Source organism: Pseudomonas sp. PVC-5-1, assembly GCF_057444345.1.
Window position 1 is genome coordinate 3,387,616 of the sequence record NZ_CM172024.1, and the last position, 56,394, is coordinate 3,444,009.

Annotated in this window: 53 protein-coding genes and 1 pseudogene (2 of these 54 cut by a window edge); 28 read left to right on the forward strand and 26 right to left on the reverse strand. The window is 63.0% G+C overall.

Translation table 11 applies throughout. The features are described from left to right. On the forward strand, window positions 1–572 hold the 3' portion of the coding sequence (locus tag AC2T3R_RS15285) for a TIGR04211 family SH3 domain-containing protein (protein ID WP_410953627.1). 79 nt of this gene lie to the left of the window's left edge; the window shows 572 of its 651 coding nt (coding positions 80–651); its start codon lies off the left edge, out of view; it ends in the stop codon at window positions 570–572. Window positions 573–695: 123 nt separating this feature from the next. Here AC2T3R_RS15285 and AC2T3R_RS15290 read toward each other — a convergent pair whose 3' ends face one another. Beyond that, window positions 696–968, reverse strand: coding sequence for a hypothetical protein (locus tag AC2T3R_RS15290; protein WP_013973013.1), 273 nt, complete (start codon window positions 966–968; stop codon window positions 696–698). Window positions 969–1,074: 106 nt separating this feature from the next. Further along, entirely contained in the window at window positions 1,075–1,983 is a 909-nt protein-coding gene (locus tag AC2T3R_RS15295) for a LysR family transcriptional regulator (protein WP_003259239.1), read from the reverse strand. Window positions 1,984–2,107: 124 nt separating this feature from the next. Between AC2T3R_RS15295 and AC2T3R_RS15300 the strand changes: the two genes are divergently transcribed. Both AC2T3R_RS15300 and AC2T3R_RS15305 read left to right on the forward strand, forming a co-directional pair. Beyond that, on the forward strand, window positions 2,108–2,842 hold the full coding sequence (locus AC2T3R_RS15300) for an SDR family NAD(P)-dependent oxidoreductase (protein ID WP_054572571.1): 735 nt from the start codon (window positions 2,108–2,110) through the stop codon (window positions 2,840–2,842). A gap of 17 nt (window positions 2,843–2,859) precedes the next feature. Beyond that, window positions 2,860–3,066, forward strand: coding sequence for a tautomerase family protein (locus AC2T3R_RS15305; RefSeq protein WP_039615259.1), 207 nt, complete (start codon window positions 2,860–2,862; stop codon window positions 3,064–3,066). Between the two features lie 201 nt (window positions 3,067–3,267). Here AC2T3R_RS15305 and AC2T3R_RS15310 read toward each other — a convergent pair whose 3' ends face one another. Then, window positions 3,268–4,149 (reverse strand): LysR family transcriptional regulator, encoded by an 882-nt coding sequence (locus AC2T3R_RS15310; protein ID WP_486743872.1) that lies wholly within the window; start codon window positions 4,147–4,149, stop codon window positions 3,268–3,270. A 108-nt stretch (window positions 4,150–4,257) separates the two neighbouring features. Between AC2T3R_RS15310 and argC the strand changes: the two genes are divergently transcribed. Both argC and AC2T3R_RS15320 read left to right on the forward strand, forming a co-directional pair. Then, complete coding sequence (gene argC, locus AC2T3R_RS15315) at window positions 4,258–5,199, forward strand: N-acetyl-gamma-glutamyl-phosphate reductase (RefSeq protein ID WP_410953629.1); 942 nt, start codon at window positions 4,258–4,260, stop codon at window positions 5,197–5,199. 79 nt (window positions 5,200–5,278) lie between these two features. Further along, window positions 5,279–5,965, forward strand: coding sequence for a GNAT family N-acetyltransferase (locus AC2T3R_RS15320; RefSeq protein ID WP_024087300.1), 687 nt, complete (start codon window positions 5,279–5,281; stop codon window positions 5,963–5,965). A 97-nt stretch (window positions 5,966–6,062) separates the two neighbouring features. Here AC2T3R_RS15320 and AC2T3R_RS15325 read toward each other — a convergent pair whose 3' ends face one another. From AC2T3R_RS15325 to AC2T3R_RS15345, 5 genes are all read right to left on the reverse strand, one after another. After that, window positions 6,063–6,818 (reverse strand): ABC transporter permease, encoded by a 756-nt coding sequence (locus AC2T3R_RS15325; protein ID WP_015270722.1) that lies wholly within the window; start codon window positions 6,816–6,818, stop codon window positions 6,063–6,065. Further along, on the reverse strand, window positions 6,818–8,023 hold the full coding sequence (locus tag AC2T3R_RS15330; protein WP_309668691.1) for an ABC transporter substrate-binding protein: 1,206 nt from the start codon (window positions 8,021–8,023) through the stop codon (window positions 6,818–6,820). The genes AC2T3R_RS15325 and AC2T3R_RS15330 overlap by 1 nt, the downstream gene beginning before the upstream one ends. Then, window positions 8,010–8,831, reverse strand: coding sequence for an ABC transporter ATP-binding protein (locus AC2T3R_RS15335; RefSeq protein WP_486743873.1), 822 nt, complete (start codon window positions 8,829–8,831; stop codon window positions 8,010–8,012). The genes AC2T3R_RS15330 and AC2T3R_RS15335 overlap by 14 nt, the downstream gene beginning before the upstream one ends. Beyond that, complete coding sequence (locus AC2T3R_RS15340; RefSeq protein ID WP_054572568.1) at window positions 8,828–9,892, reverse strand: acyl-CoA dehydrogenase family protein; 1,065 nt, start codon at window positions 9,890–9,892, stop codon at window positions 8,828–8,830. The genes AC2T3R_RS15335 and AC2T3R_RS15340 overlap by 4 nt, the downstream gene beginning before the upstream one ends. Before the next feature lie 99 nt (window positions 9,893–9,991). Then, complete coding sequence (locus AC2T3R_RS15345; protein WP_003259243.1) at window positions 9,992–10,552, reverse strand: carboxymuconolactone decarboxylase family protein; 561 nt, start codon at window positions 10,550–10,552, stop codon at window positions 9,992–9,994. Between the two features lie 102 nt (window positions 10,553–10,654). Between AC2T3R_RS15345 and AC2T3R_RS15350 the strand changes: the two genes are divergently transcribed. Next, window positions 10,655–11,566 carry an AraC family transcriptional regulator gene (locus AC2T3R_RS15350; RefSeq protein ID WP_486743874.1) on the forward strand — a complete coding sequence of 304 codons (912 nt, stop codon included), beginning with the start codon at window positions 10,655–10,657 and terminating at the stop codon, window positions 11,564–11,566. A 128-nt stretch (window positions 11,567–11,694) separates the two neighbouring features. Here AC2T3R_RS15350 and AC2T3R_RS15355 read toward each other — a convergent pair whose 3' ends face one another. After that, entirely contained in the window at window positions 11,695–12,234 is a 540-nt protein-coding gene (locus AC2T3R_RS15355) for an RrF2 family transcriptional regulator (RefSeq protein WP_003259245.1), read from the reverse strand. Between the two features lie 258 nt (window positions 12,235–12,492). Between AC2T3R_RS15355 and AC2T3R_RS15360 the strand changes: the two genes are divergently transcribed. Then, entirely contained in the window at window positions 12,493–13,695 is a 1,203-nt protein-coding gene (locus tag AC2T3R_RS15360) for an NAD(P)/FAD-dependent oxidoreductase (protein ID WP_486743875.1), read from the forward strand. Window positions 13,696–13,862: 167 nt separating this feature from the next. Here the strand turns inward: AC2T3R_RS15360 and AC2T3R_RS15365 are convergent, their stop codons facing one another. Then, window positions 13,863–15,269 carry a purine-cytosine permease family protein gene (locus AC2T3R_RS15365; RefSeq protein ID WP_410953633.1) on the reverse strand — a complete coding sequence of 469 codons (1,407 nt, stop codon included), beginning with the start codon at window positions 15,267–15,269 and terminating at the stop codon, window positions 13,863–13,865. Between the two features lie 317 nt (window positions 15,270–15,586). Here AC2T3R_RS15365 and AC2T3R_RS15370 point away from each other — a divergent pair, with 317 nt between their 5' ends. From AC2T3R_RS15370 to AC2T3R_RS15415, 10 genes are all read left to right on the forward strand, one after another. Continuing rightward, on the forward strand, window positions 15,587–16,072 hold the full coding sequence (locus AC2T3R_RS15370) for a flavin reductase family protein (RefSeq protein ID WP_003259250.1): 486 nt from the start codon (window positions 15,587–15,589) through the stop codon (window positions 16,070–16,072). A gap of 75 nt (window positions 16,073–16,147) precedes the next feature. After that, complete coding sequence (locus AC2T3R_RS15375) at window positions 16,148–17,188, forward strand: LLM class flavin-dependent oxidoreductase (protein ID WP_054572566.1); 1,041 nt, start codon at window positions 16,148–16,150, stop codon at window positions 17,186–17,188. Window positions 17,189–17,510: 322 nt separating this feature from the next. Then, window positions 17,511–18,107, forward strand: a complete 597-nt coding sequence (locus AC2T3R_RS15380) for an amino acid synthesis family protein (protein ID WP_003258678.1) — start codon at window positions 17,511–17,513, stop codon at window positions 18,105–18,107. A gap of 68 nt (window positions 18,108–18,175) precedes the next feature. Next, window positions 18,176–19,009 (forward strand): alpha/beta fold hydrolase, encoded by an 834-nt coding sequence (locus tag AC2T3R_RS15385; protein ID WP_013973028.1) that lies wholly within the window; start codon window positions 18,176–18,178, stop codon window positions 19,007–19,009. Next, window positions 19,006–20,487: an aldehyde dehydrogenase gene (locus AC2T3R_RS15390; RefSeq protein WP_024087305.1), complete on the forward strand. Its 1,482-nt coding sequence runs from the start codon at window positions 19,006–19,008 to the stop codon at window positions 20,485–20,487. Before AC2T3R_RS15385 ends, AC2T3R_RS15390 begins: the two co-directional genes overlap by 4 nt. 13 nt (window positions 20,488–20,500) lie before the next feature. Continuing rightward, a complete protein-coding gene (locus AC2T3R_RS15395; protein ID WP_015270731.1) occupies window positions 20,501–20,986 on the forward strand; it encodes a flavin reductase family protein in 486 nt (161 codons plus the stop codon). 187 nt (window positions 20,987–21,173) lie between these two features. Next, window positions 21,174–21,563, forward strand: a complete 390-nt coding sequence (locus AC2T3R_RS15400; protein ID WP_008100863.1) for a carboxymuconolactone decarboxylase family protein — start codon at window positions 21,174–21,176, stop codon at window positions 21,561–21,563. A 90-nt stretch (window positions 21,564–21,653) separates the two neighbouring features. Beyond that, window positions 21,654–22,400, forward strand: a complete 747-nt coding sequence (locus AC2T3R_RS15405) for a GntR family transcriptional regulator (RefSeq protein WP_013973031.1) — start codon at window positions 21,654–21,656, stop codon at window positions 22,398–22,400. A gap of 21 nt (window positions 22,401–22,421) precedes the next feature. Then, on the forward strand, window positions 22,422–22,985 hold the full coding sequence (locus AC2T3R_RS15410) for an NUDIX hydrolase (protein WP_013973032.1): 564 nt from the start codon (window positions 22,422–22,424) through the stop codon (window positions 22,983–22,985). 182 nt (window positions 22,986–23,167) lie between these two features. After that, window positions 23,168–24,949, forward strand: coding sequence for an ATP-binding protein (locus AC2T3R_RS15415; protein WP_486743876.1), 1,782 nt, complete (start codon window positions 23,168–23,170; stop codon window positions 24,947–24,949). Window positions 24,950–24,952: 3 nt separating this feature from the next. Here AC2T3R_RS15415 and AC2T3R_RS15420 read toward each other — a convergent pair whose 3' ends face one another. Next, window positions 24,953–25,585 (reverse strand): LysE family translocator, encoded by a 633-nt coding sequence (locus AC2T3R_RS15420; protein WP_023660833.1) that lies wholly within the window; start codon window positions 25,583–25,585, stop codon window positions 24,953–24,955. A 130-nt stretch (window positions 25,586–25,715) separates the two neighbouring features. Further along, window positions 25,716–26,330 (reverse strand): LysE family translocator, encoded by a 615-nt coding sequence (locus AC2T3R_RS15425; protein ID WP_015270734.1) that lies wholly within the window; start codon window positions 26,328–26,330, stop codon window positions 25,716–25,718. A gap of 112 nt (window positions 26,331–26,442) precedes the next feature. Here AC2T3R_RS15425 and AC2T3R_RS15430 point away from each other — a divergent pair, with 112 nt between their 5' ends. Together AC2T3R_RS15430 and AC2T3R_RS15435 are read left to right on the forward strand one after the other, a co-directional pair. Next, entirely contained in the window at window positions 26,443–26,895 is a 453-nt protein-coding gene (locus AC2T3R_RS15430) for an Lrp/AsnC family transcriptional regulator (RefSeq protein WP_015270735.1), read from the forward strand. A 350-nt stretch (window positions 26,896–27,245) separates the two neighbouring features. Further along, on the forward strand, window positions 27,246–28,658 hold the full coding sequence (locus AC2T3R_RS15435; RefSeq protein ID WP_025338785.1) for a purine-cytosine permease family protein: 1,413 nt from the start codon (window positions 27,246–27,248) through the stop codon (window positions 28,656–28,658). A 126-nt stretch (window positions 28,659–28,784) separates the two neighbouring features. On the opposite strand, the gene AC2T3R_RS15440 is transcribed toward AC2T3R_RS15435, so the two are convergent. From AC2T3R_RS15440 to glnT, 5 genes are all read right to left on the reverse strand, one after another. Further along, entirely contained in the window at window positions 28,785–30,089 is a 1,305-nt protein-coding gene (locus AC2T3R_RS15440; protein ID WP_486743877.1) for an ammonium transporter, read from the reverse strand. A 166-nt stretch (window positions 30,090–30,255) separates the two neighbouring features. Beyond that, window positions 30,256–31,581 (reverse strand): FMN-binding glutamate synthase family protein, encoded by a 1,326-nt coding sequence (locus AC2T3R_RS15445; protein WP_013973039.1) that lies wholly within the window; start codon window positions 31,579–31,581, stop codon window positions 30,256–30,258. Window positions 31,582–31,596: 15 nt separating this feature from the next. Continuing rightward, on the reverse strand, window positions 31,597–32,271 hold the full coding sequence (locus AC2T3R_RS15450; RefSeq protein ID WP_410953681.1) for a GltB/FmdC/FwdC-like GXGXG domain-containing protein: 675 nt from the start codon (window positions 32,269–32,271) through the stop codon (window positions 31,597–31,599). A gap of 27 nt (window positions 32,272–32,298) precedes the next feature. Beyond that, the gene (locus AC2T3R_RS15455) at window positions 32,299–33,204 is read right to left on the reverse strand and encodes a class II glutamine amidotransferase (protein WP_410953680.1); all 906 of its coding nucleotides are present in this window, start codon (window positions 33,202–33,204) and stop codon (window positions 32,299–32,301) included. A 66-nt stretch (window positions 33,205–33,270) separates the two neighbouring features. After that, window positions 33,271–34,605: a type III glutamate--ammonia ligase gene (glnT, locus tag AC2T3R_RS15460; RefSeq protein ID WP_015270738.1), complete on the reverse strand. Its 1,335-nt coding sequence runs from the start codon at window positions 34,603–34,605 to the stop codon at window positions 33,271–33,273. Between the two features lie 346 nt (window positions 34,606–34,951). Here glnT and AC2T3R_RS15465 point away from each other — a divergent pair, with 346 nt between their 5' ends. Then, window positions 34,952–35,545 (forward strand): helix-turn-helix domain-containing protein, encoded by a 594-nt coding sequence (locus tag AC2T3R_RS15465; RefSeq protein WP_015270739.1) that lies wholly within the window; start codon window positions 34,952–34,954, stop codon window positions 35,543–35,545. Between the two features lie 63 nt (window positions 35,546–35,608). Here the strand turns inward: AC2T3R_RS15465 and AC2T3R_RS15470 are convergent, their stop codons facing one another. Continuing rightward, entirely contained in the window at window positions 35,609–36,313 is a 705-nt protein-coding gene (locus AC2T3R_RS15470; protein WP_196178139.1) for an NUDIX hydrolase, read from the reverse strand. Between the two features lie 138 nt (window positions 36,314–36,451). Between AC2T3R_RS15470 and AC2T3R_RS15475 the strand changes: the two genes are divergently transcribed. From AC2T3R_RS15475 to AC2T3R_RS15490, 4 genes are all read left to right on the forward strand, one after another. After that, window positions 36,452–37,102, forward strand: a complete 651-nt coding sequence (locus tag AC2T3R_RS15475; RefSeq protein WP_486743878.1) for an isochorismatase family protein — start codon at window positions 36,452–36,454, stop codon at window positions 37,100–37,102. Continuing rightward, window positions 37,099–38,295: a nicotinate phosphoribosyltransferase gene (gene pncB / locus AC2T3R_RS15480; protein WP_486743879.1), complete on the forward strand. Its 1,197-nt coding sequence runs from the start codon at window positions 37,099–37,101 to the stop codon at window positions 38,293–38,295. The genes AC2T3R_RS15475 and pncB overlap by 4 nt, the downstream gene beginning before the upstream one ends. Before the next feature lie 524 nt (window positions 38,296–38,819). Then, a complete protein-coding gene (locus AC2T3R_RS15485) occupies window positions 38,820–39,683 on the forward strand; it encodes a universal stress protein (RefSeq protein ID WP_486743880.1) in 864 nt (287 codons plus the stop codon). A 269-nt stretch (window positions 39,684–39,952) separates the two neighbouring features. Further along, on the forward strand, window positions 39,953–40,645 hold the full coding sequence (locus AC2T3R_RS15490) for a formyl transferase (RefSeq protein WP_486743881.1): 693 nt from the start codon (window positions 39,953–39,955) through the stop codon (window positions 40,643–40,645). 85 nt (window positions 40,646–40,730) lie between these two features. Here AC2T3R_RS15490 and AC2T3R_RS15495 read toward each other — a convergent pair whose 3' ends face one another. Then, on the reverse strand, window positions 40,731–41,618 hold the full coding sequence (locus tag AC2T3R_RS15495; protein ID WP_486743882.1) for a LysR family transcriptional regulator: 888 nt from the start codon (window positions 41,616–41,618) through the stop codon (window positions 40,731–40,733). 111 nt (window positions 41,619–41,729) lie between these two features. On the opposite strand from AC2T3R_RS15495, the gene AC2T3R_RS15500 reads away from it, so the two are divergent. Together AC2T3R_RS15500 and ppnN are read left to right on the forward strand one after the other, a co-directional pair. Next, on the forward strand, window positions 41,730–42,791 hold the full coding sequence (locus AC2T3R_RS15500; protein ID WP_486743883.1) for a YeiH family protein: 1,062 nt from the start codon (window positions 41,730–41,732) through the stop codon (window positions 42,789–42,791). 209 nt (window positions 42,792–43,000) lie between these two features. Continuing rightward, window positions 43,001–44,374 carry a nucleotide 5'-monophosphate nucleosidase PpnN gene (ppnN, locus tag AC2T3R_RS15505; protein ID WP_015270745.1) on the forward strand — a complete coding sequence of 458 codons (1,374 nt, stop codon included), beginning with the start codon at window positions 43,001–43,003 and terminating at the stop codon, window positions 44,372–44,374. 225 nt (window positions 44,375–44,599) lie between these two features. Here the strand turns inward: ppnN and AC2T3R_RS15510 are convergent, their stop codons facing one another. The 6 genes and pseudogenes from AC2T3R_RS15510 to katG form a co-directional block, all read right to left on the reverse strand. After that, the gene (locus tag AC2T3R_RS15510; protein ID WP_486743884.1) at window positions 44,600–45,742 is read right to left on the reverse strand and encodes a GGDEF domain-containing protein; all 1,143 of its coding nucleotides are present in this window, start codon (window positions 45,740–45,742) and stop codon (window positions 44,600–44,602) included. Between the two features lie 226 nt (window positions 45,743–45,968). Further along, window positions 45,969–47,297, reverse strand: coding sequence for a CDP-diacylglycerol--serine O-phosphatidyltransferase (gene pssA, locus AC2T3R_RS15515; protein WP_486743885.1), 1,329 nt, complete (start codon window positions 47,295–47,297; stop codon window positions 45,969–45,971). A 594-nt stretch (window positions 47,298–47,891) separates the two neighbouring features. Continuing rightward, complete coding sequence (locus tag AC2T3R_RS15520; RefSeq protein WP_405047475.1) at window positions 47,892–48,995, reverse strand: acyltransferase family protein; 1,104 nt, start codon at window positions 48,993–48,995, stop codon at window positions 47,892–47,894. 66 nt (window positions 48,996–49,061) lie between these two features. Then, window positions 49,062–50,207, reverse strand: coding sequence for an acyltransferase family protein (locus AC2T3R_RS15525; RefSeq protein WP_486743886.1), 1,146 nt, complete (start codon window positions 50,205–50,207; stop codon window positions 49,062–49,064). A gap of 33 nt (window positions 50,208–50,240) precedes the next feature. After that, a pseudogene (locus AC2T3R_RS15530) lies at window positions 50,241–50,499 on the reverse strand (hypothetical protein). Window positions 50,500–51,371: 872 nt separating this feature from the next. After that, window positions 51,372–53,621, reverse strand: a complete 2,250-nt coding sequence (gene katG / locus AC2T3R_RS15535) for a catalase/peroxidase HPI (protein ID WP_486743887.1) — start codon at window positions 53,619–53,621, stop codon at window positions 51,372–51,374. Between the two features lie 362 nt (window positions 53,622–53,983). On the opposite strand from katG, the gene AC2T3R_RS15540 reads away from it, so the two are divergent. Both AC2T3R_RS15540 and AC2T3R_RS15545 read left to right on the forward strand, forming a co-directional pair. Beyond that, window positions 53,984–54,889, forward strand: a complete 906-nt coding sequence (locus AC2T3R_RS15540) for a LysR family transcriptional regulator (RefSeq protein WP_013973059.1) — start codon at window positions 53,984–53,986, stop codon at window positions 54,887–54,889. A 99-nt stretch (window positions 54,890–54,988) separates the two neighbouring features. After that, window positions 54,989–55,585 (forward strand): hypothetical protein, encoded by a 597-nt coding sequence (locus AC2T3R_RS15545; RefSeq protein WP_015270752.1) that lies wholly within the window; start codon window positions 54,989–54,991, stop codon window positions 55,583–55,585. Between the two features lie 176 nt (window positions 55,586–55,761). Here AC2T3R_RS15545 and AC2T3R_RS15550 read toward each other — a convergent pair whose 3' ends face one another. Next, window positions 55,762–56,394, reverse strand: partial view of a DMT family transporter gene (locus AC2T3R_RS15550; protein ID WP_015270753.1) — the 3' portion only. The gene runs 246 nt beyond the window's last position; the window shows 633 of its 879 coding nt (coding positions 247–879); its start codon lies beyond the right edge, outside the window; it ends in the stop codon at window positions 55,762–55,764.

A 56,394-nucleotide genomic window follows, 5' to 3' on the forward strand; every position in this document is an offset into this window, starting at 1 on the left:
CACCCGCGCACGCCGAAGAGCCTGCCAGCGATGCACGCTGGGTCAGCGACAGCCTGAGCACCTACGTGCGCAGCGGCCCCACCGATGGCCACCGCATTGTCGGTACGCTCAAGTCCGGGCAGAAGCTGACCCTGATCGGCAGCCAGGGCAACTACAGCCAGGTGCGCGGGCAGAACGGCGATGTGGTGTGGATCCTCAGCAACGACCTGCAGTCGGTGCCAGGCCAGGGCGAGCGCCTGCCGCAGCTCGATGCCCAGGTCGCGGACCTGACCGGGCAGCTGAAGAACATCGACGACAGCTGGAAGAATCGCGTACAGGGCATGCAGGAAACCCTCGATTCACGCAAGAAGCTGATCGACGAACTTGAAGCACGCAACAAGGCGCTGAATGAACAGCTCGACCAGAGCCAGTCGCAGCTGCGCGATACCCAGGCCCGCCTGGGGGACGAGAACAAGCAGGTTATGATGCGCTACATGGTGTATGGCGGCAGCATTGCCGGCGCGGGCTTGCTGGCGGGGCTGATCCTGCCGTCGCTGACCCGTGGGCGCAGGAAGAACGATCGCTGGTTCTGAAGACGGCGCCAGCCTGCGCTGGCCTCTTCGCGGGTAAACCCGCTCCCGCAGTAACCACGCTGGCCTTGAGCCTGTTGGAGATACTGTAGGAGCGGGTTTACCCGCGAAGAGGCCAGCAAGGGCTTACTTGCTACGTGCCTTGTTGTAGATAGTCTTGGCTTGGTCCGCCGAGGCCTGACACTGAGTCATATCGCCCTTGCTCTGAGCATCCTTGGCATTTTGCAGGTGGACTTTGAAGTCATGGGCCATGCCGCCATGCATTGCCTGGCCACTGGCCTTTTCGAAATCCTCAAGCTCCTTGATCTTGGCCGCACAGTTGCTCGCCGGGTCTGCGTGTGCGGCAAAACTGAGGACCGAGGCAATCACCAGCAAAGGTATGCATTTAGTGGATTTCATGGAGCGTTCTCCTGGAAAACCTGAGGGGTCGTCGAGATGACACTGGCTCGACGCAGCAAACAGCATAGTCGGCCATACGCCCCGGCGCCTCGGCTCAGCCCGGGGGCTATGCCCCCTCGGCAAACAGGAAATCGATGAACACCCGCACCCGCAACGGCATGTGCCGGGCCTGGGGGTAGATCAGCATGAACGGCCGCGAGGTGCCGCCAAACTCGGCGAGCACTTCCACCAGTTCGCCACTGGCCAGTGCGTCCTGCACGGTAAAGCGGTAAGCCTGCATCAGCCCGCCGCCGTGGCGCACCAGCGTGGCGGTGGCGAGGAAGTCGCCCAGGCAGGTGAACCCGCCCTGGGTTTCGATCTCCACCTGCTGGCCATCCTGAAGGAAGCTCCACGGCGGGCGGCGGCCACTGCTGGGCAGTTCGAACTGGATGCACTCATGCTGCAGCAAGTCGTGCGGTGTTCGTGGCGTGCCGGCACGGGCCAGGTAGCCCGGCGTGGCCACCACCACCAGTTCGGCATCTTCCAGGCGACGCGCCACCAGCCGCGAATCGGCCGGCTCGCGGCCACGAATGGCCAGGTCGAACGGCTCCTCGGCAAAGTCGACGTTGCGGTTGCTGACATGCACATCCACCTGCACCTTGGGGTAGCGCTGGCGAAACCGCGGCAGCAGCGGCAACAGCCGGTGATGAGCATAGGGCGTGGGTGCACTGATACGCAGCCGACCGCTCGGCTCGACCTGCCCGCCCGTGACCTGGCGCTCGGCCTCCACCAACTGCCCCAGTGCCTGCCGGCATTGCTGATAGTAGGCCTGGCCGGCTGCGGACAGGCGCATCTGCCGGGTGGTGCGGACGAACAGGCGCACACCCAGGCGCTCTTCCAGGCGCGCCACGCTGCGGCTGACCGCCGCCGGGGTAACGCCGGCTTCCGTGGCCGCAGCGGTGAAGCTGCCGCTGTCGGCGGCCAGGCAGAACAGTTCCAGGCTGCCCAGTTGCAGGTCATCGAAATGGCGGGTCATGTCGGCTCGATTGATTACATGATGTATTGATTGAAATGCCCAGCGCCTCATTTTTCAAGTGCTGTTTGCAACCTACAGTGGCTTCACACCGAGCCCATGGCTCACTTCACTGGAGATCATGCACATGAACACGCCACGCACCGTCATCATTACCGGGGCCTCGAGCGGCCTGGGTTTCGCCCTGGCCGAGGCCTTCCTCGAACGCGGCGACAACGTGGTCGGCAACGCCCGCAGCCAGGCCCGCCTTGAGCAAGCCGCCGCCCGCCTCGGCAACCCATCGCGCTTCATCGGCGTGGCTGGCGACATCGCCGAGCAGGGCACGGCCCAGCGCCTGTTCGCCAGCGCCGAGCAAGCCTTTGGCGGGGTCGACCTGCTGATCAACAACGCCGGCATCTTCATTGCCAAGCCGTTTGCCGAGTACAGCGAAGCGGATGTCGACGCCCTGGTCGGCACCAACCTCAAGGGCTTCTTCTACCCGGCCCAGGAAGCCGCGCGGATCATGACCAGGCAAGGGCATGGGCAGATCATCGCCATCACCGCCTCCATTGCCTTGCAACCGGACACCCGCGTGCCGGCCCTGCTGCCGGTACTGGTCAAGGGTGGCCTGAACCAGGCGGTGAAAGGCCTGGCACTGGAACTGGCAGCCAGCGGCGTGCAGGTGAATGCGGTGGCGCCGGGGATCATCGATACACCGCTGCATGGCGGCAATACGCAAGGCATGGGCGCGCTGTCACCCAGCGGCCGCACCGGCTCGCCACAGGATGTCGTGGATGCAGTGTTGTACCTGGCCGACTCACGCTTCGTCAGCGGCGTGATCCTGCCGGTGGATGGCGGTAGCACCGCTGGCACCTGGCATTAACAGAGGAGCGAGCAACCATGCCTTATGTCCATATTCGCGTGACCGATGAAGGCGTCAGTGCTGAGCACAAGCGCCAACTGATCGAACAGACGACCCGCATGCTGGAGCAGGTGCTGGGCAAGCCGCCGGCCAGTACCTTTGTGGTGATCGAGGAGGTGCCAACCGATAACTGGGGGGTTGGCGGCGAGACAGTGACGGCGGTGCGGGCCCGAGAGCGAGGGTGACCCCAGGGGCCGCCTTGCGGCCCAATCGCCGGCAAGCCAGCTCCCACAGGTACGGCGCTGCCTTCAGGCTATCGCTGTACCTGTGGGAGCTGGCTTGCCGGCGATGAGGCCAAAACAGGCAACACAAGACAGTTGCTTCCACAGGATCACCACCGGCCTTGTGGGAGCTGGCTTGCCGGCGATTGGGCTGCACAGCAGCCCCTACTGGCGCAACCGCTCCAACGCCTGCAACACATACCCCGTGGCCCGCTCCACCTGCCCTTCCCGGCAGGCAATGCCCAGTTGCCGCCACAACCCCGGCCGCAGCGGCCGGCGGGCAATGCGCCGGTCCAGCTCGGCCGACTCCCCCTCCTGCGGCAGCAATGTCGCTCCATACCCGGCCCCGACCAGGCTCTTGATCGCATCGTTGTAGTTCAGCTCGATTCGCGGCTCAGGGTACAACCCCGCTGCCGCGAACCACTCGCCGGTCACCCGCGAAAGCTGGGTGCTGCTGTCGTTGAGGATCAACGCCCGCTGCGCCAGCCAGGCCGGCGTAACCTTGGCCGGTGGCTGCCAGTCGGCCGGCACGTAGGCCAGGATCGGGTCGCGCCGCCAGGGCGTAACCGCAAGCCCTTTACTGGCCACCTGTGGCAAGGCCACCAGGCCGATATCCAGCGTGCCCTCGCGCAAGCGCGCCAGCGAGGCCTGGGAGGTCAGCACCTGGACCTGCACATCGATCCCTGGGTGCACCGTACGCAGGTGCTCCAGCGCCTGCGGCAGCAAGTGGGCGATGGCACCGGTGGAGGCGCCCAGGCGCACCCGGCCGGTCAGGCCCTCGACCTGCCGGTGCACTTCATCCAGCGCCAGGTCGGCGTCGGCCAGCAGGCGTCGGGCACGGGCCAGCAGGGTTTCGCCGATGACCGTGGGCCGCACCTGGCCGCGGGTGCGGGTGAGCAACGGTGCGCCAATGCGCGCTTCCAGCTCGGCCACGTGCAGGCTGATGGTGGGCGGTGCCAGGTTGAGCTGGCGGGCGGCTTCGGCAAACGAGCCCAGGTCGGAGATGACCACCAAGGTGCGGAGGCGATCGAGGCTGATTTCGCGCATGGGCCAATCTCGTTCAGAAAAGATGAATATATCGATCATCATATTCAAATTTTCTTTACCAGAGCCACAAGCGAGCATAGGCCATCCCTACCCGACCGGACTTTGACCATGCACACACCTGTTGTCTTCATCGACGGTGACCAAGGCACCACCGGCCTGCAGATCCATGCCCGGCTGCAAGGCCGCAGCGATCTGCGCCTGCTGACCCTGCCCGAAGCCGAACGCAAAGACCCGCAACGCCGCCGCGAGGCAATCAACAGCGCCGACATCGCCCTGCTGTGCCTGCCCGACGATGCCGCCCGCGAGGCCGTGGCGGCGATCCACAACCCGCAAGTGCGGGTGATCGACGCAAGCTCCGCGCACCGCACCAGCCCAGGCTGGGTCTATGGCCTGCCGGAGCTCGACGAGCAGCAAGCCGAGCGCATCGCGCAGAGCAAGCGCGTCAGCAATCCCGGCTGCTACCCCACCGGCGCCATCGCCCTGTTGCGCCCACTGGTCAAGGCCGGCCTGCTGCCAGCGGACTACCCGCTGAACATCCACGCCATCTCCGGCTATTCCGGTGGTGGCCGCGCCGCAGTCGAACGGCATGAACAGCCCGCCGCCGGCAAAACCCCGGCCCTGCAACTGTACGGCCTGGAACTGGCGCACAAGCATGTGCCGGAAATCCAGCAGCACGCCGGGCTGTCGGCGCGGCCGATGTTCATGCCCGGTTACGGTGCCTACCGCCAGGGCATCGTGCTGAGCATCCCGCTGCAGTTGCGCCTGCTGCCCGGCCAGGTCAGTGCCGAACAGCTGCAGGCCTGCCTGCAACAGCACTACCAGGGTGCCCGCCACGTCCAGCTGATGCCCCTGCACCAGCACGGCGCGGCGCCGAACCTCGACCCCGAGGCGTTGAACGACAGCAACGACCTGCGCCTGGCGCTTTACGCCAACCCTGAGCATGGCCAGGTGCTGCTGACCGCAGTGTTCGACAACCTCGGCAAAGGCGCCTCCGGTGCGGCGGTGCAAAACCTCGACCTGATGCTCGGTGCATTGCAGGTACAAGGCTGATCGGCAAAAACGGTTAGACTGTACAGCCCGCGCCCGCATGGCGCGGGCCGTCCATCTACCCGCCGGAGCCCGCCCCCCGATGTTCATCCTGAGCCGCCTCGACAGCGTGCCGCCTGAATCTTTCCAGAACCAGATCCGCGAACTGGTGATCCACCACGTCGGCGAACTGAGCAGTGTCGCCATCAGCGCCGACAACCCGCTGTACCCGCTGTACCAGTACGGCGTTGGCATGGAGGTGCACCAGTACCTGCAAGCACTGGACGGCACCCGCGGCCTGGCCGTGACGCTGACCCTGGCGCTGGATGCCGAAGAGCCAGACCAATTGCTGGGGTTTGCCCTGTCGCTGCCGGCCGAGGACGATGAACAGGCGTGCGCCCTGGCGTTCCTTGCCGTACGCGCCAGCCATCGACGCCAAGGCATCGCCCGCGCCCTGCTGGGCGACCTGCAGGCACGCCATGCCTGCGTCGAGCTGAATGCCTTTGCCAGCCAGGTACCGTGGTTCGAGGCGATGGGCATGCAGGTGGTGGCCGCCAATGGGCCGCAGGTACTGATGAGTAGTACCGGGCGGGCTAGCGGCGCGCTGATCGGGCGACTGGATATTGCGCCGATCTACCAGACGGCGGAAGTGATGCAGATCCATACCTACCTGCTCAACCAGCAGGGTGAGGATGCGATGATCGAAGCGGAACAGATGCGGGATGAGCGGCTGGACGAGCTGACCGCTCAGGCCCAGGAGTGTGTACGGCAGCGCAAGACCGTGCATTGATCCAAGGGCCTGTTCGCGGGCTCGCCCGCTCCCACAGGGATGTCACAAGGCCAAACTGTGGGAGCGGGCAAGCCCGCGAAGAAGCCCCACTGGCCCCTCAACCATGCACCCAACGCCGATGCAGCCCACGCGCCAGGGCATCCAGCACAAACCCCAGTACCCCGATCAGCAGCACCATCGCCATCAGCTCGGAATACGCCAGCCGGTCGCGGGTATCGAGAATGAAGTACCCCAGCCCCGCACTCACCCCGAGCATTTCGCACGGCACCAGCACGATCCACAGGATGCCGATGGCCAGGCGCACGCCGGTCAGCACATGGCCGATCACCCCGGGCACGATCACCTTGCACAAGGTCTCCCGGCGCGTGGCACTCAAACTGCGGCTCAACTGCAACCAGCGTGGGTCCAGCTGCCTTACCCCGGCCGCCGTGTTCAACAAGATCGGCCACAATGCGGCAAACGCCAGCAGGAAGTAGATAGGCTGGTCCCCCACGCCCATCAGCATCACCACCACCGGCATCCACGACAGCGGCGAGATCATGCGCAGGAACTGGAACGCCGGCGTGGTCGCCGCCTCCAGGTGCCGGTAGCTGCCCACCAGCAAGCCCAGCGGCACGCCGATCAGCAGCGCCAGCAGCAGCCCGACCAGGATACGTTTGAGGCTGACCCAGATATGCCCGTACACCTCGCCCTGCCCCAGCAACTCGACCAGGCTGGCCAGGGTCGCTGCCGGCGAAAAGCGCGCCGACAGGCCATCGGCCTGGCCGAACAGCGCGACACCGGCCCACCACAACAGCAACAGACCCAGCAACCCGGCCAGCCCCAGGCCGGCATGAACGACATGCGTGCGCATCAGACCGCGAACTCCTCGCTACGCTCGAAGTTATCGGCGATGCCGAACACCGACGGCCCGCCAACGGTAGCAATGGCGTTGCGCACGAAGCGGTCGTCGACCAGGTCGCGGGCGGTCTGTGCCGGGTCCAGGCCGGCCAGGAACGCGCTGTCGCCCTCGATCAGGGTGGTTTTCAGGCGCTTGACCAGTTCTTCGGTGTAGCTGGGGAACGGGTAAGGCTGGAAATCGATGCGCTTTTCGTCCCACTGCTGGTGGCGAATGGCGCCACTGGCAATATAACCGGCCCGGTCCTCGGCGGCCGGGGCCAGCACTTTGCCGAGCACCGCTGGTTCATGCGGGGTGTACTTGTTGGGGCCGGCCTTGGACAACAATGCGGCGGCCTCGGCGCGGTGGTCACGGGTCCAGTGCTGGGCCTTGACGATGGCGTTGACCACCTTCTGCGACCACTCCGGGCGGTTGTTCAGGTCGTGCTCGTGCATGAACACCACGCAGCAGGCGTGGTTGCGCCACACATCGCCGGTAAAGCGCTGCACGCGGCCAACCTTGAGGTTCTCGGCCAGAGCGTTGAAGGGCTCGGCGACGATATAGCCAGCGATGCGCTTGCTGGCCAGTGCAGGCGGCATGTCGGACGGCGGCAGCACCAGCAGGTTGACTTCGTTGCCGGCCAGTGGCGCATTGGCCGGCTTCGACACCGGGGTCAGGCCGTTGTCGTTGAGCATCTGTTGCAGCACGACGTTGTGGATCGAGTACCAGAACGGGATGGCCACGGTCTTGCCGCCCAGCTGTTTCATGTCGCTGATGTCCGGGGCCACGGTCAGGCCCGAACCGCCCACGTGGTTCCAGGCCACCACCTTGGCCGGCACCTTGCTGGCGTAGCGGGCCCACACGGTCATCGGCGACAGCAGGTGGATGACGTTGACCTGGCCGGAGATGAACGCTTCGATCACCTGCGCCCAGCTGCGCAGCAGCACCGGGCGCTCGGCCTTGATGCCTTCGGCCTCGAACAGGCCGTTGTTGTGCGCCACCAGCAGTGGCGTGGCGTCGGTGATCGGCAGGTAGCCAATACGCACCGGCGCGTCCGGCTCGGCGGCGGCCCGGGCCTGCAGGCTCGACAGCAACGGCAGTGCTCCGGCGGCCGTGAGCATGGCACCTAGCTTGAGGAAATCGCGACGCGAAGAAGAGGAACAGCAGTCATCCATGCACATGGACAGCCTCCGAGGGCAACGGGGTTGGGGTAGGTTCGACTGTGCGGCTTGCCCGCCGAAGGGTTTTGAGGATTTCGATGCGCAAGGCGCCCAGTTCCTCGACCCGCTGCGTCCGTGGTTGCGGCAGGTCGATGTGCCACTGGCCGAGGGTGTGCGCTGGGTGGTTGCCCAGTAGCAGGACCCGGTCGGACAGCAGCAGGGCTTCGTCGATATCGTGGGTGATCAGCACCGCTGCCGTGTTGTGGGTGGCGATCAGTTGCAGCAGCAGTTGCTGCATGTCGGCCCGGGTCACTTCATCCAGCGCGCCGAACGGCTCGTCGAGCAACAGCACTTCGGGCTGGCGGGCCAGGCAGCGGGCCAGCGCGGTGCGCTGGGCCATGCCGCCGGACAACTGCGCCGGGTACTGGCCACGGGCATGGGCCAGGCCCACGGCGGCAATTGCATGGTCGATGCGTGCGCGCCGTTCGGCGGCGGCAAGTTTTGGCTGGCGGGCGAAGTCCAGGCCGAAGGCGACGTTCTTCTCCAGGTTCAACCAGGGCAACAGGCTCGGGTCCTGGAAGGCCACCGCCAGGCGTGGGTGCGGGCCCTGCAGCGGCTGGCCGTGCAGGGTCACGCTGCCACCGCGGGGCTGCTGCAGGCCGGCCAGCACCCGCAGCAGGCTGGACTTGCCGACCCCGCTGGGGCCGAGGATGGTCACCACTTCGCCGGGTGCCAGCTGCAGGTCGAACTGTGCCAGCACCGCCTGCCAGCAACCCTCGCGCGGGTAGCCCAGGCTGATGTCGCGGGCTTCGAGCAACACTGGGCTCATGCCGCGCCCGCCTGGCGTTGCAGTTCGGCGCGCAGCTGCACCAGGCTGGGCGTGACGATCGGCACGAAGGCCGACTCGCGCCAGCGGCGGGCAAAGCCTTCACCGTACTCGCTTAGGTAGGCCTTGCCACCACTGGCCTGCAACTCCAGCTGTACGGCGTCGGCAGCGCTTTCGGCCAGGGTGATGCGCAGCTTGAACAAGGCTGCCGGCTGCTGCTGGAAGCGGCCATCGAGCAGGCCCTGCTTGAGCTCGTTCACGGTGTTTTCCAAGCGTTCGCTGAGCACCTGACGTGCTTCGTCGAGGAATGAGGCACGGCCATGCAGGTGTGCCTGCACTTCCGCCAGCGCCCGCCGCGCCAGGCCAATGGCCATGCCGCACTGCAGCGCCAGGAACGCCGGGCGTACCCGGGGCAGGAACTCGCGGGCATTTTCGTGCAGCAACCAGCCACGCTGCAATTGCACCTGGTGGAAGGCCAGTGCTGCGGTGTTGCTCGACTGCAGGCCCATCAGCTGCAGGTCGTCGGAACGCTCCAGGCCCTGTGCGTCGGACGGGATGGCCAGCACGAACGGTGCACCACCGGCTTCATCTTCGATAGCCGCAGCCACCACGAAGCCGCTTTTGCGCAAGTTGGTCACCCAGTGCAGGCGCCCTTCCAGCTGCCAGCCATCGGTTTGCGGGCGGCCACGCACCTGCAGCGCTTCAATGCCGGACAAGAACTTCATGGCGTTGGACAGCCCGGTGGCGCCGGCCAGTTCGCCAGTCAGCAGGCGCGGCAGCAGGCGCTCGCGCAGGGGCTGGTTGGGGCTGTGCAACAGGTATTCGATGAAGGCGCGCTGGCCCCAGCAAACGAACGCCGCTGCCAGCGAGCGGCTGGCGATCGCGGCGATGGCCTCGACCGCGTCGCTCACCTGCCCGCCCGTGCCGCCCAGGGCCGGGTCGACACCGACGCGCAGCAGCTGCGATTCGGCGATTTGCGCCAGCACCAGCTGCGGCTCGCATTGGCCCCGGTCAATGGCCTCGGCATTGGCATCCAGCCATTGTCGAAATGCACAATCTTGCATGGTCTTGCTCCTTTGAAAACGCCGGGGCCGCCTGGCGGCCCATTCGCGGCACAAGGCCGCTCCTACACCGATCGCGGTACGACCGGTGTCACACGCAGATCATGCAGAAGGTTGCCAGCGGTACTTGCCGAGCTCGTCATTGAGCGGCGTCTGGGCGAACACATTAGCAAAGTTGCACAGGGTTGCGAGGCTCACGCCCAGAATCACCTCCAGGGCGTTGCCTTCGCTGAAACCGGCTGCGCGGAAGGCCTGGTAAGTGGCCTCGCTGACATTGCCACGGGTGGCGATGACTTCGCGGGCGAACGCGGCCAGGGTTTCATACCGGGCATCGGGCAGCTCGCCACGGGCACGCAGGGCATCGACCACCTCCTGCGGCAGCTTGGCCTTGTTCAGGGCCACGGCCGTGTGGCCGGCCACGCAGAAGTCACAGCCATGCTGGGTGGCGGCAATCAGTTGCACCACTTCACGCTCGGCCAGGCTCAGTTCGGCTTTGCCGTTGAGTGCCGAAACGGTCACGTAGGTTTCCAGCGCCGCCGGGGCATTGGCCAGCACGCCCAGCAGGTTGGGGATGAAGCCGGAATTCTTCTGGGCGTTCTCGAGGAACGGACGGGCCGCTTCCGGGGCGCTCTGCAGCGTGTGTAAAGTAATGCGCGAGGACATGGAGTGGTCTCCTTTGATGGGTGTCACTACAGTCTGTTGGTTATAAGAACTACCCTCCATATTCATCAGTCGCCTTTCCTTGCTCTTGAGTCTTTGCATTAGATGATTTCGTCCAGCCACCTTGTCGATTGGTTATTAGAGGGCCTGGAGCTCGATGCCAGCCTGTTCCATGTGGGCCGCTACTGCGGCGGCTGGCACGCCAGCACCGAAGGCATGGGCCGGGCCAGCTTCCACCTGGTGGTGCAAGGGCATTGCTGGCTGCACATCGATGGCCAGCCCGAGGCACTGCGCCTGGAGGCCGGCGATGCGGTGTTCCTGCTGCGCGACCTCGGCTATCGCCTGGCCAGCGACCAGGACCCTGCCAGTGCCTGCGCCCAGCCACGCCAGCAGATGCAGCCCATGGACGTTGATGCGGTCGATGGCGTGGGCCTGGTATGTGGTTTCTTCCACTTCAGGCCGGGGTTGTCGGCGCTGATCGTCGACGGCCTGGCCGACTGGATATTGCTGCGCGCCGATGAACCGGCCGGGCATGCGGCGCGGGCGTTGTTCGAGCTGATCCTGGAGGAGTGCCGGCGCGCCGCCGGGCCTTCCCAGGCGTTGCTGGAGCGGCTGACGCACTTGCTGTTCCTGTATGTGCTACGCCAGCAGGTGCATGCCGGGCAATCGCTGGGCGGGCTGGTCGCCCTCGCCCGGCAACCGGCGTTTGCCGGTTTGCTGGAGCAGTTGATCGAGCAACCGGGGCAAGCGTGGACGCTGGAAAGCATGGCCGCCTGTACCGGGTTGTCGCGGTCGGCGTTTTTCAAGCGTTTCAATGAACTGGCCGGACAGTCGCCGGGGCAAGTACTGCTGGCGCTGCGGATGCGCCTTGCCAGTCAGTTGCTGCGCACGGGGCATACCGTGGAGCAGGTGGGGGCACAGGTGGGGTATCAGTCAGTGGCGGCGTTTACCCGGGCGTTTGCCAAGGCGGTGGGGCTGCAGCCGGGGGCGTATCGGCGGCAGCATGAGGGGCGCTGAACGCGTTATTCCTGTACCGGCCTCTTCGCGGGCTCGCCCGCTCCCACAGTTACCCCACAGATTTCAGCAATTGTGCGATTCCTGTGGGAGCGGGCAAGCCCGCGAAGAGGCCGGTGCAGGCAGCAGATTCAGACCTGACTGACCGGAATATCCCCTGCCCCTTTGCCCTCCCGCCGCTCACCCATCCAGGCATTGACCTTCTGCCCGAACTCGGCCGGCGCCTTGCGCCCGAACCGCCGCGCCAGATCAAGGATGGTCTGCTGCGCCAGGGCCTCTTCCATGCGCTTCTGCGCACCCAGCATCACCGCATGGATCGCGCATGTGCCCTCGGTCGCCCAACCCGGCGGCGAACCCTCGAACAGGCTGCAACGCTCGCGAACTTCGCGGCAGTCGAAGATCTTCTTTGGCCCATCGATGGCATTGACGATATCCAGCACGGTGATTTCATCCGACGGCCGCGCCAGCCGGAAGCCGCCACGCACGCCCTCGGTGGCGGCCACCAGCCCAGCACGGGCCAGCTTGGTAAAGACCTTGGCCAGGTACTCCTGGGGTACACCCTGCAACTCCGCCAGGTCGCGCACGCTGGACTCGCGCGAGTCGCCCCGCTCGTCCACCAGGAACAGCAGGCAATGGATACCGTATTCGACGCCAGCACTGTAGAGCGACATATCTATCTCCGACCAATCTTGTCGCAAATAATACGCCGATAGCATCCGCACCGCAAAGCGCAAAGCTGCCGCCGGTCGGCCTTGTTTTTCCCTTAAGCCCAGTAAATACAGCTATTCGAGCCGCGAAATGGTGGTGCGGAGTGTCGGCATGCGGAAAAAAAGACTTGCACGCACAAACTACGATCAATACAGTCGTAGTTATTCGAGAGGCACACAACCCGCCCTCGAAGCCCCTTTCGAACCTTGCGGAGCACCTTCATGAAATCGAACATCCTCATCATCGGTGCCGGCTTTGCCGGTGTATGGAGCGCCCTGAGCGCTGCGCGCCTGCTCGATCAGGCCCAGCGTGCCGACATCAACATCAGCGTCCTCGCTCCGCAGCCTGAACTGCGCATCCGCCCGCGCTTCTACGAGGCCGACGTGCACGGCATGAAAGCCCCGCTGGGCGAGCTGTTCGAAGCCGTGGGCATTCACTTCATTCCGGGCAACGCCGACAGCATCGATACCGAAGGGCGCAGCGTCAGCTACACCGACGCCCAGGGGCACCGGCAACAGATCGCCTACGACCGCCTGATCCTTGCCGCAGGCAGCCAGGTCGCACGCCCGGCAGTGCCTGGCCTGGCCGAACATGCGTTCGATGTCGACCAGATGGAATCGGCCATGCGCCTGGAACAGCACCTGGTCGGTCTTGCCGCCCAGCCCGCTTCGCCTGCACGCAACACTGTGGTGGTCTGTGGCGGTGGCTTCACAGGTATTGAAACCGCCACGGAAATGCCTGCCCGCCTGCGTGCCATCCTCGGTGCCAGTGCAGCGGTGCGGGTGGTGGTGGTCGACCGCGGTGCGCAAGTTGGTGCGGCGCTGGGCGCCGGTATCACGCCGTCGATCATCGCCGCCTGCGAACAGGCCGGGGTCGAGTGGAAGGCCGGAGCCTCGGTGGTGGCTGTCGATGCCGGTGGCGTTACCCTGGACAACGGCGACCATATCGCCAGCAACACCGTGATCTGGACCGTTGGCGTGAAGGCCAGCCCGTTGACCGCACAGGTTGCCGGCGAGCGTGACAACTTCGGCCGGCTGAAAGTGGACGGCCACCTGAAGGTGCTCGGCCAGGACCATGTGTACGCGACGGGCGACACCGCCTGGGCCGCTGTGGACGAACTGGGCAACCACGCCCTGATGACCTGCCAGCACGCCATCCCCATGGGCCGCCACTCCGGCAACAACGCCGCGGCCGACCTGCTCGGTCTGCAGCCGGTGGTGTACCGCCAGCCCAAGTACGTCACCTGCCTGGACCTGGGCGAATGGGGCGCGACGTTCAGCGAGGGTTGGGACCGCGAACTGAAGCTGCACGGCCAGGAAGGCAAAGACCTCAAGCGCCAGATCAACTCGGTGTGGATCTACCCGCCAGCGGCTGATCGCGCCCTGGCACTGGCCGCTGCCGACCCGCTGATCGCGATCGTCTGATCGCAGCGAGGTGCAAGCTGAAACAACCGGGGCCACATTGTGGCCCTTCGCGGGCATGCCCGCTCCCACAGGGATAGTGCAGCCTGCAAGGGCAACATGAAACCTGTGGGAGCTGGCTTGCCGGCGATGGGCTGCAAAGCAGCCCCTGTTACAGCAACGCCAATCTGTCAGTCATTGACACTCACAACCCGCCCCGCCTTCTCGGCAGCCTTGCCCCGGGTCGCCAGGCAGTAATACAGCGGCACCGTCACCAGCAAGCCGAACAGCCACGACAGATCAGCCCCTTCGACGATATTGGAATACGGCCCCACATACAGCGACGTGTTGGCAAACGGCAACTGCACCAGGATGCCGCAGGCATAGGCAATGATCGCGTGGTGGTTGAAGCGGCCATAGATGCCGCCGTCGGCACTGAAGATCGAGGCGATGTCGTACTGGCCCTTCTTGATCAGGTAGAAGTCGATCAGGTTGATCGACGCCCATGGCACCAGCACCAGCAGCAGTGCCAGGATCAGGCCGATGAACTGGCCGATGAAGTCCGCCGAGGCATTCAGCGCTACCAGGCCGCAGCCCACCAGAATCACCGAAGCCAGCACCACCCGCACCTTGATGCTCGGCGTCCACTCGGCGACGAAGGTCTGGATCGCGGTGACGATCGACAGCACCGCGCCATACAGGTTGAGGGCGTTGTGGCTGATGATGTTGAGCAGGAACAGCACCATCAGGATCGGGCCCAGCCAGCCGGTGGCCTGCTTGACCGCATCCATTGCATCGGTGCCTTCCGGCACGCAAAGCACCGCCACCGCACCAAAGCTGAAGCACAGGATCGTGCCCAGGGTAGCGCCGAAGTAGGTGGCCCAGAACGGCTTTGCAATGCCCACTTCACGCGGCAGGTAGCGCGAATAGTCGGAGGTATACGGCGAGAAGCTGATCTGCCAGATGGTGCCCAGCGACACGGTGGCGATGAAGCCCGACAGGTTGAACCCGCCGCGGCTGAAGAAGTCGGCCGGCAGTTCCTGGGCGAACATCATGATGAAGCCGGCCAGCAGCGCCGAACCCATCACCCAGGTACCGATGCGGTTGAGGATGTGAATGAAACGGTAGCCGATCACGCCAATGGCGGTGGCACTCAGCGCACCGATCACGATCGCGCCGGGCATCGGCACGCTCGGAGTGATGCCGTGGATGGTCTTGCCCGCCAGGACGATGTTGGAAATGAAGAAGCCGACATAGATCAGCGCGGTGAAGAACACGATCAGCAAGGCGCCGTAGCGGCCGAACTGGCCACGGCTCTGCACCATCTGCGGAATGCCCAGCTGCGGTCCCTGCGCAGAGGCAAGGGCAATGACCACGCCCCCGACCAGATGGCCCAGCACGATGGCGACCAGCCCCCATAACAGGTTCAGGTGGAACACCTGGACCACCATGGCGCCGGTGACGATGGGCAGTGGCGCGATGTTGGTACTGAACCAGAGGGTGAACAGGTCGCGCGCCTTCCCGTGGCGCTCGGCAGGTGGAACGTAATCGACCGTGTGATTCTCGACAAACTGGTGTTGCGACGACGGTTGGGACATAGGATTCAGCTCGAAAGGTCGTTTTTATCTTTGTAAGGAAACCGCATCTAGGCGGCCTCTCAGCTGCGGACCATATTATGGTATTCCAAACTTTTGACAACACTGATCCGTAGGAAAAAACGCCCACTGATCCGCTCGCGCAACCCCTGCGGCAAACCGCCTCACCGCTCAAGCCCACGGTATACGGGGGCTTGAGCCGTTCATCGCGCAACACCCCCGCTTGAAAATTCCGCTTGCAAAATAGGTATTACGGTATACCATCAGACACATCAACGATAAAAATCGCGGACCACCGCAGCCCTATAGAGGTACACCAGATGATCGACGCAACCGTCTACAAGCATGTCCTGGGCTCCTTCCCGTCCGGCGTTACCGTCATCACCACCCTGGACGACGATGGCTCGGTCGTCGGTCTGACCGCCAGCGCCTTTTCCTCCCTGTCGATGGACCCGCCGCTGGTGCTGTTCTGCCCCAACTACACCTCCGACTCCTACCCCGTGCTGATCAGGCAGAAGCGCTTCGCCATTCATCTGTTGTCCGGTGAACAGCAGGCCGAAGCCTATGCGTTCGCCAAGAAGGGCAAGGACAAGGCCAGCGGTATCGAGTGGTCCCTGAGCGAACTGGGCAACCCGATCCTGGCCGGTGCCACCGCAGTCATCGAATGCGAACTGTGGCGCGAATACGAAGGTGGCGACCACGCCATCATGGTCGGCAAGGTACACAACCTGATCGTCCCTGAAGAGGCGCCACGGCCGATGGTGTACTGCCGCGGCAAGATGGCCAGCCTGCCGGCCTTTGCCTGAAGCCTATTCTGAATCGAGACCGCTGGTGCCAACCCTGCCAGGCGCCAGCCCCTTTCAAGCGTTGAGGAAAGCCCCATGAAATTTTCGTTGTTCGTGCACATGGAACGTTGGGATGAACAGGTCAGCCACCGCCAGCTGTTCGAAGACCTGACCGAACTGACCCTGATGGCCGAGCACGGCGGTTTCAGCACCGTGTGGATCGGCGAACACCACGCCATGGAATACACCATTTCGCCAAGCCCGATGCCGCTGCTGGCCTACCTGGCTGCGCGCACCGACAAGATCCGCCTGGGCGCCGGCACCATCATCGCGCCGTTCTGGAACCCGATCCGCGTGGCGGGCGAATGCGCCCTGCTCGACGTGATCAGCAAGGGCCGCATGGAGGTGGGCCTGGCCCGTGGCGCCTACCAGTTCGAATTCGACCGCATGGCAGGTGGCATGCCGGCCACCGACGGCGGCAAGGCTCTGCGTGAAATGGTGCCGGTGGTGCGCAAGCTGTGGGAAGGCGACTACGCCCATGACGGCGAAGTGTACAAGTTCCCCACGTCCACCAGCGTGCCGAAGCCCTACAACGCCGTACCGCCGATGTGGATCGCCGCCCGCGACCCGGACTCGCACAACTTCGCCGTGGCCAATGGTTGCAACGTCATGGTCACCCCACTGATGAAGGGTGACGAGGAAGTGCTGGACCTGAAGAACAAGTTCCAGGCCGCCCTGGACAACAACCCGGGCGTGCCACGCCCGCAACTGATGGTGCTGCGCCACACCCACGTGCACAGCCCGGCCGAGCCGGAAGGCTGGAAAGTTGGCGCCCAGGCCATCTCGCGCTTCTACCGCACCTTCGATGCCTGGTTCGGCAACAAGACCACCCCGGTCAACGGCTTCCTCGAGCCGAGCCCGGAATCGAAGTTCGCCGAAGTGCCGGCGTTCGAGCTGGAGAACATCCGCAAGAACACCATGATCGGCACGCCGGAAGAGATCATCGCGCGTATCAAGTACTACCAGGAACTCGGCGTCGACGAGTTCAGCTTCTGGTGCGACAACAGCCTGCCCCACGCCGAGAAGAAGAAATCGCTGGAGCTGTTCATCAAGGAAGTGGTGCCGGCGTTCGCCTGATTTCCCATTGCCTGAAACATTGCGGGACGCGCCCGCTCCCGTGGGCCCTGCGGCCCGCGTGAGCGGGCTTTTTTTTGAAGCCTGCACCGGCTTTTTCGCGGGCTTGCCCGCTCCCACAGGGACAGCACAGGCCATGAATGCCGTGCGATCCCTTTGGGAGCGGGCAAGCCCGCGAAAAGGCCAGTACAGAAACCGCAGGAATCAAGGCATCAGGCCACCTTTCGTCCCCTCGCAAGAGAAATTTCCAGCCACCTCTTGCACAACAAATATTATGGTATACCATCAGACAACAAGAGCTGATAACCCTCACCAGGAGCCACCCATGAGTTTCGAAATCCGCAAGATCGTCACCTACTCCGAAGAGACCCGCATCGAAGGCGGCAAGGCCACCGACAAGCCGGTGACCATGGTCGGCCTGGCCGTCGTGATCAAGAACCCATGGGCCGGTCGCGGTTTCGTTGAAGATCTGAAGCCGGAAATCCGTGCCAACTGCTCGGACCTGGGTGCCCTGATGGTCGAGCGCCTGACTGCCGCCATCGGCGGCGCCGACAAGATCGAAGCCTACGGCAAGGCCGCAGTCGTCGGTGCCGACGGCGAAATCGAACACGCCTCGGCGGTGATCCACACCCTGCGCTTCGGCAACCACTACCGTGAAGCGGTACAGGCCAAGAGCTACCTGAGCTTCACCAACAAGCGCGGCGGCCCGGGTACCTCGATCCAGATCCCGATGATGCAGAAGGACGACGAAGGCCTGCGCTCGCACTACATCACCCTGGAAATGCAGATCGAAGATGCCCCGCGCGCCGATGAAATCGTCGTGGTCCTGGGCGCCTCCGACGGCGGCCGCCTGCACCCGCGCATCGGCAACCGCTACATCGACCTGGAAGAACTGGCTGCCGAAAAAGCCAACGCTCAATAACAACAACCAAGACGGGCCGGGGCGTGGCGTGCTTACCCGCCGCGCCCGACCTTCAAGGAGCGCCCTCCATGATTCAGCCTGTCGCTGAACGCACACCCGCCGGCACCAGCTACCTGTCCGTCGGCCAGGGCCAACCCGTGGTACTGATCCACGGCGTGGGCCTGAACAAGGAAATGTGGGGCGGTCAGTTCGTTGGCCTGGCCAACGACTACCGCGTCATCGCCTACGACATGCTCGGCCACGGCCAGAGCGCGCTGCCAGCCGCGGACATCGGCCTGGAAGGTTATGCTGCGCAACTCGCCGAACTGCTCGACCACCTGCAGATCGCGCAAGCCACCGTGATCGGCTTTTCCATGGGCGGCCTGGTCGCCCGGGCGTTCGCCCTCGAATACCCACAGCGCCTGGCTGCACTGGTAGTGCTCAACAGCGTGTTCAACCGCACCCCCGAGCAGAGTGCCGGCGTTATCGCCCGCGCCGCCCAGGCTGCGCAGCTTGGCCCCGACGCCAACGTCGACGCCGCGCTCGACCGCTGGTTCAGCCGTGAATACAAGGCTGCCAACCCGGCGCAGGTCGCCGCCATTCGCCAGGTGCTGGCGAGCAACGACCCGCAGGGCTACCACACCACTTATTCGCTGTTCGCCACCCAGGACATGTACCGCGCCGCCGACCTGGCCAGTATCCAGGTGCCGACGCTGATCGCCACCGGCGAACTCGACTCGGGCTCCACCCCGGCCATGACCCGCCAGCTTGCTGCCAGCATTCCTGGCGCACACAGCGTGGTCCTCGCCGAGCAACGGCATATGATGCCGGTGGAAGCACCGCGCGAAGTCAACAAGATGCTGCTGGACTTCCTCGCGCAAGCCCGCACCCTCACCGAATCCGCCAAGGGGATTGTTGCATGACCCTCGTTCGTTTCCAGATGTGCATCGACGGCCAATGGCGCGATGCCCAGAGCGGCAAGACCTTCGACAGCCTCAACCCGGCTACCGCCCAGGCATGGGCGCAATTGCCCGACGCCGACGAGGCCGATGTCGAGCTGGCCGTGCAGGCCGCCCAGCGCGCCTTCGACAGCAAGGAGTGGCGCAGCATCACCGCCACCGCGCGCGGCAAGCTGCTGCGTCGCCTGGGTGACCTGATTGCCGAAAACAAGGAACACCTGGCCCAGCTGGAAAGCCGTGACAACGGCAAGCTGATCCGCGAAACCCGCGGCCAGGTCGGCTACCTGCCAGAGTTCTTCCACTACACCGCAGGCCTTGCCGACAAGCTTGAAGGCGGCACCCTGCCGCTGGACAAGCCCGACCTGTTCGCCTACACCGTGCACGAGCCGATCGGCGTGGTGGCCGGGATCATCCCGTGGAACAGCCCGCTGTACCTCACCGCCATCAAGCTGGCCCCGGCCCTGGCCGCCGGCAACACCATCGTGCTCAAGCCGTCCGAGCACGCCTCGGCGACCATCCTCGAGCTGGCCCGCCTGGCCCTCGAGGCCGGCTTCCCGGCCGGTGTGGTCAACGTGGTCACCGGCTACGGCCCCAGCACCGGCGCGGCGCTGACCCGCCACCCGCTGGTGCGCAAGATCGCCTTCACCGGCGGCGCCGCCACCGCCCGCCACGTGGTGCGCAGCAGCGCCGAGAACTTCGCCAAGCTGTCGCTGGAGCTGGGCGGCAAGTCGCCGAACATCATTTTCGCCGATGCCGACCTGGACAGCGCCATCAACGGCGCCGTGGCAGGCATTTATGCCGCCTCCGGGCAAAGCTGCGTGGCCGGCTCGCGTCTGCTGGTGCAGGACGAGATCTTCGACGAGTTCGTCGAACGCCTGATCGCCCGCGCCAGGCGCATCCGCATCGGCAACCCGCAGGACGATGCCAGCGAAATGGGCCCCATGGCCACCGCGCAACAGCTGGCCGTGGTCGAAGGCCTGGTGGCCGCTGCCAAGGCCGAAGGCGCCAAGCTGCACATGGGCGGCAAGCGTGCCGAGGTCGAGGGTGACGGCTGGTTCTACGAGCCGACCCTGTTCGAGTGCGACAGCAACTCGATGACCATCATGCAGGAAGAGGTGTTCGGCCCGGTTGCCGCGGTAATCCGCTTCAAGACCGAGGAAGAGGCCCTGGCCATCGCCAACGACTCGCAGTTCGGCCTGGCCGCCGGCATCTGGACCCGCGACCTGGGCCGTGCCCACCGCCTGGCCCGCGACGTGCGTTCGGGGATCATCTGGGTCAACACCTACCGTGCCGTGTCGGCCATGGCGCCGATCGGCGGGTTCAAGAACAGCGGCTACGGCCGTGAGAGCGGCATCGATTCGGTGCTGGCCTATACCGAGCTGAAGACGGTGTGGATCAACCTGTCCACCGCGCCGATGCCCGACCCGTTTGTGATGCGCTAAGAGGTAGCACGAGATGATCGAACCAGGCATCTACAAAGACGTGATGGGCTCGTTCCCGTCCGGCGTCACCGTGGTCACCACCCTGGACGCCGACGGTGGCATCGTCGGCATCACCGCCAGCGCGTTCAGCGCGCTGTCGATCGACCCGGCGCTGGTGCTGTTCTGCCCCAACTACGCCTCCGACACCTACCCCATCCTGCGTGACAGCAAGCAGTTCGCGATTCACCTGCTGTCCGCCGACCAGACCGCCGAGGCCTATGCCTTCGCCGGCAAGGGCAAGGACAAGGCCAAAGGCATCGAATGGCACCTGAGCGAGCTGGGCAACCCGCTGCTGGCCAAGGCCACGGCGATCATCGAATGCGAGCTGTGGCGCGAGTACGACGGCGGTGACCACGCGATCATCGTCGGCGCGGTGAAGAACCTGGTGCTGCCGGCCGAGCCGGTGACCCCGATGGTCTACCACAAGGGCAAGCTGGGCGCCCTGCCCCCCTTGGGTTGATAGACCGCGTTGGCTTCTTCGCGGGCTCGCCCGCTCCCACAGGTACTGCGCAGGTTTCAGCACCTGTGCAATCCCTGTGGGAGCGGGCAAGCCCGCGAAGAAGCCAACACCGATGACCCTGTTTTTAGGGGCCGCGTCATCGTCTCACCCTCGGTTGCGTCCCCTGTTTTATTTTGGAGTACTGCACATGAGCAATGAAAAGTACGAAAAAGGCCTGCAGATCCGCACCCAGGTACTGGGCGAGGACTACGTCAACCGCTCGATCCAGAACGCCGACGACTTCACAAAGCCGTTGCAGGAGCTGGTCACCGAATACTGCTGGGGCCACGTCTGGGGCCGCGAAGGCTTGTCGCTCAAAGAGCGCAGCATGATAAACTTGGCCATGATTTCCGCGCTCAACCGGCCCCACGAGCTCAAGCTGCACATTCGCGGCGCCTTGCGTAATGGCCTGAGCCGTGAACAGATTCGCGAGATCCTGCTCCAGGTCGGCATTTATTGCGGCGTGCCCGCGGCGGTGGACAGTTTCCGCCTGGCCCGCGAAGCGTTCGCTGAAGCCGATGCGGAGTCAACCCGTTAACACCGGGCTGTTCGAACCCACGCAAGGAGCACCCAAGGTTCGTGGTGCTGTTGCGGTTGCGGCCGGGCAGCCTCTTTAAGAGCGCACTTGATGAAACGCCAGCCACTCGACGACAGCTTCAAGGTCAATCGCAACCCCGTTACCCTGCGCGAAATCGTGCTCGACAAGCTGCGCGCCGCGATCATGAACTTCCACCTGCTGCCAGGCGATCGCCTGGTCGAGCGCGACCTCTGCGACCGCCTCGGCGTCAGCCGCACCTCGGTGCGTGAAGCCCTGCGCCACCTGGAATCCGAAGGCCTGGTGGAGTTCGCCGACGCCAAGGGCCCGCGCGTGGCCATCATCACCCTGGAAGACGCCCGCGATATCTACGAGCTGCGCTGCGTGCTCGAAGGCCTGATCGTGCAGCTGTTCACCCTGAACGCAAAGGCCAAGGACATCCGCGCCCTGGAGCGCGCGCTGGAGGTCAACCGCGAAGCCCTCGAGGAAGGCGAACTGCAACAGGTGCTGGACTCGGTACAAGGTTTCTACGATGTGCTGCTGGAAGGCTCCGGCAACCAGGTGGCCGCCCAGCAGCTGCGCCAGTTGCAGGCGCGCATCAGCTACCTGCGCGCCACCTCGGTGTCGCAGGAGAACCGCCGCGGTGCCAGCAACCGCGAAATGGAAAAGATCGTCGAGGCGATCAAGAGCGGCGACCCGCTGGTTGCCCACCAGGCCTCGGTTGACCACGTCCGCGCCGCCGCCAAGGTGGCCCTGGACTACCTGCGCCAGAAGCAGGATGACAACGTCAAGGTGCGCGAGATGGTTGAGCCCCTGGCCTTGAAGGACCCACGCATATAAGCCACCCACAGGCCACCGATCATGCCCAACGCCCCGCGCTACTGCCCGCACTGCACCACGGAACTGGCCCGGGGCGTTCCCACAGGCGACACCCACGAACGCCTGCACTGCACCGGCTGCGGCTACATCCACTACATCAACCCGAAGATCATCGCCGGCTGCATCATCGAGCGTGATGGCAAGTACCTGCTATGCCAGCGCGCCATCCCGCCGCGCCCCGGCACCTGGACCTTGCCGGCCGGGTTCATGGAGGCCGGCGAGACCACCGAGCAGGCGGCCTTGCGCGAGGTCTGGGAAGAAAGCGGCGTACGCGCCGAAATCGTCTCGCCGTACTCGATCTTCAGCGTCCCGAAGATAAGCGAGGTCTATATCATCTTCCGCGCCATCGCCACCGAGGAAACCGGGCAGTACGGGGCGGAAACGCTGGCCTACAGGTTCTTCGAGCCCGACGAGATCCCGTGGGATGAAATCTACTACCCGGCAATCCGGCAGATACTCGAGCGCTATATCCTCGAGCGGCAAGCCGGGGTTTATGGCATCTACATGGGCAATGACGACACTGGCAAGGTGCACTTCATTCGCTAGCTTGTACCGGCCCTATCGCCGGCAAGCCAGCTCCCACCTGGACCGCATCGACTTCAAGTCATGTGCAGTCCTGTGGGAGCTGGCTTGCCGGCGATAGGGCCGGTACAGCCACCAAAAATTCTCGCCAAACGTCTATTCTGGATGCACCCTTAAGGCCTTACGCAAAAGGACCAGCAGAGCACATGGCAAAATGGCTAGACGGCGGCGGTCTGATGGCCGAGCGCATCCGCAACCACGATTGGGCCGCCACCCCGCTGGGCCCGCTGGAGCACTGGCCCGACCCGCTGAAAACCAGCCTGGCGCTGTGCCTGGCCTCGCGCTTTCCGCAAGCCGTGCTCTGGGGCCCTGACCTGCTCACCCTGCACAACGACGCTTTCTCACAGATTCTCGGGCAGAAGCCCTCGGCATTGGGCATCCCCTTCCGCGCCGTGTGGCAGGAGGCCTGGGCCGACATCGGCCACATGGCCAACCGCGCCCTGGCCGGCGAGGCGGTGTACATCGAAGACTTCCCGCTCGTCATCGACCGCAACGGCGGCCCCGAACGGGCCTATTTCACCTTCTGCTACAGCCCCATCCGCGACCACGACGGCAAGGTCCTTGGCATGCTGGATACAGTCACCGAAACCACCGCCAGCGTGCTCGCCAACCAGCGCCTGAGGTTCCTCGACGACCTGGGCCGTGCCGTGGCCGACGCTACCGACCCGAACCAGATCCTTGCCACTACCACGCGCATGCTGGTCGAGCACCTGCAACTGTCGAGTTGTGCCTACGCGGTGATGGAGCCAGACGAAGACGGTTTCACCATCTGCGGTGACGCCGTGGCGCCCGGCTCGCCGCATCTGTTGGGCCGCTATCGATTGCAGGATTTTGGCAAGCTGGCGCTCGGCCGCCTGCGCAGTGGCCTGCCGTTGGTCATCCAGGACAACCTGAGCGAGCTGTCCCCGGAGGAAGCTGCCACCTTCCAGGCCATCGGCATTACCGCGACCATTTGCATGCCCCTGATCAAAGGCGGCCGACTGACCGCGCTGATGGCCATCCACGACAAGGTGCCACGGGAGTGGACCCACTATGAACAGACGCTGATCAGTGAAGTCACCGAGCGCTGCTGGGCGCATATCCAGCGGGTACAGGCCCACGCCGAGGTCCGCGAAGCCATGGCGGCACTGGAGGCGCTGAATGCCACCCTCGAACAGCGCGTGGATGAACGCACCAGCCAGTTGCTGCACACAGAAGCCGTGCTGCGCCAGACCCAAAAGCTCGAAGCCATTGGCCTACTTACCGGTGGCGTGGCTCATGACTTCAACAACCTGCTGACCATCATTCGCTCGTCGCTGCATTTTCTGCAGCGCCCCAACCTCGATGCACAGCGTCGCGAACGCTATCTCAAGACCATGTCCGACACTGTCGACCGCGGCACCAAGCTGACCGGCCAGTTACTGGCCTTCGCCCGCCGCCAGGCCTTGAGCCCGCAAGTGTTCGAGGCCGGGCCACGGCTGGAGGCCATGGCCGACATGCTCGACACTGCCACCGGTGCGCGGATCCAGGTCGAGCTGCAGTTGCCACAGGCGCCTTGCCATATCCGCGCCGACCTCAATCAACTGGAAACTGCGGTAATCAACCTGATGCTCAACGGCCGCGACGCCATGGCCGGCGAAGGCACCTTGCAGCTGCGCCTGCAGGCTGACCAGTCACTGCCCGCCCTGCGCGGCCAGGCGCCACAGCCGGGCCCGTTCGCGGCGATTTCGGTGAGCGACAGCGGTGTCGGCATTGCCACCGAACTGCTGGAGCGTATCTTCGACCCGTTCTTCACTACCAAGGCACCGGGTGAAGGCACCGGGCTCGGGCTGTCGCAGGTGTTCGGTTTTGCCAGGCAGTCCGGGGGCGATGTGCAGGTGAAAAGTGTGCCGGGCCAGGGCACCACCTTTACCTTGTACCTGCCCCAGGAGCCGCCGCCTGAGGCCTAGCGGTCAACGCCGCCCTTCGGCCAGCATGCGCACGGCCAGGCCCGCCAGCACCGTACCCATCAGCCAGCGCTGAACCTGCTGCCATAGCGGGCGACCGGCGAGGAATACGGCGATCGACCCGGCCATGATCGCGATCAGTGCATTGACCGAAACGCTGATGGCGATCTGCGTCGACCCCAGCACCAGCGACTGCAGCAGGACGCTGCCATGCCCCGGCTCGATGAACTGCGGCATCAACGACAGGTACATGACGGCGATCTTGGGGTTTAGCAGGCTGGTGGCAAAGCCCATGGTGAACAGCCGCCGCGGGCTGTCGGCAGGCAGGTCGCGAACCTGGAACGGCGACCGGCCACCAGGGCGCAGCGCCTGCCAGGCCAGGTACAACAGGTACAGCGCGCCACCGATGCGCAGCGCGTCGTAGGCAAAAGGCACGGCCATCACCAGGGCGGTGATGCCCAGCGCGGCGCAGAACATGTAGATGACGAAGCCCAGGGCCACACCACCCAACGAAATCAGCCCGGCCTTGCGGCCCTGGCAGATCGAGCGGGAGATCAGGTAGATCATGTTCGGCCCTGGGGTCAGGACCATGCCGAGGCAGATCAGGGCGAAGGTGAGCAGTTGCGTGGTTTCGGGCATGGGGCACATCCTGGTTGTGCGTTGAAGTGCTGCGAGTTTATCCGAGGCCATGCATGTCGTCTTTACCCTTGGCTCTCGCCTGCCAGGTTAACGCGGCAACCTGTAGGAGCGGCCAACGCACGCCAGTGAGTCAGCTGATCTGGCCGGCTATCAAGCCCAGGGCCACCGTGATCATCGCCACCCCCGACACCCGCCCGACCAGCTTCGCCGCCCCCGGCCGGGTGCTCAACACGGCTTTGGCGCCATAACCGACCAGCGAGTAGATCACCAACGAGCTGCACAGGTGCACCAGGCCCAGCAGCAAGATCTGCAACGGCACCGGCCAGCTCGACTGCGGGTCGGTGAACTGCGGCAACAACGCCAGGAACAGCAAAAACACTTTCGGGTTCAGGCCACTGACGCAAAACCCTTTCAATGCCCAGCGAGACCCCGACTCCCCCGCACCATCCTGCCCGGCCGCCGGCAAGGCCGGGCTCAGCAGCAGGTTGCCACCCAGCCACAGCAGGTAGCTGCACCCCGCCAGGGTCAGCAAGGTCAGCGCCAGCGGGTGGCCGGCCAGCAGGCTGCCGACCCCTGCCGCCACCACCAGGGTCGCAAGGAAATGCCCCGACAACATCCCCGCCACCGCAGGCATCACCCAGCGCCCCCGCATGCCGGCCGAAATGGCGTAGGCCCAGTCCGCGCCCGGGGTAATCACGAACAGCATCGACACGGCCCAGAACGCCGTCAGAACACTGAGAGCCACTTGAATCTTCCTTTTTCCACTGCTTTGGGATGACGAAAGATTACGGATTCCGCCGAGGGATTTTCTTTCGTATATTCCCCAACAACCTTCAATTACTGGAAGATCCTTCTCAATGGACAGGACCGATCGAAAAATTCTTGCCGAGCTGCAAAAAGATGGTCGGCTATCGGTGACCGAACTGGCCGACCGTGTGGGGCTCAGCCTGTCGCCCTGTCATCGGCGCTTGAAGGCGCTGGAGGAGTCGGGGGCGATTCTTGGCTATCACGCCCGCTTGGCGCCGAGCGCCCTTGGGTTGAACTTTGCCGCGCTGGTGTTCGTGACCTTGCGCGAAGTCACTCGCCAGCCGGTAGCGGACTTTGAAGCGGCGCTGGCCGAAATCCCGCAGATCGTCGAGGCGCAGCGGCTGTTTGGCGACCCGGATTACCTGCTGCATGTGGTGGCCAAGGATTTGCCGGCGTTCCAGAAGCTGTATGACGAGCAGCTGACCAGCATTCCCAATGTGAAACGGTTGAGTTCGACGCTGGTGATGAAAGAGGTGATTCAGGATCGGTTGTTGCCGATGTAGCGTTGTTGCCTGTGCCGGCCCTTTCGCGGGCCCGCCCGCGAAAGGGCCGGCACAGGCAACCATTCAGCTGCCCTGAAAATGCGCACACCGCACCACCACCGCCCACCACAAACTACCTGCCACCCCGCCAGCCCCTCTAGACCAAGCCCTCCCGCACCCTGGCACCCTCCTTGCTACCGTCGCCCGCTTAACCTTTTGTCAGCCTTAGGTTTTTTAAGGTTTATGGGCACATATTTACTAATTTCTCGTTATCCCCGCGCCCCGCATCATCGCTCCAACAAGAACGCGTCGCCCTTCGCCGGCACGCCCCCGGGCAGCTCCCGATGCCCTACCTTGCCTTGGAGTCAGTCATGACCAGTGCAGCCAATTCGGCACCCCTCATAGAAAAACACACGATCGGCTACGTGCCCCCGCAAGACCGCCATGGAAAGGTAAGGGATCTGTTCACACTGTGGTTCGGCGGCAACATCGCGCCGCTGCCCATCGTCACAGGCGCGCTGGGCGTGCAACTGTTCCACCTGAACCTGGTATGGGGCATCGTCGCCATCCTGGTCGGCCACCTGGTCGGTGGCGTACTGATGGCGCTGCACTCGGCCCAAGGCCCGCAGATGGGCATCCCGCAGATGATCCAGAGCCGCGCCCAGTTCGGCTCGCTCGGCGCGCTGCTGGTGGTGGTGATCGCCGGGGTCATGTACATCGGCTTCTTCGCCTCCAACATTGTCCTCGCCGGCAAGTCGCTGCACGGCGTGGTCGATGCCGTGCCGGTACCGGTGGGCATCGTCATCGGTGCACTGGGCTCGGGCATCATCGGCATCATCGGCTACCGCTTCATCCACGTGCTCAACCGCATCGGCACCTGGGTGCTGGGTATCGGCATCGTGGTCGGCTTTGGCTACATCTTCAGCCACGTGCAGAGCGACGACTTCCTCACCCGCGGCGGCTTCAACCTGGCCGGCTGGCTGGCCACCGTGTCGCTGGCGGCGCTGTGGCAGATCGCCTTTGCGCCCTACGTGTCGGACTACTCGCGCTACCTGCCGGCGGACGTGAAGGTCAGCTCGACGTTCTGGACTACCTACCTGGGCTCGGCCCTGGGTTCGAGCCTGTCGTTCATCTTCGGCGCCGTGGCGGTGCTGGCGATCCCGGCCGGCATGGACACCATGGATGCAGTCAAGCTGGCCACCGGTACCCTCGGCCCGATCATGCTGGTGCTGTTCCTGCTCAGCGTGATCAGCCACAACGCACTCAACCTGTATGGCGCAGTGCTGTCGATCATCACCCTGGTGCAAACCTTCGCCCACCGCTGGATCCCCACCGCCAAGAGCCGCGCCGTGCTGTCGCTGGTAGTACTGACGGCCTGCTGCGTGGTGGCGGTGTTCGCCTCGGCGGACTTCATCGGCCACTTCGTCGACATGGTGTTGGTGCTGCTGGTGGTGCTGGTACCGTGGACTGCGATCAACCTGATCGACTTCTATGCCATCCACAAGGGTGACTACGATATCCAGTCGATCTTCCAGGTCGATGGCGGTATCTACGGGCGCTACAACCCGCAGGCGCTGATCGCCTATGCCGTGGGCATCGTGGTGCAGATCCCGTTCATGAACACGCCGCTGTATGTCGGGCCGATTTCCGAGCATATCAACGGAGCGGACCTGTCGTGGCTGGTGGGGCTGGCGGTTACTTCGCCGCTTTACTGGTGGCTGGCCAGCCGTGATAGCGCCTACCGTCGCCGGCAGATGAGTGCCAAGGTGGCCATGGGGCACTGATTCAACCAGTGCCGGCCTCTTCGCGGGCTTGCCCGCTCCCACAGGGACACCACAGCCTTCGAGGCCGGTGACATTCCTGTGGGAGCGGGCAAGCCCGCGAAGAGGCCGGTACAGGCAACACATCAATCAGAGGTTGTAGGCCCGCTCATTGTGCTCCGCCAGGTCCAGCCCCTGTTCTTCCTCTTCCCGGCTGGCCCGCAGCCCGATGGTCAGCTTGATCGCCCCCAGAATCGCCCAACTCACCACAAAGCAATACACGAAGGTGAACGCCACCCCCTTCAACTGCACCAATGCCTGCCCGACCGGTGATGCACCCTCCACATAGCCGCCCAACGCAGGCGCGGCAAAGACCCCGGTAAGGATCGCGCCGACCATTCCGCCCACGCCATGCAGGCCGAACACATCCAGGCTGTCGTCATAACCCAGCGCCTGTTTCAACCGGGTCACGGCAAAGAAGCAGATGGCCCCGGTCAACAACCCGATCACCAGCGCGCCCAACGGCCCGACGAATGCACAGGCCGGGGTAATCCCGACCAACCCTGCCAAAGCCCCTGAAGCCGCACCCAAGGCCGTCGGCCGACCATGCGCCACCTTCTCGGTCAGCAACCAGCCGACAATCCCCGCACAGGCCGCCACCATGGTCGCCAGCATCACCACCCCTGCCGCCTGGTTGGCCGCGAGCCCCGAGCCGACGTTGAAGCCGAACCAGCCCACCCACAGCAACCCGGCGCCCACCAAGGTGAAACCGAGGTTGTGCGGCGGCATGGCCACCTGCGGGTAGCCCTTGCGCTTGCCCAGCATCAACGCCGCAGCCAGCGCTGCCACGCCGGAGTTGATATGCACGGCGGTACCGCCGGCAAAGTCCAGCACACCCCAGTTGACCATCAACGCCCCCGGCCCGCCCCAGACCATATGCGCGATCGGCGCGTACACCAGCACGAACCAGGCGGCCATGAACAGCAACGAAGCACTGAACTTCATGCGCTCGGCAAAACCACCGGCAATCAACGCCGGGGTAATGATGGCGAAGGTCAGCTGGAACACTGCGAACACGCCTTCGGGGATGGTGCCGACCAGGCTGTCATGGCCGATGTCCAGCATCAGCGCCTTGCCCAGCCCGCCAATGAAGCTGTTGAGGGTCAGCTCGCCCTCGACCATGCCGGTGGTGTCTACCACCAGGCTGTAGCCGAACAGCACCCAGAGAATGCCGATCACCCCGGCAACGGCGAACAGCTGGGTGAATACCGAGAGGAAGTTCTTGGCCCGCACCATGCCACCGTAGAACAGTGCCAGGCCCGGGATGCACATCATCAGCACGAACATCGCGGCGCAGATCATCCAGGCGGTGTTTCCGGTGTCCAGGGTGGCATCGGCGGCGTGGGCCCGGGTGGTCAGGGCTAACAACATTACAGCGAGGGTGAGGTGCTTCATGGAGTCACTCCTGTGTGAATGGTGGGGGTGCCCGGGGGCTGCCTTGCAGCCCATCGCGACACGAGGCCGCTCCTACAGGGGACCGCGCAGGCTCAGAGACGCGGTCCGCTGTAGGAGCGGCCTTGTGCCGCGAATGGGCCGCAAAGCGGCCCCAATTACCGATAACTCAGTACTGCGCCTGCCCCGGCACCCAGGCGGTCCCCGCCAACGGCACCCGTGCCATCGCCGCAGCCTCCACGGTCAACGCCACCAGGTCCTCCGGGTCGAGGTTGTGCAAGTGCGACTTGCCACACGCCCGCGCCATGGTCTGCGCCTCCAGCACAAGCACCCGCAGGTAGTTGGCCAGCCGGCGCCCGGCCTCCTCCGGGTTCAGGCGCCTGGCCAGCTCCGGGTCCTGGGTGGTAATGCCGGCCGGGTCGCGGCCGTTCTGCCAGTCGTCATAGAAACCGGCCGCAGAACCGATCTTCTTCAGTTCGGCATCCAGCCGCGGGTGGTTGTCACCCAGCGCGATCAACGCCGCAGTACCAATGGCCACCGCATCAGCCCCGAGGGCCATGGCCTTGGCCACGTCGGCGCCATTGCGAATACCCCCGGAAACGATCAGCTGCACCTTGCGGTGCATGCCCATTTCCTGCAGCGCCTGCACTGCCTGGGGGATGGCCGGCAGGATCGGGATGCCGACGTGCTCGATGAACACTTCCTGAGTCGCGGCGGTACCGCCCTGCATGCCGTCGAGCACGATCACATCGGCACCGGCCTTCACCGCCAGCTTCACGTCATAGTACGGGCGGCTGGCGCCGATTTTCACGTAGATGGGTTTTTCCCAGTCGGTGATCTCGCGGATCTCGGCAATCTTGATCGCCAGGTCATCCGGCCCGGTCCAGTCCGGGTGGCGACAGGCGCTACGCTGGTCGACGCCGATCGGCAAGGTGCGCATGCCCGCCACCCGCTCGGTCACCTTCATGCCGAGCAGCATGCCGCCACCGCCCGGCTTGGCACCCTGGCCGAGGACGATCTCGATGGCATCGGCCTTGCGCAGGTCGTCGGGGTTCATGCCGTAGCGCGACGGCAGGTACTGGTACACCAGGTGCTGCGACTGGCCGCGTTCCTCCGGGGTCATGCCGCCGTCGCCAGTGGTGGTGCTGGTGCCGGCGATGGTCGCACCACGGCCCAAGGCCTCTTTGGCGTTGGCCGACAGCGCGCCAAAGCTCATGCCGGCGATGGTCACCGGAATTTTCAGGTGGATCGGCTTCTTGGCGAAGCGGGTGCCCAGCAGCACATCGGTGCCGCACTTCTCGCGGTAGCCTTCCAGCGGGTAGCGCGACACGCTGGCACCGAGCAGCAGCAGGTCATCGAAGTGCGGCACGCGGCGCTTGGTGCCGCCGCCGCGGATGTCGTAGATGCCGGTTTCGGCGGCACGCTGGATTTCCTGGATGGTCAGGCGGTCGAAGGTGGCCGACTCACGCAGTACCGGGGGGAATTGCTCGCTCATGGGAATGCTCCTGGATCAGTACGCGCTGGCGTTGTCGACTTTGAAGTTGTACAGCTGGCGAGCCGAGCCGTAGCGTTTGAAATCGGCAGCCTTGTGGTCCAGGCCCGCCTTGTTCAGCAGTTCCTGCAGCTCTTGCAGGTGCTCGGCGCGCATCTCTTTCTCGATGCAGTCCGAACCCAGTGACTGCACCGAACCCTTGACGTAAATGCGCACCTCGTACAGCGAATCGCCCAGCGCATCGCCGGCATCCCCACACACCACCAAACGCCCGGCCTGGCCCATGAAGCAGCTCATGTGGCCGATGCTGCCGCCGACGACGATATCCACGCCCTTCATGGAAATACCGCAGCGCGCGCCGGCATCACCCTCGATCACCAGCAGCCCGCCATGGGCTGTGGCGCCGGCGGCCTGGGAGGCGCTGCCCTTGACCCGAACCGTGCCGGACATCATGTTCTCGGCCACACCGACACCGACGTTGCCATGCACGGTGACGCTGGCCTGCTGGTTCATGCCGGCGCAGTAGTAGCCGGCGTGGCCTTCGATATCCACGGCCACGGCGGTGTTGATGCCCACGGCCAGGTTGTGCTTGCCGTCGGGGTGGGTCACCCGCCATTCGTGGTCCTGCACCTCACCGTGCAGGGACTGGTTGAGGACACGCACCGAGGTGCTGGAAAGGTCGATCGTATTCATGTGGTTCTCCAGTGGTTCGGTGGCAGGTCAGGCGCTTTCGCGTTCCCAGACGTACAGGGTGGCCGGCGCCGGTTCCCAGACCTTGGCGTTCTCGATGCCCGGCAGGCTGGCCAGTGCCTGGTACTCCGAGGCCATGGCCACGTAGTCGTCGGTCTCGGCCAGCACGGCGGGCTTGCAGGCGATCGGGTCGCGGATCACGGCAAAGCCATTGCGGGTGCCGATGGCGAAGGTGAAGAAGCCGTCCAGGTCTTCCAGGGCGCCATCCAGGGCCTGGGCCAGGCTGTCGCCCTGCTGCAGGCGCCAGGTCAGGTAGCCGGCGGCCACTTCGGTGTCGTTGTCGGTCTCGAAGCTGATGCCTTCGCGCTTGAGCTCCTGGCGCAGGCGGAAGTGGTTGGACAGCGAGCCGTTGTGCACCAGGCACAGGTCGGCGCCGGTGGAGAACGGGTGGCTGCCCTCCATGGTCACGGCGCTTTCGGTGGCCATGCGGGTATGGCCGATGATGTGGCTGCCTTTCATGCCGGCCAGGCCGAAGCGGCTGGAGATTTCCGCCGGCAGGCCCATGCCCTTGAGGATCTCGATGCTCTGCCCGGCGCTCATGATGCGCACGTCAGGGGCCAGTTCGCTCAGGGCCTGGCGGGCCGTCGCCTCGCAGGTGTGTACCTTGAGCACGGCAGCGCTGGCGTTCTGGAACCAGTCCAGCGAGCAGCCCAGGCGCCCTTCCAGCTGGCCCATCAGGGCCGCCCAGGGGTAGTTGACGTCAGTGGCCTGCAGGGTCAGCTTGACCCAGCCATCGGCCACTTCGTCGCCGTAGATGGCAAAGCCGGCGCTGTCCGGGCCACGGTCGGTCATGGCTTCGAGCATGGGTTCGAAGAGCTTGCCGAGCTGGGCTTCCAGCTCGGTTTTTTTCAGGTACAGACCTACGATTCCACACATGATGATGCTCCTTACTAGGCAGTGGGCGACCGCTTTCGTGCTGGCTGCCCAAGGGATTGGGGGCGCTCAGAAGAATTCGGTGTAACGCTGGATTTCCCAGTCGGAGACGTGGCGGCAGTACTCCACCCACTCCATGCGCTTGAGCTTGATGAACTCATCGACGATCTCGGCGCCCAGCACTTCGCGGAACAGCGGGTCGGCCTCCAGGGCGTCGGCGGCTTCCTTCAACGACTGCGGCAGGGTCTTGATGCCACGTGCGGCAATCTCTTCCAGGCTCAGGTTGTAGAGGTTCTCGTTGCACATCTCGCCCGGCTCCAGTTGGCGGTCGATGCCATCGAGGCCGGCGGCAATGATCGCGGCGGTGACCAGGTACGGGTTGCAGCCAGCGTCCGGCAGGCGGAACTCCAGGCGGCCATAGGGGATGCGCACCATCGCCGAGCGGTTGTTGGCGCCGTAGGCGACAAACGCCGGGGCCCAGGTGGCGCCGGAAAGCGAGCGGCCTACCACCAGGCGCTTGTACGAGTTGACCGTGGGCGCGGCGAAGGCGCACAGCGCCGGGCCATGGGCCAGCAGGCCTGCAGCAAAGTGGTAGGCCAGCTTCGACAGGCCCATGCCGCTGCTGTCGGACGGGTCATGGAACAGGTTCTTGTTGGTGCTGCTGGCCAGCGACAGGTGGAAGTGCATGCCATTGCCGGCGCGCTTGGGGTCGGGCTTGGGCATGAACGAACAGATCATGCCCAGGTCGTTGGCGATCTCGCCGGCGGCCATGCGGAAGAAGGTGAAGCGGTCGGCCGACTCCATGGCGTCGCTGTAGGTGTAGTTGATCTCGAACTGGCCGTTGGCGTCCTCGTGATCGATCTGGTAGATGTCGAAGCCCACCGGCTGCAAGGCCTCGGTCAGGCGCTCGAGGAACAGCCGCGAACGCGACAGGCCCTTGTAGTCGTAGCACGGCTTGTCGAGATTGTCGGAGGCATCCACCAGTTGCAGCTTGCCATCCTCGTCGCGGCGGAACAGGCTGAATTCGGGTTCCAGGCCGGTGTTCAGGGTCCAGCCCTTGTCGGCCAGGCGCTGCACCTGCTGCTGCAACACATAACGGCTGTCGTAGGGCCAGGGTTGGCCGTTCACGTGGCCTACGCACACCACCCGGCCGTAGCCGGGCTGCCACGGTACCGGGATCAAGGTGGAAAGGTCGCCGCGGGCCATGAAGTCGGGGCCGTGCGGCTCCATGCCCATGCCGCAGATGGCGAACCCGGCAAAGCCGGCGCCCTCCTCGGCCACCATCTTCAGGCCCGAGACCGGCACCGATTTGGTCTTCGCCGAGCCATGGATATCGACGAACTGTGCCAGCACGTATTTGATGCCGTGCTGATCAAGGGTGCGCTGGGTTTCTGCTGGCAACATGGGTTGAACACTCCTGGGCAAGGGGCAATGATTCCGCATGAGAAACTTACTTTCCTCACAGGAATGCAATGGGCTTGCCAACTTTGTTCAGAGTGCAACCTTGTGTTGCCTGTTCGGGCCTCTTCGCGGGCACGCCCGCTCCCACAGAGTTCGCCGCATAGCCCTGTGGGAGCGGGCGTGCCCGCGAAGAGGCCGGTACGGGCAGCACAAAACCCAAGCAGATTTCCATGCTCCATTTATGGGAAACTTGTTTTCACCCGAGGAAAGATGCAGCCACCGTAGCTGCATTTCGCACTTTCCCAGTGCGAAAACTTTATTCTTGAACTGAAACCGTGCAGGACATTCGATGCCAACCGAAACCGAACCGCGCCTTCGCCTGGAGCAGTACCTGGGCCTGCAGATCAAGCGCCAGCGCCAGGCCCAGTCCCTCAAGCTCGCCGACGTGGCGCGCATCGCCGGCATCAGCCAAGGCATGCTCAGCAAGATCGAGAACGCCCAGGTGTCCACCAGCCTCGACACTCTCAGCCGCCTGTGCGACGTGCTGGGCATGCCGATGGCCAAGCTGTTCAGCCAATATGACCAGCCCGACGGCAATGCCTTGTTGGTGAAAGCCGGTGAAGGGCTGGAGGTGGTGCGCCGCGGTACCGAGAAAGGCCACACCTACCATTTGCTCAATCACGCCAGGGGGCCGAAGAAGAATTTCGAGGCGTACATGGTGACCATGGACGACGCCAGCGAAGAGTTCCCGACCTTCGCCCACCCCGGCACCGAGTTCCTCCACTTGCTGGAGGGTGAACTGGTGTACCGGCACGGCAACCAGCTCTATCACATGCAGGCCGGTGACAGCCTGACCTTCGACGGCGAGACCCCGCACGGCCCGGAGCAGTTGGTGCAAGTACCCATCCGCCTGTTGTCGATCATGAACTACAGCGACGAGTGACGCGGCGCGCCAGGCACCCGCGGAGAACAGGATGCCAACCGCTGCGCACACTGATGCAGGCGACTAAGCGCCCTCAGGCAGCAGACTGCGATCGAACATGAACGCCCGCTCCCCCTGTGGCGTGTACTGATACAACTGCTGCGGCCGGCCCAGCCTGGGCTGGTTCTTCTCCCCGGTGTCCCTCACCCACCCCAGCTCGCGCAAGCGCTCCAGGCGTTTGCGCAGCGAGGTGTTGTTCACCGCCTGCCCCAGGCACGCCTGCACCGCGCCTAGCGCATCCAGCACAGTGAACTTCTCCGCCAGCAGGTACAGCGGCAGGCTGCTGTACACCGTCTTCGCCGCCAGCCGCTCACGGGCGCGCTCCACCAACAGGTTGTGATCAAAGGGCAACAGCACCTTGCGCGCCAATACGCTGTCCAAGTCGAAAAACGCCAGTTGCTCGCCCTCGACGACCTGCCCGGGTTCGAGCAATGCCAGGTAATAGGTGCTGAGTGACCATCCACGCGGGTCGCGGAAAGCATTGCCCTCGGTGCCCACCTGTTCCATGTAGCAAGGTACGACCTGGGTTTTCTCGCGCAGCGCGCGTTCGGCAGCAGCTTCCAGGCTGGTGTCGGGGGTGCGGCCATTGACGATCACCCCGGGCAAGGCCCACTGGCCGGCATGCGGTTCACGCTCACGACGGTGCAACAGCACCTGCAGATGCTGAGCTTCGGGGGCCATGCGCAGGGCGACGATATCGACGCTGGCCAGGACTTCGACTGTACTCACCGGGCGACTCCTTGTTCAAGCTCATCATAATCCACCAGAGCATCTAAGTAAGGCAAGCAGAAAGCCCGTATAAAAAGTTGCTTGACACACTTAATACACCAAGTAAATTATGTATCCATTCCAGCGAGGAGAACCGCCATGAAGATCGCCAGTTTCGATGTCGACGCCCAGAACGGCTTCACCAGCAACGTGCCGCAAGAGCTGCCGGTTCCCGAAGGCCATGAAATCGCGGCAGATCTTAATACCATGGCCTTGCGCGCCGACCTGCGCCTGGGCAGCAAGGACGCCCACCCGGCCAACGCCGCCTGGGTAGTCGCCGACCCCGCGCACATGCTGCAGCCCCTGCAGCTGGCCAACGCCGACCTGACCTGGGTCAGCCACTGCGTGCCCGGCACACCCGGCTTCGAGTTGCTGCCCGGCCTGCCGGCCCCCATCGACTATGACTATTTCGTATGGAAAGGCGTCGAGCCCGACCTGCACCCCTACGGCGCCTGCTACCACGACCTTGCCGAACGCCGCTCCACCGGGGTGATCGAGTACCTCAAGGTGCAGCAGGTGGGCGCGGTGATCGTCGGTGGCCTGGCCCTGGACTATTGCGTCAGGACCACTGCGCGCCAATTGCGCCAGGCCGGTTTCCAGGTGCTGTTGTACCTGCCGGCCTGCCGCGCCCTCACCCAGGCAGGCGCCATCGAAGCATGTGGCGCCCTGGCCGCCGAGGGCGTGATCCTCTGCGGCGACGAAGCCGCGCTCGACCACCAGCTCTCTCTGATCAAGGAAGACCGCCCATGAGCGACAGCGTTTTCGGCCCACGCATCATCCAGAACCTGCTGGACACCGACTTCTACAAGATCACCATGATGCAGGCGGTGCTGCACAACTACCCCAATGCCGAGGTGGAATGGGAGTTTCGCTGCCGTAACGGCGAGAACCTCGCACCTTACCTGGCGGAAATCCGGTATCAGGTCGAGCAACTGGCCGATGTCAGCGTCACGCATGACCAGCTCGCCTACCTGGAGAAGATCCCGTTCATCAAACCGGATTTCATCCGTTTTCTCAGCCTGTTCCGCTTCAACCTGCGTTATGTGCAGGTGGGGCTGGATGATGCCGGGCAACTGGCGATTCACGTGCGCGGGCCGTGGTTGCACGTGATTCTCTACGAGATCCCGCTGCTGGCGATCATCAGCGAGGTGCGCAACCGCTACCGTTATCGCGAGGTGGTGATCGAGCAGGTCCGCGAGCGCTTGTATCAGAACCTCGACTGGCTGAAGGCCGAGGCCAGCGCCGAAGAACTGGCCGGTTTCCAACTGGCCGACTTCGGCACCCGGCGGCGCTTCTCCTACCGGGTGCAGGAAGAGGTGGTGCACATTCTGAAGCGTGACTTCCCGGGCCGCTTTGTCGGTACCAGCAACGTGCACCTGGCCCGCGAATACCAGCTCAAGCCGATCGGCACCATGGCCCACGAGTGGTTCATGGCCCACCAGCAACTCGGCCCGCGCCTGGTCGACAGCCAGGCTGCCGCGCTGGAATGCTGGGTGCGGGAATACCGGGGGCTGCTGGGCATCGCCCTCACCGACTGCATCACCATGGACGCGTTCCTGGGCGACTTCGACCTGTACTTCGCCAAGCTGTTCGATGGCCTGCGGCACGATTCGGGCGATCCGCTGGCCTGGGCGGAAAAGGCCATTGCCCACTATGAGCGGCTGGGGATCGACCCGAAGAGCAAGACCCTGATCTTTTCCGACGGGCTGGACCTTGCCAAGGCGCTGGGGCTGTACCGGGCGCTGCATGAGCGGATCAATGTGAGCTTTGGCATTGGTACCAGGCTGACCTGCGATATCCCGGGCGTGGAGCCGATGAATATCGTGATCAAGATGACGGCCTGCAATGGGGCACCAGTGGCCAAGATTTCCGACAGCCCAGGCAAGACACAGTGCCGGGATGAAAATTTCGTGGCGTACCTCAAACATGTTTTCAATTGCTGAAGGGTGGCACCCTTCTTCGAGTGGAAGCGCACACGCATGTTGTAATTAAACGTTTCCACTCCTCGCCCTGTGTACTGCGATAAATCAGAGCTGGTTGCACATCACAAAAGCTCAGGGCTTGCTGTACTTGGCTCGATATCTACCGTATATGGCACTACTTCCATTTGGAATAACGCGGGCGACGGATTGCATTGCCCAATCGTCCTGTACGCGCCAAACTCACTGGTCATATGGCCGGTCAGCGATCCCCCCATTGGCGGGCCGAGCAAGGAGGCGGCCCCAAAAGTACCGGGCGCTACTACCGGACATACCGTCCATTCACGACCTTGCCAGTCGTGGCGTGTTCAGCGCACTAGCGTTATGCCCGACCACGACGCGAGACAATGCTTGGCAGAGGCAGATTCGGCTCCCGAATCCGGTGAACCGAATGTAGTCGCGATAATCGACGCGTATGCCTATCGCAGGGACAACTAGAGAAGCGTCCGCGCCATCCCCAAAACGTACTCAATGTACAGGGAGGCGCCATGCATACCACCCGTAACGCCCTGGTGGTGTTGGCCCAACACCAGCATGATGACCTGGCCCTGACCAAGGCCAAGCAGATTGCCGACCTTACCCACGCCCACTTGCATCTACTGCTCTGTGCCAAGCCAAATGGGCATTCGACGTATCTGAAGCTGATGCAGGAGCAACTGGTGCAGGAAGGATACCATGTCAGCGCTCAGCAGGCTTGGCACGACAATCCCTGCAAGACGGTGTTCGCCGTACAGCAGGCTGAAGGTTGCGACCTGGTGATCAAGCAGCATCGAGCGGACAGCGCACTAAAAAAGGCGCTACTCACTCCTGAAGACTGGCACTTGCTGCGCCAGTGCCCGAGCCCGGTGCTGATGGTCAAGCATGCCAATCCTTGGACAGAGCGCCCCATCCTTACGGCCATTGACGCTGGCAGCGACGACCTCAAGCATCGTGTGCTGCAGGTAGGCATCCTCAGCCACGGCCACGACCTCGCCCACCTCAGTCATGCCAGCCTGCACATGATGAGCGCCTACCCTTATCCGATGCTGTCGGCAGCCGACCCCATATTCCAGCTCAAGGAAAGCATCCTGACCTTCTACCATGAGCAGTGCCAGGGCTATCAGGACGAGTTCGATATCGACGACAAACACCTGCACCTTGCGGAAGGCCCTGCCGACCAGCTGATTCCGCATGTCGCCCATCAGCTAGGCGCCGCCCTCACGGTTCTCGGCAGCGTGGCGCGCAGAGGCCTGAGTGGCGTAATGCTAGGTAACACCGCCGAATTAGTACTTGATGCCATGGAAAGTGATGTGCTGGTGCTCAAACCCTGGGATGTCATCCGTGAATTGGAAGCGCTGGCCGCTCACCACTGAGCAGACGCCTGATAGCCGCTCCCGGGCATGAGCCCGGGAGCAAACGGCAGAGTCAACTTGAATGACGAAAATGCAACTATGCTCGGTCTGATTACCGAAACTGATTTAAAGGCAGGTCTGCCGGAGGTCTAAAGTTGCGAATCGCTTTTCTGGTGAACCGGGACGTTGAGAGCAACCTCACTCTCAATTTCCTGTTGCCCGAGATTCACGAGAGCACAGTGGGAATATTCCTCTCGGAGAGAGTGGGATCGGGCAGGAACGTGCCACGCATGCTCGGACAACTGGCATTGATCGAGCAGGATTTCTTCAATGCCTTGGCCCCTGGATTAATCGGATCGAGCGACCAGGTCAGCAGTGGGCATCGATTCGGTTTTGCAGAACTGCAGCAACGCTTTGGGGTGCCTGTACGGGTATTGCCCAGCTTGAGTGATCCTTCGGGCCTGCAAATGCTGCAGGACGCGGGAGCAGATCTGTTCATCTCAATCCGCTTTGGTCAAATCCTGAAGAATGAAGCGCTGGCAATTCCGTCACGTGGCGTCCTCAATCTTCACTCTGGCCTCTTGCCTCAGTATCGAGGTGTTCTGGCGACCTTCCGGGCGCTGCTGAACGGGGACCCGGAGATCGGCTGTACGCTCCATTGGATCGACAGTCCCGGCATTGATGTTGGTCGCATCATTGAGACTGCCAGGGTGGCAGTCGAAAAGGAGCGCTCCTTGCTGTGGCACATCCTTTCACTTTATCAACCAGGCGCGCGTCTCATCCTGAACGCAATCAGGCGCCTGGAGCGCGATGAGCCTATGACGGGAACGTCTCAAGATCGATCTGCCGGGGCCTACTACTCCTTTCCCAGCGAGGATGACCTGATGCAGTTCACGGCACTGGGGTGGCGGCTCTTCGATCGCGAGGACGTTTGGGATCTTTTCGAATCGTACGGATTTCCGTTACGGATAAACACTCTTTGAGAGCCGAACGGCGGGGTACCGCACCCCATTCAAGATCCGTGAGAAACCTGTGGGAGCGGGCAAGCCCGCGAAAAGGCCAGCACAATCACCCCACCTCTTGCAGACCAACACACAACTCCAGAAACCGCGCCGCAACCCGCGACGGGGTGGCTGCATGCGGCACCAGAATGGAAAACCGCCGCACCAACGCCTGCGGCACAACCTGCAACCGCTGCAACGCCCCGTTCTCATGTCGGATCGACATCGCCGACACAAAGCCAATCCCCATCCCGGCCCGCACTGCCTCCTTCACCCCTTCCACGCCAGCAATTTCCAGCGCCACGCGCATCGCCACGCCGCTGCGGGCAAATGCCCGCTCGACGATCTGTCGCACACCCGAGCCGCTCTCGCGCAGCACCAACGGGTAAGCCCCCAGCGACGCCAGCGTCTGCCGGTCACTGCCGGCCAGCGGATGACCACGTGGCACGATGGCCACGATCTCGTCTTCCCGCCACGCCGTCACCGCCGTGCCCAATGGCAGCTCCTGCCCAGGCGGCCCTTCGATCAGGGCGATATCGACGCTGTCCAGCGCAGCGACGATTTCTGCCGTATTGCCGTTGGAAGTGCTCACCAACACCTCCGGGTAGCGGGCATGGAAATCGGCAATCAGGTAAGGCAGCAGGTAGCTGGCCGGCGTGGTACTGGCGCCGATGCGCAAGGTACCGCGCTCCAGCCCGCGCATGGCCTCGCGCAATGCCTGGGCCTGACGGAAGGTTTCGCGCAGGCGCTCGGCATGGGCCAGCAATTGCTCGCCGGCTGCTGTAAGCCGCACACCACGGCCGGCGCGCTGATACAGCGGCTCGCCAAAGGCCTCCTGCAGCAGCTTGAGCTGGCCAGACACCGCTGGCTGCGACAAATGCAGGGCCTGGGCCGCATGGCTGATGTTGCCATGCTCGGCGACGGTGGCGAACGTTATCAGTTGTTCTGGGGTCATGAATCAAAAATATCAGCTAAATGGATATTTGCCATCCTAAATTACGATTTTTTATAAGCTTATAACCAGATTAACGTAGTCCATGTCGAAACACCTTTCCGGAGGACTCACATGGCCACGGCTCCGTCCAACCCCGCCTTTGCACCTACCCTCTCTACCCGAGGGCGGCTCAATGGCATTCTGTTCGTCGCGCTGTTCGCGCTTGCGGTCACCCAGTTGGCCGCCCTGCCCGCCATCGCCAACCTGGGTATCAGCCCGCTGATCGTCGGTATCGTCGCCGGTGCGCTTTACGGCAATGCACTGCGTGACGGCGTTCCCGCCAGCTGGGCGGCGGGTATCAACTTTTCCGCCCGCGGCCTGCTGCGCATTGCCGTGGCCTTCTTCGGCCTGCGGGTGAGCCTGCAGGAAATAGCCGAAGTCGGCTGGTCCGGGCTCATCGTGTCGTTGCTGGTGGTGTCCAGCACCCTGCTGATCGGCCTGTGGTGCGGCATGAAGCTGTTCAAGCTGGACCGCGATACCGCCTTGCTGACCGCGGCCGGCAGCGCCATCTGCGGCGCCGCCGCGGTTCTGGCCTTCGAGTCGGCGCTGCGCAGTGCACCGCATAAAAGCGCCATGGCGGTTGGTAGCGTGGTGCTGTTCGGCACCCTGTCGATGTTCCTCAACCCATTGGCGATCAATGCCGGCTGGCTGCAGCTGGACGCCATGGGCGCCGGGCTGTTCCTGGGTGGCACCATTCACGAGGTGGCCCAGGTGGTCGGTGCGGCCAGCAACGTCAGCCCCGAGGCCACGCATATCGCCACCATCGTCAAGATGACCCGGGTGATGCTGCTGGTACCGGTGCTGCTGGTGGTGGGCCTTTGGATCAGCCGCGCGCGCCAGCCGGGCCAGGCACAGGGCAACGGGCGCATCGCCATGCCCTGGTTCGCCTTCGGCTTCCTCGCGCTGGTACTGGTGAACTCGCTGCAGGTGTTGCCGGGTAGCGTGACGCAGGCGGTCAACAGCCTGGATACCTTTGCCCTGACCATGGCCATGACCGCGCTGGGGATGGAGACACGCTTCAGCCAGATTCGCCAGGCCGGGCCGCGGGCGCTGGCCACCGGGGCGATTCTCAACCTCTGGCTGGTGTTTGGTGGCGTGGCGATTACCCTGGCCGTGCAGAGGCTGTTGGGATGACTTGAGACCGAGTCGCCTGCTTCGCGGGCTTGCCCGCTCCCACAGGTCCAGCGCAAGCCTGAAAGCAGCGCGGCCCGTGTGGGAGCGGGCAAGCCCGCGAAGAAGCCAGCCTGCTCTCAAGCTTTTTCCACTCCCCCCTCGTTGCCGCCCACATTTCTCGGTATGGTGTTGTCAAAGAAGGATGTTTTACCCGCACAGGAAAGACTTAGATGCCTCAACGCCATGTCATCAATGCATCCGTCAGCCCCAAAGGCAGCCTGGAGACGCTGTCACAACGTGAAGTGCAGCAACTGAGTGAAGTCGGTACCGGTAGCCTTTACACCCTGTTCCGCCAGTGCGCCCTGGCCATCCTCAACACCGGCGCCCATGTCGACAATGCCAAGACCATCCTCGAGGCCTATCAGGACTTCGAGGTGCGCATTCATCAACAGGACCGCGGCGTGCGCCTGGAGCTGCTGAATGCCCCGGCCGACGCTTTCGTCGATGGCGAAATGATAGCCAGCACCCGTGAAATGCTGTTCAGTGCCCTGCGCGACATCGTCTACACCGAAAGCGAGCTGGCCAGCCAGCGCATCGACCTGGAAAGCTCCCAGGGCATCACTGATTACGTGTTCCACCTGCTGCGCAACGCTCGCACCCTGCGGCCGGGCGTGGAGCCGAAGATGGTGGTGTGCTGGGGTGGCCATTCGATCAGCAGCGAGGAATACCAGTACACCAAGAAGGTCGGCCACGAGCTGGGCCTGCGCAAGCTGGACGTGTGCACTGGCTGCGGCCCGGGTGTGATGAAGGGCCCGATGAAGGGCGCCACCATTGCCCACGCCAAGCAACGCATGCACGGCAGCCGCTATCTGGGCCTGACCGAGCCCGGCATCATCGCCGCCGAAGCGCCCAACCCGATCGTCAACGAACTGGTGATCCTGCCGGACATCGAGAAGCGCCTGGAAGCCTTCGTCCGTGTCGGCCACGGCATCATCATCTTCCCGGGCGGTGCCGGCACGGCCGAGGAGTTCCTCTACCTGCTGGGCATCCTCATGCACCCGGACAACCAGGAGCTGCCGTTCCCGGTGGTACTCACCGGGCCGCGCAGCGCCGAGCCGTACCTGCAACAGCTGCACGCATTCGTCGGCGCCACCCTGGGTGAGGCGGCGCATCGCTTGTACGAGATCATCATCGATGACCCGGCGGAAGTTGCCCGATACATGGTCGAAGGGCTCAAGGCGGTGAAGCAGTTCCGCCGCGAGCGCAACGATGCCTTCCATTTCAACTGGCTGCTGAAGATCGAGGAGAGCTTCCAGCGCCCGTTCGACCCGACCCACCAGGCCATGGCCGACCTCGACCTGCGCCGCGAGCTGCCAGCCCACGAACTGGCCGCCAACCTGCGCCGGGCGTTTTCCGGAATTGTCGCCGGCAACGTGAAGGACAAGGGCATCCGCCTGATCGAGGAACACGGGCCGTATCAGATCCGTGGCGACAGCGCCGTGCTGGACCCACTGGGCCGGCTGTTGCAGGCGTTCGTCGACCAGCACCGGATGAAGCTGCCGGGCGGCGCGGCGTATGTACCGTGCTATCAGGTGGTGACCTGATTCGCCATTCTTGCTGAGGCCCCATGGACGGGGCCTGCAGCTATTTGGCTTTTTGGATATGGCATTCGCATCGAGTTGACATTCATTCGCGATGGTGCCGCCAAGTCACCTTTCCGCCCTTACGGCGGGTCCCTTAAGTCGCAATCGGCGGCGCCTGAACTATCGCGCGCTTAGAAGCAAAAGCAAAAGCAAAAAGCAAAGGCAGACGCAAAGGCAAAACTGCTACTAACTGAGGTCGGCCATCGGTCGTTCGACGAAGCGGATGCTGTCGCGACCACCGCGCTTGGACTGGTACAAGGCGACATCCCCCTGTTCGATCAAGGCCGCCAGGCTCGTCGGCGGTTGGTCGAACAGGTTGGCGCCGATGCTCAAGGTGACCGGCTGCGGCGTAGGCACCGTCTTGCTTGCATACTGCTGAAACTGCTCGCGCAGCAGTCCACCCAGCTCCATGACCCGCTCGCTGCTCGCACCACACAGCAGAATGACGAACTCATCACCGCCCAGCCGCGCCGCCAGCGAGCGCTCGGGCAGCACCGTGCGAATCATCTCGCTCAGGGCAATCAGCAAGCGGTCCCCTGCAACATGCCCGTGCAGGTCGTTGACCAGTTTGAAGTTGTCGATGTCGATCAGTAGCAAGGCCCCGGGCTGCGCCGAATCCACTGCCTTGAAGAAAGGCCCCGCCCGCACCTCCAGTGCGCGCCGGTTGTACAGCGCCGTCAACGGGTCACGGGCCGCCAGACGGGCAATCCGCTCCTCTCGGCGGTAACGCACGGTGCCGGTCATCGACAAGGCAATCAGCATGATCGCCATCGCACCTTCGACCAACGAAACCTGAATGATCAACCCACCGAAGGTGGCCAGGTCAATCAGCGTACCCGGTGTGATCGCAATGATCGCCTTGGCCACATAGAACAACCCATGAACCAGCAAAACGTAGCGCAACTGCACGGCACCAACACTCAGCGACTTGCCATGCGGCCGCAAAAGCCAACTGGCCTTGAGCGTCAACAGCGCCACCAGCAACGAGTTGACCATCAGCATCACCTTCGACCACTGCGGCCCTACAGGCAACAGCAGCAAGGCGAACCACACCAGCACCACCGATAACCAGATACGCGACAGCCGCACCTGGGTGAAGCGCAACACGCCCATCAGGAAGAACCAGTGCGCCACCACCAGCAAGCCGTTGGCGAACCAGATGCCGATCAGCAACAAACCGATACCGCGCAGCAAGGCCAGGGTGGAACCAATCGTGATGGTGGCAAAGCCTGCGCTCCAGAACAGCAGCGACGGCTCGCGAACGCTGCGCCACTCGATCGCCAGGTACAACGCAGCCGCGGCAGCCAGGGCGATCGAGATAGTCAGCATCGTGGGTGGATCAAGCGCCATAAACGGATTGGCCTATCTGGTTAACGAGGAAAAGGCCCGATTGTATGCGCTCGTGATGACTTTTCAGAGGAGCCTTACACCACCAGCCTGCAAATGATAGCCCAGCCCTGGCCAATACCCGTGCGGGTGAGATGTCATATTGACATCAGCGCGTCGTTTACACCACACGACACAAGGCCGCTTCCGCAAAAGCGCGCAAACGCCCTTAGAGCACCCGCTTGATCAGCGGCTCCAGCCGGCTATAGCGCAGCCGCCGCAGGAACCTGCGCACATCCTTGGGGTGCTCGGCCTTGGGCCCCAACTCCTCTGCCGAGCCGATCTTCGGCGCATGCCGGCGCAGCTCGGCCAGCTCTGCTTCCCGTGGCCCCAGCCATTGCCCTTGCGGGTCATCGATCAGCAGGCCGTTCTCCAGGTCCAGATTGAAGCCGCGCGGATTCAGGTTGTTACCGGTCAGCAACGAATAGCGTTGGTCGACCCACACGCCCTTGGCATGAAAGGTATGCCCGGGGTCGTTCCAGATCCGCACCTGCAGCTGGCCGCTGGCAATCGCAGCGTGGCGACGTCGGGTGAAGGCACGCAGGTTGTCTTCGTACAGGTAGGGCAACGCGCCGCTGGCGCTGAACGGCTCGCCGGGGGCGATATAGAAGTCGTTGGCCGTGCGATCACCAACGATCAGTTCCACCCGCACGCCACGCGCCAGGGCATGGTCGAGTTCGCGCATCAGCACCCGGGGTGGATTGAAATACGGCGTGCTGATGATGACCTGCGTGCGTGCCGCAGCCAGCAAGGCGCACACTGCACGGTTCAGCGGGTTGCCACGGCCCACACCCAACAGCGGGATAACCCGCAGGCCCTGCCCCGCCCCGCTGGCCGGTGCCTCATAGGCCATGCGCCGCAGCCGCGCGCGCAAGCGCCGGATGTCGCCGCGCAGGCTGCGGGTGGAGGGTGGCGCCGGCAGATCGAGGCGCGGTGTGGCGGTGTGGTGCAGCAGGCGACGCACCAACCCGACCATGGCGTCGGCCAGCTCTGGTGACTGGAACAGGTGGTAGCGGTCCAGGCGGTAACGGTCGAAACGGTGCAGGTACACGTTGTTCAGGCTGGCGCCGGTGTAGATCACGCAGTCGTCGATGATGCTGCCCTTCAGGTGCAACACGCCAAACAGCTCGCGGGTCTGCACAGGTACGCCATGGATGACGATATCCAGCCCATGGTGCTGGCGCTGGGCCTGGTACCAGGCGGCGTTACCCGGCTGGCGCCCGGCGCCCAACAGGCCGCGGCGGGCACGGAACCAGTCGACCACGATGGTGATTTCCAGCCCGGGCCGCGCGGCCTTGGCCTGGTACAAGGCATCCAGCACTTCCTGGCCAGCCTCATCTTCCTGCAGGTACAGCGCAACGATGACGATACGCCGGGTTGCGGCGCGGATGCGCTCGAGCAGACAGGCGCGGTAGGCCTTGGCATCGGGCAGCACCTGGATCGACTCGGCCGACATGGCGTAGCCTGGCAATGCCGCCAGCATGGATTCGGGGTTCAAGAACGATCACCTTCTGTGTGCAATCACTGTCGTGCATCAGCTTGCACAGGAAGTTTGAAATGGTCCAGCCCCCGGATAGCATGGGGCTGCTTTGCAGCCCTATCGCGACACAAGGCCGCTCCTACAAGCCAGCGCCGAATCCACATGCGGCGCCGAACCTGTGGGAGCGGCCTTGTGTCGCGATAGGGGCGCAAAGCGCCCCCATTTCTGACGAAGCTATTTCAGGATCAAAACGATCCAGCTTGCGACCTATATTTGCAGCCCTTTAAACACAAGGGCTGCGTCTATCTGGCTGGTCCTTCTTTAGGGCCTATTGGGGCCTATATGGCTCCGCAATGCCAGCTTTATGATGACTTTGCCATTCCGTCCTTAGGCGTTCTGCCGACCAATTCCCTTCCTTTATACAACTCCTCACAGATCGGCGCATTCCAGCGCCCACAGCCTGGCCGACTCGACGATCTCAAGCATGTCGACCAGATCGCCGTCATCGACCTCTCGCCGCCGGTGCGCAGCATATGCCATCTCGCATGCTTACCCGACCGAACTGTGCCTGTAGCCTAGGACGCGACCAGCCTGCCAGCAACAGTGGCCAATCTATGCAGCCTTTTTGTCAGCACCAACGCTGAGTACTGCAGATAACCAGGCTTTGTTTTCAAGCCACCTGCTTAACACCCAAGACACCACAATCGACACGACGACTACAGCGCCACTCACGAGCAGCGACCTGATGCTGTGGCCGTAGATGTAGGGCTGTGATACCCCCAAAGCAAACAGCATTATCGGGAAGTGAATGACGTAGAGGGTGTAAGAGTAACTCGCATGTCGGTGCAAGTACTTGGGGAAACGCAAAACGCCACCCAGAAGCAAAGCTAGGAAGCAAGCGAACCAGAGCCCAGAAGCCAAGCGGAAAAGGTTAACTTTATCGTAGACGATTTCGTTACCCGACGGGTTAGGGTACAAGGCGCATACAACTGAGGCCACTGCAACACAGCTCAGTAATAAGAATGCAAGCCTAAACACGCCGCCTTTCATCATCGGATTTTTCTGATGAATAAATGCCAGAACAAATCCCGCAAACCATACCGGTGCCAGCATGTAGAACAATGTGTTTCCATAGCTTACAAATACCACCGCCGAAACCAGGAAGGTCGACATGATCTTTCTCCGCCGCCATAAAACAAACGCAGCAGCAGTTACGTAATACCACGCTTCAATAGACAAACTCCACAACGGACTGTTAGCTGGCGGGTTCTCGACTTTAAATCCATTGAGAAATGTTAAGGCACCCCAAATATCACGAAAAGATACGACAAATTCAGACCTGACAAAGCCCACCCCATCAATCTGCAAAAATGAATTAGAAGCAGATGGAAAACAGAACTGGGCCAGCAATCCAAGCACTACCATCAGCATCAAAGCAGCAATCAATGGCGGATAGAGACGAAGCGCTCTATCGAGAATAAAACGACCAACGTCAAAATATCTATTCCTGGAGACATTGTTGCAAACAGACTTCCCAATGAGAAATCCACTCAGCACAAAAAATGCCATAACGGCAAACTGGGATAATAGAACGACCGCAGTAAACCAAATATTCAGCGTTGGCAAAAGCAAGGTTTGATAAGTATGTCCAAATAACACTGCAAAAGCCGCCAGCGCTCGAATAGAATCTAGTTGCTGTGATTGGTCCAACGTCATTCGCGACATTCTGCACCCGCCCCTTGAACTCAAGTAACACTTCAAAATTGGTCAAACGTTAAATTTCTACTGGCGGTTGTCATTTAGTTTTGTTGCATTACAGACCAAAAGCTCTGAAGCATGCCTAGCTTCAAGCTTCTCAATCAATCTCCGCCCCAACGCAATACCTGGCTTCTCGATAACGCTGTAGGTCATCCGTGACACAACGGCGGTAATTGCGAGGACAAACAAGAAGAACAAAACACTATTTAGATTACCCTCACCCATTGCTGCAGGAATTCTTGTGCCACTCAATAATTTTAGAATCGCGATATGCACGAGATACATACTAAAGCTCAACTTCCCAAGCAATACTGTCAACGGATTCACTAGCAGATAAATTGGCTTTCTAGCTAAAAATATCGAAAAAATGGCAAAAATAGCTCCTGCTACCACATGACTTGGTACAAACGTCTGCTGCGGGCGCCAGAATTCGATTGACAGAACAAAAAATGCTGCCGAGGCCAACATCACAACCTTCGCATCAACTCTCCATTGCGCAGCGAGATATCGATATGTAATCAACCCAATCACAAACACCGGAAACTGGGCAATAAAATTGTAGAAGGCAAAGACATCAATCAAATACTCCTGAGCAGGCTCATACTGAAAAATTAAACTTGCAACCGGTGCATTCGCTTTCTGAAGAAGCAATGCAGCTGCCAGAAGCAGAAACAAATACTTGAGCTTTTCTATGCGAACCAACAGAGGAAAAATTAGATAAAAGGTCATCTCAACAGCTACCGACCAGCCTCCAGGCACTACCGAGTTTATAGTTTCGGGATGGAAGCCATGCAAAAACAGCGCAGTAACTGGAACAAACCACCAACTAATACCATTGGGAGCAAAATACGATGCCGCCGTACCATTCAAGAAGAGGAACAACGCAATCGCCAAGTAGAACATTGGCGCGATTCTGAAAATTCTGCGTAGATAGAAATCACGTACTGGGCGCAGATCACCTTCCCGTCGCGCGTTCCATGACATACAAAGCGTGATAGCGCTGGCAATGTAGAAAAGCTGAACACCTCGTGCCCCCTCGGTCATTACTCGCATCAGCACATCAGATAATGGTTTTACGGACTGGGAGGCGTGAACAAGAACTACTAAAGCTATCGCGACCCCACGAAGGGCATCTATATAATCATATTTTTTTATATTATTGCCGGACATAGCTTTTCTCTGATGCGTTGAAGCAAACCGCCATTATCGAGATTTCCCAGTGGCGGCGCCAGTCTCATGACAAGCGGTAACCGCAGAAACCAGATGTCTCTCGTACCCAATCCGCTGTCGCCGCTCAGCCAGCAGCGCCCTCACCTTCACTTCCAAGCCGTCTCCCTTCTTCAGCCCAGCGGCAGCCCAAGACGGTTCTGCAACGTTCGGCACACGGCATGGCACCTGCACCGGCTACCCTTCCACCGCAGCCGGCCAGCGCCAACGCCAGAACAATCAACAACACCTTCAAAGGCCAAGCTCCGTATCTATGATTGAGGCAGCAGCTACGCACTGATCGCCGCCGATGCGCTCCTGCTGCAGTCGCTTGGCTGCGGCATAGTCGTTTTGCGCAGTGTCTACCTCGACGAATGGCTCGAGCGAAAGACCCCAAGCTAAAAACCAGCACGGCGATTCTGTACAGATCGATAATCAGGTAAGTGCTCAAGCCGTTTTTTGGCCACCTGGCACGATGCAACCTAAACAAAAAGGTTCTCAAGGAAAAGTTTTCTGAATACAAGGCCTCCAACACCAGGATCACTAGTGTTCAGACCTGCTTTCGATCTGCATTAAACGATGCGATCGAGGACGAGATAATTGACAGCCATCCGCTTTCAGGATGGTCATATCGGAATCGAGATGAGTCGAGGAGGACGACGACATCGATCCTTTCACGCGCGAAGAGCAGCAGGCTCTGCTAAAAGCATCGAGGGGGGAGACATTGGCGCAACTGCAGTTCGCTTTCTGAACTAGCCTTAGGCCTACCGAATTGATTGCGCTTAAGCGGGGGGATATCGACTGGATCGAGGGAGATATCCGGGTGGTCCGCGCCAAGACCCGAGGCGCAAAGGTTCCAGAACCATCTGGATGCCTGCTATGAAAAAGTCGGGCGTACGGTGGCGGCGCCCTTACCGGAGCCGCCACACGTACGCCTCGATGATGCTCAGCGCTGGCGAGAATCCAATGTGGGTCGCCAAGCAAATGGGCCACAAAGACTGGACGATGATTGCCAAGGTTCATGGCCGCTAGATGCCCTCCGCTGACGTCGGAGCCGGAGGGCGAGCAGAGGCACTTTTTGCCGGTAATGCCAGCGTTATGACAACTTCTCCTCCAAAGCCCTCTGATTTACTGGGCTAGATCAAACCGATCCAGCTCCATCACCTTCTCCCAGGCGGCCACGAAATCCCGCACGAACTTGTCACCACCATCATCGCTGCCATACACCTCGCTCAACGCCCGCAACTGGGCATGGGAGCCGAACACCAGGTCAACCCGGCTACCGGTCCACTTCACCTGGCCGGTCTTGCGATCGCGTCCTTCGAAGGTTTCGTTATCCGCCGAGGTCGGCTTCCACTCAACGCCCATGTCCAGCAAGTTGCGGAAGAAGTCGTTGCTCAGGGTACCGACCTTGTCGGTGAACACGCCCTGCTGGCTGCCGCCTTGGTTGGCGCCGAGCACGCGCAGGCCGCCGATCAGCACGGTCAGTTCCGGCGCGGTCAGGGTCAGCAATTGGGCCTTGTCCAGCAGCATTTTCTCGGCCTTGACGCTGTAGCGGGCCTTGGTGAAGTTGCGGAAGCCATCGGCCAGCGGTTCCAGCACGGCGAACGACTCGACGTCGGTCTGCGCCTGGGAGGCATCGACACGCCCAGGGCGGAACGCCACGCTGACGTTGTGCCCGGCGTCCTTGGCAGCCTTTTCCACCGCGGCGCCACCGGCCAGAACGATCAGGTCGGCCAGGGAGATTTTCTTGCCACCGGCATTGAACTCGGCCTGGATTTTCTCCAGCGCCGCCAGCACCTTGCCTGTGCCCTGGTTCGCCGCCCAATCCTTCTGCGGCGCCAGGCGCAGGCGGCCACCATTGGCCCCGCCACGCTTGTCCGAACCGCGGAAGGTCGACGCCGCTGCCCAGGCAGTGGCCACCAGCTCGCCAACGCTCAGGCCCGCCGCCAGCACCTTGGCCTTGAGCGCGGCAATGTCCTGCTCGCCTACCAGCGGGTGATCGACTTTTGGCAGCGGGTCTTGCCACAGCAGCTCTTCGTTGGGCATTTCCGGGCCCAGATAGCGCGCCAATGGGCCCATGTCGCGGTGGATCAGCTTGTACCAGGCGCGGGCGAAGGCGTCCGCCAGTTGGTCAGGGTTATCCTTGAAGCGGCGGGCGATCGGCTCGTAGATCGGGTCGAAACGCAGCGCCAGGTCGGAGGTGAGCATGGAAGGCGCGTGGCGCTTGGCCGGGTCATGGGCATCCGGCACGGTGCCTGCCCCCTTGCCCTCCTTCGGCCGCCACTGGTGGGCACCAGCCGGGCTCTTGGTCAGTTCCCAGTCGAAGTTGAACAGGTTGTTGAGGTATTCGTTGCTCCATCGGGTGGGGGTGGAAGTCCAGGTCACTTCCAGGCCGCTGGTGATGGTATCGCCACCCTTGCCGCTGCCGAACTTGTTGGCCCAGCCCAACCCCTGCAGCTCCAGGCCTGCTGCTTCCGGCTCGGGGCCGACGTTGTCGGCAGGGCCGGCACCGTGGGTCTTGCCAAAGGCGTGCCCACCGGCGATCAGCGCCACGGTTTCTTCATCGTTCATGGCCATGCGGCCGAAGGTGTCACGGATGTCCTTGCCCGAGGCTACCGGGTCGGGGTTGCCTTCCGGGCCTTCCGGGTTCACATAGATCAGGCCCATCTGCACGGCGGCCAGCGGGTTTTCCAGGTTGCGCTCGCCCTCCAGGGTACGGCCCTGCTCCTCGGGACGCTTGGCCGGCTCCGCCACCAGGTCGCCCTTGCCGGGCGGCTGGGCCTTGCCGTAGCGGGTGTCACCGCCCAGCCAGACCTTTTCCGAGCCCCAGTACACATCTTCGTCCGGCTCCCACACATCGGCACGCCCGCCAGAGAAGCCGAAGGTCTTGAAACCCATGGATTCGAGGGCGACGTTGCCAGTGAGCACGATCAGGTCGGCCCAGGAAATCTTGTTGCCGTACTTCTGCTTGATCGGCCACAGTAGCCGCCGGGCCTTGTCCAGGCTGACGTTGTCCGGCCAACTGTTGAGCGGGGCGAAGCGCTGCTGGCCAGAGCCTGCACCACCCCGGCCATCGCCAATACGGTAGGTACCGGCGCTGTGCCAGGCCATGCGAATGAACAGCGGGCCGTAGTGGCCGAAGTCGGCGGGCCACCAGTCCTGGGAGTCGGTCATCAAGGCGGTCAGGTCTTTCTTCAGCGCCTGGAAGTCGAGGCTCTTGAACGCCTTGGCATAATCGAAATCCGGGTCCATCGGGTCGGATTTGGAGGAATGTTGATGAAGAATTCTCAGGTTGAGCTGGTCAGGCCACCAGTCACGGTTGGTGGTGCCGCCACCTGCGGTTTGATGGAACGGGCATTTCGATTCGTTCGACATCTGCGGGTACCTTTGGGTCGGTTATCCAGATTTCCGGTCTATGCCAGGTGTTCTTTCAGCCGAGCGCGTGGGCTCGTGCTACCCCTCATCAGGTCTACACGGGGCTTGCGAAGCTGTCATGACGGGGTTGGCGTGGTCTTGCACACAGGTGCTGACATGCCGCCCGCTGGCAGAATTCGCGGGGCCAGAGGAAAGACTAGCCGAGCTTGGGCAGAGTTCTAATAGAGTGCCTATTGAGGGGCGATAGCTTGGCTCTGTCAGGTTCGTGCCCGCGAACAGGCCGGCACATCCATACAAGGCAACCAAGCTGTCCGCATGCTCCAATACAACGCCAACCCTTCCAACCCGGAACCCGTACCCTCATGAATCGCAACGACCTGCGCCGCGTCGACATGAACCTGCTGGTACTGTTCGAAGCCCTGATGATCGAACGCAACCTGACCCGGGTCGGCGAAAAGCTGTTCATCACCCAGTCCACCGTCAGCGCCGCCCTCGCCCGCCTGCGTGAGCTGTTCGACGACCCGCTGCTGATCCGCAACGGCCGGGCCATGGAGCCCACGCCACGGGCCATGCAGATCTTCGCCGAGCTGGGGCCGGCCATGGATGTGATTTCCGCCGCCATCAGCCGCGCCCGCGAGTTCGACCCGGTCAACAGCTGCAACGTGTTCCGCCTGGGCCTGTCGGACGATGCCGAATTCGGCCTGTTCCCGGCCCTGCTGCAGGCGCTGCGCGAAGAGGCCCCGAATATCAGTGTGGTGGTGCGCCGGGCCAACTTCCTGCTGATGCCGGGGCTGCTGGCCAGCGGCGAAATTTCGGTGGGCGTGAGCTACACCACGGACCTGCCGGCCACCGCCAAGCGCCGCAAGCTGCGCAACATCGGCGTGCGGGTGCTGCGCGCCGATGACCGCCCGGGCCCGCTGACCCTCGACGAATACTGCGCCCGCCCGCATGTGATGGTGTCGTTCTCCGGTGACATGAGCGGCAATATCGACCTTGACCTGGCACGCATCGGCCGCTGCCGCAAGGTGGTGCTGGCGGTGCCGCAGTTCGGCAGCCTGCGCGCCCTGCTGCGCAACACCGAGCTGATCGCCACGGTGCCGGACTATGCCGCCTGCGCTCTGGCCGACGACGGTAGCCTGCGCGCCGACCCGGCGCCGTTCGACATCACCGAGGCCGAACTTTCGATGGTCTGGAGCGGTGCCCAGGACAATGACCCGGCCGAGCGCTGGCTGCGCGAGCGCATCCTGCAGTTCATGGCCACGCAGTGATGCATCGACCTCATCGATAGCCACCATGAATGCCATCAAGTTCCCCTGCGGCCAGCCCGGGCGGAAGATGGCGGCATTCACCGATTGATGAGGCTTCCCATGAAAACCGGCATGATCGCTGCCCTGCTCGCCTTGTTGGCCGCCCTTGGCGGTTGTGCCAGCCCGGCAGCTACCGACACGCAGCCTTACGGGCACTTCTATTCGGCCACGGCCATTTCCAGTGTCGCCCTGGCCCCTGGCCAACGGGTGGCGGTACTGCTGGGGCGTGATGCCGAAGCGACCCTCGAATACCTCGGCAGCCATCGCACCCAGGCAGGCGCACCGGCCCATGGCCAACGTGTCCCTGTTGCGACCCTGGGCAGCGAAAGCCAGGCGTATGACTGGCTGGCGCGGTCACTGGCGCAGCAGTTTGCGGAAGTGACTTTCTATGACGACCTGGACACACTGCTGGGCGACCACCCGGACGTGATCGTGCTGCTGGACACCGAAAGCCGTTTGGCCAGTGCGGATATCGAAAGCCGGGTAGTAGCGCGCTTTTTCGATGACCAGCTGACCTATATCGGCCGCGCTGAGGGGCGGGCCAGCAAAAGCCTGGGCGATGTGGCGAGGGTGGTCGAGGATGAGCGGGCGGTGCAGGCGGATGCCTTGCGCGACTTTGACGATTCATTGCAGGCGTTGTTGAAGGGTCGCGTTTGAGGGCCCTTCACTGATATAGCGCAAATGCTCGGGCACAGCACCGGCCTGTAGGAGCAGCCTTGTGCTGCGAAGAGGCCAGTACCGCCACAGAATTTCTTTTGCCACACCGGCCCTTTCGCAGCACAAGGCTGCTCCTACAGGTCGGTGCTGTAGCTGTAATAACCGCGGTAAAGCTTCTACTTACCCCGCTGCATCCACGCCGCCCCCAGCCCGCTGAGGCAGATCACCGAGATGCCCACCAGGCTCAGGGTATCCGGCACCTGGCTGTAGACAACCAACCCAAGCAACCCGGCGAACACGATCTGGCAATAGCTGAATGGCGCCAGCAAGGCAGGTGCCGCATGGCGGAAGGCCTGGGTCAGCAGCAGGTGCGCCGTCATGCCAAAGCCCCCCAGCGCCAGCATCAGCAGCGCATGGTCCCAACGCGGCATCTCCCAGAAGAACGGCACCAACGCACTCATCGCCAGTGTGTTGCACAACCCCGCATAGAAATTGCTGGTGGTCGGGCTGTCGTGCGCGGCCAGGATGCGCGTCAGCAACTGATAGAAGCAGAAGCCCAGCGCCGAACCAAACGGATACAGGATGGCCGGGGTGAACATCGCCCCGCCCGGGTGCACCACCACCAGCACGCCGATGAAGCCCATCACCACCGCCACCCACTGCCCCACCGTCACCCGCTCCTTCAGCAGTGGCGCCGACAGCGCGGTGACCAGCACCGGGGCAAGGAAGTTGACCGCCGTGGCCTCGGCCAGTGGCAGGTACTGCAGGCCGGTGGTGAACAGCAGGCTGGTACTCAGCAGGCTCAGGGC

Excerpts from the sequence above, each read along its gene's own strand:
- AC2T3R_RS15290 (WP_013973013.1), bottom strand. The coding sequence starts at position 968 with ATGAAATCCACTAAATGCATACCTTTGCTGGTGATTGCCTCGGTCCTC.
- AC2T3R_RS15295 (WP_003259239.1), bottom strand. The coding sequence starts at position 1,983 with ATGACCCGCCATTTCGATGACCTGCAACTGGGCAGCCTGGAACTGTTC.
- AC2T3R_RS15300 (WP_054572571.1), top strand. The coding sequence starts at position 2,108 with ATGAACACGCCACGCACCGTCATCATTACCGGGGCCTCGAGCGGCCTG.
- AC2T3R_RS15305 (WP_039615259.1), top strand. The coding sequence starts at position 2,860 with ATGCCTTATGTCCATATTCGCGTGACCGATGAAGGCGTCAGTGCTGAG.
- AC2T3R_RS15310 (WP_486743872.1), bottom strand. The coding sequence starts at position 4,149 with ATGCGCGAAATCAGCCTCGATCGCCTCCGCACCTTGGTGGTCATCTCC.
- argC (WP_410953629.1), top strand. The coding sequence starts at position 4,258 with ATGCACACACCTGTTGTCTTCATCGACGGTGACCAAGGCACCACCGGC.
- AC2T3R_RS15320 (WP_024087300.1), top strand. The coding sequence starts at position 5,279 with ATGTTCATCCTGAGCCGCCTCGACAGCGTGCCGCCTGAATCTTTCCAG.
- AC2T3R_RS15325 (WP_015270722.1), bottom strand. The coding sequence starts at position 6,818 with ATGCGCACGCATGTCGTTCATGCCGGCCTGGGGCTGGCCGGGTTGCTG.
- AC2T3R_RS15330 (WP_309668691.1), bottom strand. The coding sequence starts at position 8,023 with ATGTGCATGGATGACTGCTGTTCCTCTTCTTCGCGTCGCGATTTCCTC.
- AC2T3R_RS15335 (WP_486743873.1), bottom strand. The coding sequence starts at position 8,831 with ATGAGCCCAGTGTTGCTCGAAGCCCGCGACATCAGCCTGGGCTACCCG.
- AC2T3R_RS15340 (WP_054572568.1), bottom strand. The coding sequence starts at position 9,892 with ATGCAAGATTGTGCATTTCGACAATGGCTGGATGCCAATGCCGAGGCC.
- AC2T3R_RS15345 (WP_003259243.1), bottom strand. The coding sequence starts at position 10,552 with ATGTCCTCGCGCATTACTTTACACACGCTGCAGAGCGCCCCGGAAGCG.
- AC2T3R_RS15350 (WP_486743874.1), top strand. The coding sequence starts at position 10,655 with ATGATTTCGTCCAGCCACCTTGTCGATTGGTTATTAGAGGGCCTGGAG.
- AC2T3R_RS15355 (WP_003259245.1), bottom strand. The coding sequence starts at position 12,234 with ATGTCGCTCTACAGTGCTGGCGTCGAATACGGTATCCATTGCCTGCTG.
- AC2T3R_RS15360 (WP_486743875.1), top strand. The coding sequence starts at position 12,493 with ATGAAATCGAACATCCTCATCATCGGTGCCGGCTTTGCCGGTGTATGG.
- AC2T3R_RS15365 (WP_410953633.1), bottom strand. The coding sequence starts at position 15,269 with ATGTCCCAACCGTCGTCGCAACACCAGTTTGTCGAGAATCACACGGTC.
- AC2T3R_RS15370 (WP_003259250.1), top strand. The coding sequence starts at position 15,587 with ATGATCGACGCAACCGTCTACAAGCATGTCCTGGGCTCCTTCCCGTCC.
- AC2T3R_RS15375 (WP_054572566.1), top strand. The coding sequence starts at position 16,148 with ATGAAATTTTCGTTGTTCGTGCACATGGAACGTTGGGATGAACAGGTC.
- AC2T3R_RS15380 (WP_003258678.1), top strand. The coding sequence starts at position 17,511 with ATGAGTTTCGAAATCCGCAAGATCGTCACCTACTCCGAAGAGACCCGC.
- AC2T3R_RS15385 (WP_013973028.1), top strand. The coding sequence starts at position 18,176 with ATGATTCAGCCTGTCGCTGAACGCACACCCGCCGGCACCAGCTACCTG.
- AC2T3R_RS15390 (WP_024087305.1), top strand. The coding sequence starts at position 19,006 with ATGACCCTCGTTCGTTTCCAGATGTGCATCGACGGCCAATGGCGCGAT.
- AC2T3R_RS15395 (WP_015270731.1), top strand. The coding sequence starts at position 20,501 with ATGATCGAACCAGGCATCTACAAAGACGTGATGGGCTCGTTCCCGTCC.
- AC2T3R_RS15400 (WP_008100863.1), top strand. The coding sequence starts at position 21,174 with ATGAGCAATGAAAAGTACGAAAAAGGCCTGCAGATCCGCACCCAGGTA.
- AC2T3R_RS15405 (WP_013973031.1), top strand. The coding sequence starts at position 21,654 with ATGAAACGCCAGCCACTCGACGACAGCTTCAAGGTCAATCGCAACCCC.
- AC2T3R_RS15410 (WP_013973032.1), top strand. The coding sequence starts at position 22,422 with ATGCCCAACGCCCCGCGCTACTGCCCGCACTGCACCACGGAACTGGCC.
- AC2T3R_RS15415 (WP_486743876.1), top strand. The coding sequence starts at position 23,168 with ATGGCAAAATGGCTAGACGGCGGCGGTCTGATGGCCGAGCGCATCCGC.
- AC2T3R_RS15420 (WP_023660833.1), bottom strand. The coding sequence starts at position 25,585 with ATGCCCGAAACCACGCAACTGCTCACCTTCGCCCTGATCTGCCTCGGC.
- AC2T3R_RS15430 (WP_015270735.1), top strand. The coding sequence starts at position 26,443 with ATGGACAGGACCGATCGAAAAATTCTTGCCGAGCTGCAAAAAGATGGT.
- AC2T3R_RS15435 (WP_025338785.1), top strand. The coding sequence starts at position 27,246 with ATGACCAGTGCAGCCAATTCGGCACCCCTCATAGAAAAACACACGATC.
- AC2T3R_RS15440 (WP_486743877.1), bottom strand. The coding sequence starts at position 30,089 with ATGAAGCACCTCACCCTCGCTGTAATGTTGTTAGCCCTGACCACCCGG.
- AC2T3R_RS15445 (WP_013973039.1), bottom strand. The coding sequence starts at position 31,581 with ATGAGCGAGCAATTCCCCCCGGTACTGCGTGAGTCGGCCACCTTCGAC.
- AC2T3R_RS15450 (WP_410953681.1), bottom strand. The coding sequence starts at position 32,271 with ATGAATACGATCGACCTTTCCAGCACCTCGGTGCGTGTCCTCAACCAG.
- AC2T3R_RS15455 (WP_410953680.1), bottom strand. The coding sequence starts at position 33,204 with ATGTGTGGAATCGTAGGTCTGTACCTGAAAAAAACCGAGCTGGAAGCC.
- glnT (WP_015270738.1), bottom strand. The coding sequence starts at position 34,605 with ATGTTGCCAGCAGAAACCCAGCGCACCCTTGATCAGCACGGCATCAAA.
- AC2T3R_RS15465 (WP_015270739.1), top strand. The coding sequence starts at position 34,952 with ATGCCAACCGAAACCGAACCGCGCCTTCGCCTGGAGCAGTACCTGGGC.
- AC2T3R_RS15475 (WP_486743878.1), top strand. The coding sequence starts at position 36,452 with ATGAAGATCGCCAGTTTCGATGTCGACGCCCAGAACGGCTTCACCAGC.
- pncB (WP_486743879.1), top strand. The coding sequence starts at position 37,099 with ATGAGCGACAGCGTTTTCGGCCCACGCATCATCCAGAACCTGCTGGAC.
- AC2T3R_RS15485 (WP_486743880.1), top strand. The coding sequence starts at position 38,820 with ATGCATACCACCCGTAACGCCCTGGTGGTGTTGGCCCAACACCAGCAT.
- AC2T3R_RS15490 (WP_486743881.1), top strand. The coding sequence starts at position 39,953 with ATGCTCGGACAACTGGCATTGATCGAGCAGGATTTCTTCAATGCCTTG.
- AC2T3R_RS15495 (WP_486743882.1), bottom strand. The coding sequence starts at position 41,618 with ATGACCCCAGAACAACTGATAACGTTCGCCACCGTCGCCGAGCATGGC.
- AC2T3R_RS15500 (WP_486743883.1), top strand. The coding sequence starts at position 41,730 with ATGGCCACGGCTCCGTCCAACCCCGCCTTTGCACCTACCCTCTCTACC.
- ppnN (WP_015270745.1), top strand. The coding sequence starts at position 43,001 with ATGCCTCAACGCCATGTCATCAATGCATCCGTCAGCCCCAAAGGCAGC.
- AC2T3R_RS15510 (WP_486743884.1), bottom strand. The coding sequence starts at position 45,742 with ATGCTGACTATCTCGATCGCCCTGGCTGCCGCGGCTGCGTTGTACCTG.
- AC2T3R_RS15520 (WP_405047475.1), bottom strand. The coding sequence starts at position 48,995 with ATGACGTTGGACCAATCACAGCAACTAGATTCTATTCGAGCGCTGGCG.
- AC2T3R_RS15525 (WP_486743886.1), bottom strand. The coding sequence starts at position 50,207 with ATGTCCGGCAATAATATAAAAAAATATGATTATATAGATGCCCTTCGT.
- katG (WP_486743887.1), bottom strand. The coding sequence starts at position 53,621 with ATGTCGAACGAATCGAAATGCCCGTTCCATCAAACCGCAGGTGGCGGC.
- AC2T3R_RS15540 (WP_013973059.1), top strand. The coding sequence starts at position 53,984 with ATGAATCGCAACGACCTGCGCCGCGTCGACATGAACCTGCTGGTACTG.
- AC2T3R_RS15545 (WP_015270752.1), top strand. The coding sequence starts at position 54,989 with ATGAAAACCGGCATGATCGCTGCCCTGCTCGCCTTGTTGGCCGCCCTT.